This window comes from Qipengyuania sp. RANM35, assembly GCF_041021145.2.
GTDB classification, from domain to species: Bacteria; Pseudomonadota; Alphaproteobacteria; order Sphingomonadales; family Sphingomonadaceae; genus Qipengyuania; species Qipengyuania soli.
Genome location: NZ_CM196433.1, coordinates 1,643,273 through 1,697,904 on the forward strand (window position 1 = coordinate 1,643,273; position 54,632 = coordinate 1,697,904).

A 54,632-nucleotide genomic window follows, 5' to 3' on the forward strand; every position below is an offset into this window, starting at 1 on the left:
CCGGCCCACAATCGGGTGGCGAACGACGTCTGCGGCGGTGAAGCGGATGGTGCCGAAACCCTCTACGCCCTCCAGCTTCTCGACCGCGTCGGCAAGGCCGCTCATGCGGTCGCCGCCGGGGATGTCGACCTGGCGCGGGTCGCCGCAGACGACCATGCGGCTGTTCTGGCCAAAGCGGGTGAGGAACATCTTCATCTGCTCGCGGGTGGTGTTCTGCGCTTCGTCGAGGATGACGAAGGCATCGGCCAGCGTGCGGCCGCGCATGAAGGCGATGGGCGCGATCTCGATCTCGCCAGAGGCCAGCCGCCGCTCGACCTGTTCGGGCGGCATGCAGTCGTAGAGCGCGTCGTAAAGCGGGCGCAGGTAGGGATCGACCTTGTCCTTCATGTCGCCGGGCAGGAAGCCGAGCTTCTCGCCAGCTTCCACCGCCGGACGCGAGAGGATCAGGCGCTGGACGCTGCCGGTGATGAGCTGCGCCACCGCCTGCGCCACGGCGAGATAGGTCTTGCCGGTACCCGCCGGGCCAAGCGCGAAGATGATGTCGTCGCGCACCAGGCTGCGCATGTAGGTCGCCTGCATGGCGCTGCGCGGCACGATGGTCTTGCGCCGCGTGCGGATCATGATCGGCGGACCCTTGATGTCCGCGTCGACAATGCCGTCGAAGGTCGGTTCATCCGACATGGCGATTACCGCCTCGATCGCGCCAGCATCGAGGTCCTGCCCGATGGCAAGGCGGTCGTACATCGCCTTGAGCACGTCACGCGCGCGGGCGACGCTGTCCTCGGGCCCTTCGATGTGCAGCTGGTTGCCGCGGGCGGAGATGAAGACGCCGAGCCGGTTTTCCACCTGCACCAGGTTCGCATCGAACTGTCCGAAGAGCGCGCCGAGCAGGCTCTGGTTGTCGAAGCTTATATCGACCTGTGCCCGGCGAATTTCACGTTGCGGGCTTGGCGATGGTGAGAAGGCGGGTAGCGCCTCCCGGGCAGGTTTGCGGGCCATGGGCTCCTTTCGTTTGCGACTCGGAGTCTAGGCTTCAACGCACCAGAGGCAAGTTGGGTGCCATCACGTGGCAGTGGAAAGTCACCGAGTTGCAACCTTCGATGCGTCGGAGCATGATTGGCCTGCAAGTCCAAAGGAGCAAACAGATGCGCTCATTCTTCCTGCCGTTCGCAGTTACTGCTCTTGCCGCCTGCGGCGGCTCTCCTTCACCCGCGCCTGACGAGAGTGCAACAGAATCGAGCGAGGCCGTATCACCTGCCCCGGCCAATGCCGAAGAGGACATCAAGCACTTCCTGCTGCAGGAATATCCGGATGCGTCACCGATGCAGTACGCGCTCGCCTGGAGCGACCTGAATAGTGACGGAGCGGACGAGGCGATCGTCTATCTGGTAACGCCCTATTTCTGCGGCACGGGCGGTTGCAACACGCTCATCCTGACCCCGGCAGGTCCGATGTGGGAGAAGGTCGGCGAAATCAGCGTTTCGCGCACGCCCATCACGGTGATGGACACGAGCAGCAATGGCTGGAAGGACATCACTGTCGCGATTGGTGGCGGCGGCGGCGCTCCCGGCAATGCCTTGCTGAAGTTCGACGGCAAGGCCTACCCGTCCAACCCGACGGTCGCGCCAGCGGAAGTGACGGACAAGATCGGGACCGAACTCATCGCCGAGGAACCGGTGATGACCAAGCTGGAAGGCGAGAAGCCTTCAGGCGAGTAGCGCGGCCTTTTTGCGAAGGGCTCCGGCAAGCGAGTTCGGACCCGCTTCGACCAGCTCAACCTCGACGAGATCGCCGATAGCGGCGGCCCCCTCGAACCACACGCTCTGTAGCCAGGGCGACTTGCCGAGCCACTGGCCGGGATACTTGCCCTTGCGCTCGACGAGAACCTGACAGGTCCTGCCCACGCTCGCAGCGTTGAAGGCGTGCTGGTCGCGGTTGAGCGCGGCCTGGAGGCGCTGGAGGCGCTCGTCCATCACCTCCTTGGCGATCTGGCCGTCCATCGTCGCGGCGGGGGTGCCGGGGCGCGGGCTATACTTGAAGCTGAAGGCCTGCGCATAGCCGACCGCGTCGACAACCTTCAACGTCTCTTCGAACTCGGCATCGGTCTCGCCGGGAAAGCCGACGATGAAGTCACCCGACAGCGCGATATCGGGACGCGCGTCGCGGAATCGTTCGAGCAACTTGAGGTAGCTCTCGACGGTGTGGCTCCGGTTCATCGCCTTGAGCACACGGTCGCTGCCCGCCTGCACGGGCAAGTGGAGGAAGGGCATGAGCTTGTCGATCTCGCCATGCGCGGCGATCAGCGCGTCATCCATGTCGGCCGGATGGCTGGTGGTGTAGCGGATGCGCGCAAGGCCATCGACCTCGGCAAGATCGCGGATCAGGCCCGCGAGGCCAACCCCCTGCCCCTTGTCATTCTCGCCCGACCACGCCGAGACGTTCTGGCCAAGGAGGGTGATCTCCTTCGCCCCCGCTTCGACCAGCTTGCGCGCTTCGGTGACCAGATCGCTGTAAGGGCGCGAGATTTCCGCGCCCCGGGTATAGGGCACCACGCAATAGGTGCAGAACTTGTCGCAGCCTTCCTGCACTGTCAGGAATGCAGTCGGGCCGATCTTCCTGCGCTCGGGCAGCGCGGCGAATTTGGCGATCGCGGGCATGTCGGTGTCGGTCGCGCGCTCGCCTTGCACCGCCTTGTCGAGCATCTCGGGAAGGCGGTGATAGGCCTGCGGTCCCACGACCATGCTGACCGCCGGAGCGCGCGCCATGATCTCCTCACCCTCGGCCTGCGCAACACAGCCCGCGACCGCAATCAGCGGCTTGGTTCCGTCCGCCTTCTGCAGGCGGCCGATGTCCGAATAGACCTTCTCCGCCGCCTTCTCGCGAATGTGGCAGGTATTGAGCACGACAAGGTCGGCTTCCTCCCCCTCGGGCGCAGGCGCGATGCCGCGCTCGGCAAGCATCTCTGCCATGCGCTCGCCGTCATAGACGTTCATCTGGCAGCCGAAGCTCTTGACCCTGTAAGTGCGTGGGGTCGCTCGGGGGGCGGTGGTCGGTTTCATGGTTGGCGGGCGCACATAGCGAAAACGGTAGGGTCCTACAATGCGAAGGGCGGCACGCGGCCGCCCTTCCAATCCAGGTGATCTCGGGTGTCCTTACCCAACCGTCGCCTTCACGATCTTGCCCGGCTGGCGCGGCGGCTCGCCCTTGGGGAGCGCGTCGACGTGTTCCATGCCGCTCTCGACCTGGCCCCAGACGGTGTACTGGCGGTCGAGGAAACCGGCATCGTCGAAGCAGATGAAGAACTGGCTGTTGGCGCTGTCGGGCACCTGGGTGCGGGCCATCGAGCAGGTGCCGCGGACATGCGGTTCGCTGTTGAACTCGGCCTTGAGGTCGGGCTTGTCGCTGCCGCCCATGCCGGTACCGGTCGGATCGCCGCCCTGCGCCATGAAGCCGGGGATCACGCGGTGGAAGACCACGCCGTCGTAGAAGCCTTCGTTGGCGAGCGTGGTTATGCGCTCGACGTGACCCGGAGCGAGATCGGGGCGCAGCTTGATCACCACGTCCTTGTGTTCGCCGTCGCCGGTGTCGAGGGTGAAGGTCAGCGTGTCGGCCATGGGTAGTATCTCCTGTGGGTTGTTGCGCGCCTACATAGGGATTGTGCACGGCGTGTCACCCTCTGCTTGCAATCCCTCCCCGTCTGCCTAGACCGCATCGCATGTCCGACGAGACCCGCCTCGAAGACGAAGACGTGATGCTGGCAGACGCGCCGGCTGAAGAGGCGCGCCCGGACGACCGCATCGACGACGAGCGGATGGACGAAGAGAACACGCTCAAGCCCGAGTTCGTCCGCGCGGTCGAGGATGCCCTGGAGGAAGGTGACGAGCAGGCGGTCTACGATCTCGTCGAACCGCTCCACCCGGCCGACATCGCCGACCTTTTCGAACTCGTCACCAAGGACGACCGCGCACCGCTGGCGGCAGCGATCACCGACCTGATGAGCGGCGACGTGATCGCCGAACTCAACGACTACGTCCGCGAGGACATGATGGAGGCGCTGCCCGCCGAGGCGGTGGCGCAGATTGCCGAACAGCTCGACACCGACGACGCCGTCCAGCTGATCGAAGACCTCGACGAGGAAGACCAGCAGGCGGTCCTCGCCGAACTCGACGCCGAAGACCGCATCGCCATCCAGTCGGCCCTCGCCTACCCCGAGGAGACCGCAGGCCGCCTGATGAGCCGCGAGTTCGTCGCCGTGCCAGAGGCGATGACGGTGGGCGACCTCATCGATTTCCTGCGCGACGGGCGCGACCTTCCGGCCGAGTTCCTCGAGGTCTTCGTCGTCGACGAGCGTCACCACCCGGTCGGCACCTGCCAGCTTTCGTGGATCCTGCGCACCCCGCGCTCGATCCCTCTGGGCGACGTGATGAAGCGTGACCAGACGCTGATCCCGGCGATGCTCGACCAGGAAGAAGTGGCGCTGATGTTCCAGAAGTATGCGCTCATCAGCGCAGCCGTGGTGGACGACAGTGGGCGTCTGGTAGGCCAGATGACGGTCGACGACGTCGTGCACATCATCTCCGAAGAAGCGGGCGAAGACGCCCTGCTCATGTCGGGTGCCGGCGAAGGCGACATCAACGAGCCGATCCGCGAAGCCTATTCGAGCCGCGTTCGCTGGCTGGTCGCCAACCTCGGCACTGCGCTGGTCGCATCGCTGATCATCGCTGCATTCGGTGCCGCGATCGAGAAGCTGGTGGCGCTTGCGGTACTCATGCCGATCGTCGCCAGTATTGGCGGCAATGCGGGCACGCAGACCATGGCGGTGACCGTGCGCGCCATCGCCACCAACCAGCTGACCCGATCGAACACCCGCCGCATCCTCTGGCGCGAGATGCGCGTCGCGCTGCTCAACGGCGTGACCGTGGCGCTGCTGGTCGGCGTGGCGACGGCGCTGATATTCACGCCCCAGCTCGGCGCGGTCATCGCGCTCGCCATGACCATCAATGTCGTGATCGCGGGTTCGGCCGGCGTGCTGGTGCCGGTGGCCTTCGACCGGCTCGACCAGGACCCCGCTGTGGCCAGCAGCGTGTTCGTGACGATGATTACCGATTCGATGGGCTTCTTCGCCTTCCTCGGCCTTGCCGTTGCCAGCGGGATCGTCGCCTGAGTTCCAACAGGATGGAACACATGGAACAGGGTCTTGGAGAAACTTTCTCCGGGCCTGCGAAGGAGGCTCGAAACCGCAGGAATGCAGGAATTGTGGGGCGTGTGTACCAGTCATCGACATAGCCTGCGCCTGTAGGAAGATTGTAGGAAAGCCCTTTCAACTCCCGCCCGATGGCCTATCTCCCGACCCATGCCGCTTCACCTGACCAAGATCGCCTTCGGCGCGCAAAGCTATGAGGATATCGCGAGCTGGTATGCGCAGCGGCGCAGCCCGAACCTCACTACCCGCTATCGCCCGACGCGGTGGCAGGAGTGCGTCGGCGGATCGCTGTTCTGGATCCATCAGCACAGCATCGTCGCACGCAGCGAGATCACCGGTTTCAGCGAACTGCCCGACGGGCGCTGGTCGATCGACCTCAAGCCCGAGTTGGTCCGTGTCCACCCCCGCCCCAAGCGGGCCCACCAGGGCTGGCGCTATCTCAAGGGTGATCCGCCGCGCGATCTCGCCGAGGGTGAGGACATCGGCGATGCGCTGCCGGGCCAGCTGGCGGGCAAGCTGGAGCGGCTGGGGCTGATCTAGTCCTTGGCCTCTTCTTTTGGCGCCTCTTCCGCCGGCGGGTCCGGCGGGATCGCCGCATAGGCCTTCAGCCCATCCTCGCGCATACGGATGATTTCGCTGGCGTCCAGCCAGTGTCCGCGCGCCACTACGCCGTCGATCCGGTAGTAATTCGAAACGTCATCCAACGGGTTGGCAGCCAGCAGTACCAGATCTGCCCGCGCACCTAGGCGAACCTCGCCCCACTGCCCCTCCTCGCCTAGGAACGTTGCCGGATTGATCGTTGCAGCCCGGATCGCCCCGAGATTGCCGAGCCCCGCATCGCGCAGCTCCTCCAGTTCCTCGTGGATCGAATAGCCATGCACCATGAACGGGTTCCCCGTGTCGGTTCCTGCAAGGATCAGGACGCCTTCTTCGTAGAGGATGGCAGCAATGCGCTGTTCTCCACCGAGGAAGGCAGCCAGCCGGGTAATGCCAGTGTCATCCCACCCTAACTCCTTCATCCAGCGGTCTTCGCGCCAGTTGGCCCGCATCTTTTCAGAGGAGAAGCGCGAGGAAGGGCGTTGCAGCCGCGCTTCCTTTTCCGACGCGGTCTGCAGAAATCCGAAATCGACTGCGAGTGTGGGTGTCGCGGCGACCCCGGCCGCGGCCATCGTACGCGCGAAGGAGCGGACCTTGTCCCAATCGTAAATGGCGTCGAGCGAAAGAGTGCCGGCGAGCAGCTGTGCGCCAAGGTCGAAGCGCTCGCTTTGCCAATTCATCATCTTGCGGTCGATCTCAGGACGAAGAATTTCGCTCTCGTACTTCGCCCCGATGTGTTCGAAGGACTTCATGCCTGCCTTCGCCGCATCTGCAATCGGTACGGCCAGGGGAACATGTCCGGCGATCGGCATACCTGCTTCACGAGCGGCTTCGACCAGGGCGGCGAACGCTTCGGGCGACAGCTCGTCATAGGTCTTGATGAAGTCGTATCCGGCGGCCTTTTGCTCAGCGACGATTTCACGCGCATTCGCGGGATCAGCCAGCACGGCGCTGCCTGGCCAGATGGGCGGGTCTCCATCAACGATGGGTCCGGCGGTTATTATACGCGGCCCCAACATCTCGCCCGCCTCGATTTTCCTGCGCGCGTCGAGCGTGGATTGCGAACCTGCCATCTCGCGAATGGTGGTGACACCGAAAGCAAGGTCGAGGGGGAGTTGCACGTCCTCGTACCAAGTGTGCGTGTGCATGTCGGCAAGGCCCGGCGCGAGGAATTTGCTTGTCGCGTCAATGCGCCGCACATCCGGTGGCAACGCAGTGTCTTGGTCTCCGATGGTCGCTACCAGCCCGTCCTCGACAAGGACGGTCCGGTCTTCGATAATCTGCCCGCTCGCCACGTCGACGACATCGACATTCAGGAAAGCTATCTTGCCACCATCTCCCGCTGAAGCAGGCGAAGCGAGGCCCAGCAGCGGCGCCAGAACCGGCAGAAGCAAGCAGCGCATGAAATCCCCCCATTTCCTTGCGCCCCAAATCTCCGGTAAATCAGAGCAGGCAAAGGAAATTGGAATTTTGCGTCAGGCGCGGATTATGATCCGCGCAACCGTGCGATCACGTCGCGGACGTCCATGTCGTCGTCGACGCCGAACGCTGCATAGCTGTTGCGCAGTTCGTCGATGCGCTCGTCGATGCGTTTCACGTTCGAGCGGTGGCTGACCACGAAACGGCGGCGGGCGAGGATCTGGGGAACCACGATCGATGCGAACTCGTCGACATCCATTCCGTTGCGCATCACCCGCTCGTCTCCGATGGCAGTAAAGACCCACCCGGGGATCAGCAGACCCGCATGGACATTCTCGGGAAGATCCTCACGCAGGCTCTCGGTCAGGCCAAGGACGGCGTGCTTGGCGGCAATGTAGGCAGCGGTCTGCGGCACGGCGCAGAAGAAACTGTTTTCGCTACCTGTGTTGTAGATGGCGGAATCTGCCTCCTGCCGTGACATGCGCCCGGCGAAAGCCTGGCAAACGTTCCAGATTCCCCAGAAGTTGATGTCGAAATGGGCGCGGGCATCATCGCTGCTCACTTCCCATTGCTTGCCGCGAGGTCCGCCGACACCGGCATTGTTGAGCAGCAGTTCAACCCGGCCCAGTCGCTCGAAAGCGACTTCGGCCAGCCGGTCCACTTCTTCCGCCTTGGCGACGTTGCAAGCGAATGTGGCGCAGGAAAGCTCCGACCCGGCGGCGGCCAGTCTCTCGCCCGGCAGATCGGCCAGCAGGAGGACAACACCCATCGCTGAGAGCTTGCGGGCGATGGCGAGGCCGATGCCCGACGCACCGCCCGTGACCACCGCGGTGGCGGGCAGCCACTCGCTCACGCGGGGACCTTCTCCGCGACGCGGCGCAACGCGTTGGCATAGGCCTCGGCCGGCTGGGCACCGGGGATCATGTACTTGTTCTCGATGATCATCGCCGGGACGCCGGTGATGTTCATGTCCCAGGCGGCACGTTCCTCGGCGCGGACCTTGTGCGCCAGTTCCTCGCTGTCGAGCGCTGCCTCGGCGGCGGATCGATCGAGACCTACACCCGTCGCGACATCGAGCAGGACGCCACGCTCGCCAATCTTTCGGCGCTCGTTGAAGTGCGCCCTGAACAGCGCGAGCTTGAGCTCGGTCTGCTTCTCCGGCCCGAACTCCTCGCCCGCCCAGGTCAGCAGCTTGTGGGCGAGGAAGGTGTTCCACATCCAGCGTTCCGGCGCAGGCTCCGACCCTTCGTATTCCAGCGAGACCCCGGCACCTTGCGCCGCCTCGCGCATCCGGCCCTGGACGGCGCGCGACTGTTCGGGGGTCGAGCCGTACTTGCGCGCAATGTGAGCGGTGCTTTCCTCGCCCCCGGGTGGCATGTCGGGGTTGAGCTCGAAGGCGTGCCAGCGGATGTCCGCCTCGATTTCCCCGTCGAGCAGCTCGAGACCCTTCTGCAGTCCGCCCCAGCCGACCAGGCACCAGGGGCACATGACATCGGACCAGATATCGATCCGCAGGCGTCTCGGTTCGCTCATTTCCTCACCCACCAATGCATCAGGTGATGCGCTATAGCATGTGTCGGCGGGGCGACGAAGGGGCCGTTTCCGGCAAGCGCCGCCTTGACCTCGTCATGCGTGAAGAAGACGACCTCGGCCATTTCGGTGGTATCGATTTCCAGCTCGTCGCTGTCGGCATGGCTGTGGCAGCCGATCATCAGCTGGCTGGGGAAAGGCCAGGGCTGGCTGGCGATATAGGTCACGTCGCGAACCTTTACGCCCGCCTCTTCTAGCACTTCGCGCGCCACGGCCTCCTCGATACTTTCGCCCGGCTCGACGAAACCAGCGAGGGCGGAAAAGCGCCCCTCGGGCCAGCCGAGGCCGCGCCCGAGCATCAGCTTGCCGTCGTACTCGACCAGCATGATCGTCACCGGGTCGGTGCGCGGGAAATGCTGCGCGCCGCAGGCCTCGCAATTGCGCTGCCAGCCGCCCTTGGCGAGCCTGGTATCGCCGCCGCACTGGGCGCAGAAGCGATGCCGTGCATGCCAGTCGATGAGGCTGCGAGCGCCGCCATAGAGCGCAAGATCATCGGGACGCAGGGTCGCCATCAGCGACCACAGTGCGGGGTTGGCCATGCGCGGGCTGGCGTCCCCTCTGGGCGGGACCGCGGCGAAACAGGCCTTGCCGTCGTCGAGGCCAAGGAAGCACAGCTCCGCGTCCTCGGGCACGTCCGCCAGCGTGACCCACGACAGGCCGCCGTCATCGTCGAGTGAGGGCATGAGACCATCGAGCGCGAGCACGCGCGCCTTCCAGTTCATGTAGCCCGCAAGCCGTTCAGGGTCGGCGCGGACGTGGTCGGCGCGGTCCAGCCGGGATCCCGTGAAGCTCAGCACCGGGCCGCTCACATGCCCTTCATTGCGGTGAGGTCTTCCAGCACCGCCTTGGGGAAGGCTTCGTGGATCGGGTATGCCTCGGAAGGCATATACTGCGTCATCAGGTTCGCACGCAGGCCGGCGGAGTAGTTGACGAAGGCCACCGTGCCCGCGGCACCACCCCAGCCGTAGGACCCGTCGGACGAACGGCCGCCTGCGCCGAAGCCCTGCCCTTCGACCCAGGTACCCTTGGTCGTGGCGGTTTCGGGAAGCAGGTTGGACGTGCCGACACGTACCGCGGCCTCGCTCATGACGCGCTTGCCGTCGATCACGCCGTAGCCGAGCAGCATCTGGAGGAAGCGGTCGTAGTCGCGTGGGCTCGAAACGAGCCCTGCCCCGCCCATCGGGAACGGGGGCGTGTCGAGGTAGATCGAGGCAGCCGCGGGGTCGAGCGGCAAAGGCATGCCATTCATGATGCCATAGTTGGTGGTGAAGCGGCTGACTTCGCTTTCGGGAACGGTAAACCAGGTGCTGTCCATTCCGGCCGGATCGAAGATGCGCTCCTTGAGGAAGGCATCGAATTTCTGGCCCGAAGCGACTTCTATAACCCGCCCCAGCAGGTCGAGCCCGACCGAATAGCTCCACTTGGTGCCCGGCTGCAGGACCAGCGGCGCCTTGGCCAGGCGCTCGGCGAAAACATCGAGGCCGGTCACGGCCTTGGCGCGACCGAGGCCCGGGATCGGCAGCCGGCTGACCTGTCCGGGGATCAGTCCGTGTTCCTCGTAATAGGTCTTGATTTCGCCTTTCTGGACGATGCCGTAGCCGAGACCCGCAGTGTGCGTCATCAGCATGCGGACCGTGATCGGTCGTTCGGCTGGAACGAGGTGGGTGATCGACCCGTCGTAGGTCTTCTGCACCATCATATTGGCATAGGCGGGAATGAGGTCGGCAATCGGCTGGTCGAGGCCGAGCTTGCCCTCGTCGATCAGGATCATCGCGCCCATGCCGGTGATCGGCTTGGTCATCGAATAGATGCGATAAAGGCTGTCAGGCCCGGCCTTGGCTTCGCCGCCGATGGCCAGCGTGCCCTGCGCGATCGTCTGAGCCTGCCGCTGCCCCCAGCCCAGCGTCGCGACCATGTTGGCGACCTTGCGTTCACCGGCATACTTCGAAACGAGGCCGGAAACCGCAGGCCAGGACGACACCGTGTCGCGGGCCATGGCGATCCGGCCGAACGGTACGCCGGCCAGCGCCGAACCGGCAGCAAGGTATGCGCCGCCGCGCAGCAGCGAGCGACGGGAAAACTCGGAGGTCTCGAATTCGCGGTATGCCATGGATTTCCTCTTGATCCGGGTGCGGCGGTTATGTGCGTGAGCGATCCTGAACGGTCAATTGCGAAATGAAACCGTCGCGCCTGGGTATTGCATTGCCTGTGTGTCCTATCCATATAAGACACATGCTCAACATCCTTTCCTTCATCTTCGGCCTCGTTTCGCTGGTGATCGTGATCCCGGCGACCATCCCGCTGCTTGGCTGGGCCAACTGGCTCGCCCTCCCGCTGATCGCGATCGGTGTGATCCTAGGCCAGCTCTCGTCGAGCAAGGGCGGACGCAATTTCTGCCTGATCGTCCTGCTCGTCGCGGCAATCCGCCTGAGCCTTGGCGGCGGAATTATCTAGCCAGCGCCAGCCGCGCGGCCTTGGCGAAGAGCGTCGGCAGGCCCGCTTCGTCGAGCCGGTCGAGCGGCCACCATTCGCCATCACCAAGCGGAATGTCGACCGCATGGATCGCGAGCTCGATCTCGAAATGGGTGAAGCCGTGGCGGACCATACCCAGTAGTTCGCCGGAGTGTTCCGCGACACCATCCCCCCTCGCGCTCCACCCATCGTCGGGTAGCGCGCGCATGCCGCCGAGCATCCCTTCGCCTTCGCGGCGGACGAGCCACACCGCTCCGTCGCGCTCGATCCAGTATGCGCGACCCTGGCGGACAGGACGGGCCTTCTTCGGAGCCTTGACCGGCAGCCGCGCCGGATCGCCATTCCCGCGCGCTTCGCATGCGCTTGAGAGTGGGCACAGCAAACACTTTGGATCGCGTGCGGTGCAGATGGTTGCACCAAGGTCCATCATCGCTTGCGCAAAGTCGCCCGCGCGCGTGCCCGGAGTGATTTCGTCGGCTCTTGAGCGGATGGTCTTGCGCGCAACGGGCAGCGGTTCTGCGATGGCAAACAGACGCGCCACCACCCGCTCGACATTGGCATCGACGACGACCGCCCGCCTTCCGAATGCGATCGCGGCCAAGGAGGCGGCGGTATAGTCGCCCAGCCCCGGCAGCTTGCGCAATTCAACCTCCGTGTCGGGAAAGCCGCCCAATGCGCTGACTGTTCGCGCGCATTTCACCAGGTTGCGGGCGCGCGAGTAATATCCCAGCCCCGCCCATGCCGCCATGACGTCCTCTTCCGGCGCAGAGGCCAGCGCATCGACACTTGGCCAGCGCTGGGTGAAGGATTCGAAATACGGTTTCACTGCCGCGACGGTGGTCTGCTGCAACATGACCTCCGACAACCAGACGCGATAGGGATCGGGCGCAGGCTGACCCGGTCGCGCGCGCCACGGCAGGTCGCGGGCGTGTGCGTCGTACCAGTCGAGCAAATTTTCGGAGACGGTGGCGGCCACGCGCGGCCTATGGCATGGCGCTGCACATCATGGGAAGCGACAAGAGCAAACCGCCTGCTGGGCGCGGAGGCAAGGCCTCGGGCAGCGGAGCGGCAGGGCGCGAATACAAGCGCGAACGCGGCGGCGCGGCCAAGCCGATTTCGGATCTCATGCCCCAGATTGGCCGCAGCGCATTCCGCCGCTTCGGCTTCGTCCAGAGCTCGGTAGTAAGCCGCTGGCCCGAGATCGTCGGCGAGACCCACGCCAGGGTTTGTGCGCCGGAGATGATCCGCTTCCCCCCCGGCGAGAAGTCGGATGGGATCATGCACCTGGTGGTACTGCCCGCCCATGCGCCGCTGGTGCAGCAGATCCTTCCCGAGATCACCGACCGGGTGAACCGCTTCTTCGGCTACCGCGCGGTTGCGCGGATAAAGCTGCGGCAAGGCGAGGTTAAGCCGCCTCCGGGCAGGGAACGCCCCAAGGCGCCGCCGTCGCTCAAGCCGATTCCGATGGAATTGGGCGACAGTCTGCGCGATATCGGCGATCCCGAATTGCGCACGGTGCTCGAATCGCTGGCGCGCAGCCTTGGTTCGCAGGACGAGGGACAGGACGACACGTGAAGACGAAAAACGGATTTCTCAAAGCCCTGGTGATTGCCGCCGCAGGATCGCTGGCACTTGGCGCCAGTGCGCAGGACAAGCCTGCTGCCCTGAAGGGCAACTGGACTGCCATGGTGACCGAAACCAATGGCGGCCACCTGCTCGGCAATCCGGATGCCAAGACCAAGCTGGTCGAGTTCATGAGCTACACCTGCTCGCACTGTGCACACTTTGCGCAGGAAGGCGATGGGGCGATCAAGCTGGTCTATGTGCCAACCGGACGGATGAGCTACGAAATCCGCCACTTGCTGCGCGACCCCGTAGACCTGACCGCAGCCATGCTGACCCATTGCGGGAGCGCGAAGAAATTCCCGCTCAACCACCAGGCCTTCATGACCAAGCATCCCGAGTGGATGGAAAAGGCCCGAGTGACGACGCAGGCGCAGCGTGCGCGATGGCAGTTCGGAACGCTCGGCGCGCGGCTGCAGGCAATCGCCAGCGATCTCGATTTCTACGAAATCATGGAATCGCGGGGCTATGGCCGGGCCGAGGTCGACAAGTGCCTGACCGACGAGGCGAAGGCCAGTCAGATGGCCGATCTCTCGCGCGCCGACATCGCTACCTGGGACCTCAAGGGCACGCCCAGCTTCGTCCTCGACGGCCAGCTGCTTGACGGCACGCATTCCTGGGCCGACCTGCGACCCAAGCTCGACAGCGCGCTCTGATCCGTTCGGAGGCGGGTTTTCGGGGGAAAGCCCTGTGGATACCCCGCCTCCTGCCTTCCCATCATCCTTGGGGCTGATTTAGCCTCTCTCGTCCAGACATGAGGATTCCGATGACCAAGACCCTCCGTTTCGCCATTGCCGCTCCGCTGGCTCTCGCACTCGCTGCCTGTGGAGGCACCGCCGAAGATACAGAAGCGCTGAAGGGCGAAGCGATTGCGGTCATTCCTGCCCCTGCCGGGACCCAGTGGATCGACCAGGCGGTCGAGACGCCCGACGGCGGCACGCTGGTCGGCAATCCCAATGCGCCGCTCAAGCTCATCGAATACGGTTCGGTGACCTGCCCGACCTGTGCGCGCTTCTCGGTCGAGGGTTCGGAAGAACTGCTCAACGACTACGTCAATTCCGGCCGCGTCAGCTTCGAACTGCGCCAGTTCGCCATTCATGGCCCGATCGACCTGCTGCTCGGACGCCTGACCAAGTGCGGTCCGGTGACCGCAGTCGTTCCGCTCGCCGACCAGGTCTGGGGCAACCACGACGCCATCATGGCTCCCGTCCAGGCCAATGGTCAGGCATTCGAGGCCGCGATGAGCCTGCCGCTCGAACAGCGGTTCGTTCGCGCAGCAGAGGTCCTTGGCTATCTCGACTTCTTCGCCGCCCGCGGCGTCAGTGAAGACCAGGCTCGCCAGTGCCTTGCCGATGGCAAATCGATGGAAGCAGCCGCTGCCCTGACTCAGCGTTATTCGCAGGAATTCAATGTCGGTGGCACGCCCACCTTCGAACTGAACGGCACGCGTGTCGACGCCAACACCTGGGCAGCGCTCGAACCCATCCTCCAGCGCGCCGGCGCCAGGTAAGGCCGGCGTAGGGGGGATACGGCGGCGATGAAGATCTCGAAGCTCAAGCTGAGCGGCTTCAAGAGCTTCGTCGAGCCTGCCACCCTGTTCATCGAGCCCGGGCTGACCGGCGTGGTCGGCCCGAACGGCTGCGGCAAGTCGAACCTGCTCGAAGCAATCCGCTGGGTCATGGGCGAGAACTCGCCCAAGTCCATGCGCTCGGGCGGGATGGAAGACGTCATCTTCGCCGGAACACAGAGCCGCCCGCCGCGCGATTTTGCGGAGGTGGTGCTGCAGGGCGCGACCGACGAGGATGACGAACTGGAGGTCGTCCGCCGGATCGAACGCGGTGCCGGCTCGGCCTATCGCCTCAATGGCCGCGACGTCCGTGCCAAGGACATCGCACTCATCTTCGCCGATGCGGCGACAGGGGCGCACAGCCCTGCCCTCGTGAGCCAGGGAAAGATCGCCCAGGTCATTGCGGCCAAGCCGACCGAGCGGCGCATGATGCTCGAAGAGGCCGCAGGGATTGCCGGCCTCCACGTCCGTCGCCGTGACGCTGAAGGCAAGCTGAGGCAGACCGAGGCCAATCTCGAACGGCTCGAGGACATCATGGCGGGGCTCGACAGCCAGATCGCCTCTCTGCGACGGCAGGCAAAGCAGGCCGAGCGCTACATCAAGCTTTCCGACGAGATCAAATCAGCCGAGGCGCGCCTGGTCTTCGCCCGCTGGCGCGATGCGGCCAAGGCGGCCGAGGAAGCCAAGCAGGCAGCGCAGCAGGCCAATGCCCGCGTGGACAAAGCGCAAAGGGAAGCGAACGAGGCGCAGAAGGCGCAACGCGAGGCCGCTGAGGCCCTCGCCGAAGCACGCGAGGAGCAGGCCGACCGTCGCGACGATGCCAGCGCCCACGGTCACCGCATGGCCGCGCTGACGACCCAACTCGAAGCTGCCGAACAGCGCCTTGCCGATCTCGACCGCCAGAAGGCCCGTCTCGAAACCGACCGCGGCGATGCGGACCGCCTGACCAAGGACGCCGCCGAAGCTCTGTCGCGCCTCGAACGCGAACTCGCCGCGAGCGAGCAGGCACTCGCCGGCGATGAACAGAAGCGCCCGGCGTTGGAGCGCGCCTATGCCGATGCCGAAAGCGCCAGCCGCGCTGCCGAACTCGCGCTCGCCAAGGCGACTGCCGACAATGCCGGGGTCGAGGCCGAATGGCGCGTTGCCGAGGCGGAGATCGCGCAGGCACAGACACGGGTCGATCGCGCGGAAGCCGAAGGTCGGCGGATGACCGAGCAGCGCGCTGCTCTGGCGGGCGAAAACCCCGAAGCAGATGTGACTGCGGCGAAGGCGGCGGTTGCGGCTGCGACGGCTGAACTGACCCGGCAGCGCTCTGCTCTCGAGACAATGCAGACGCGCAAGGCGGAGCTGCAGGCGGCACGGGACGAGGCGACCTCGGCACTGGCCGAAGCGAAGGCCGAACTCTCCGGCGTCCAGCGCGAATGGGATGCCCTGAAGCGCGACCGCGAAGCGCGCGAACGCGCCGCGGAGAAGCGCAACGGTCGCAAGCAGGCGATCGACGGCGTGCGCGCCGCCAAGGGCTATGAGCGGGCGGTGGCCGCCGCGCTCGGCCGTGACGGCAAGGCCCTTCTCGGAGCGCCGGAGGGCGATGCCGAGGGGCGGTACTGGACCGGAGCCACGGCACCTGCCCCGGTAGCGGACAGCCTAGCTTCGCATGTCGAGACCTGCCCCGAGGAATTGCGGGCGCGGCTGGCGCTGGTTCACGTTGCCGAGAATGATGACGGGCGCGCGCTTGCGCCCGGGCATTCGCTTGTCACCATGGCGGGGGCACTGCGGCGGTGGGACGGGCTCGTGGTTCGTGGTGAAGGTTCGGCAGAGGCTGCGCGGCTCGAGGCCGACAACCGCTTTGCCGAACTTGATGCCCGGATGCCGCAGCTGCGCGAAGCGACCGAACATGCGAATGAAGCGCTCGATTCCGCGACCGAACAGCTGTCCCAGCTCCAGCGCGACCTGATCGCTGTCGAACGCGAGCTGGCGGGCGCAGCCGATGCGGAGCGCCAAGCCCTGCGCGCGCTCGACCAGGCCGAGGCAGCCCGCGAACGGCTTGCCGCAAGGCTGGAGGAACTGGCCCGCAGCGAGGCCGAGCATGGCGAGACCATATCTGCCGCCCGCGCCGAGTTCGCAGCCTCGACCGCCAAGCGCGATGCGCTCCCCGATCCTGCTGCGGGCCGCGCCGCGCTCGATGCCGCGCGGGCGAAGAACGAGGCTGCGCGCAGCACCCTGCAGGCCCGGGCCGCCGAACTTGCCGCGCATGACCAGGCGCTCGCCGTCGCGCGCGAGCGTGCCTCGGCCCAGCGGAGCGACATGGCCAACTGGCAGGCGCGCAGCGGCGATGCCGCGCGGCGGCTGTCGGAAATGGAAATCCGCGCCGAGGAAATCGAGCAGGAACGCGCCGTCACTGCCGCCAAGCCCGAAGGCCTGATGCGCGAGATCGAACAGGGCGACCAGGTGCGCGAGCGCCTCGGCCGCGAACTCGCCGAGGCCGAAGCCGCTGTCGCTGCTGCGAGCGAAGCAGCGCAGGCCGCCGACCGCACCTTCAACGCCGCCAACGAGGCGCTGGCCGAAGCGCGCGAAACCCGCGCCGGCCTTGCCGCACGGGCCGAGAGCCAGGACGGCCGCCGGATCGAAATGGCGCGGATCTCGGGCGAGCGCTTCCAGTGCCCGCCCCCGCTCCTGGCCGAACGCTTCGGCTTCGAAGAAGCGAAGATCGCCAATGCCGAGGCCGAGAGCGAGGAAATGGACCGCCTCACCGCCAGCCGCGAGCGGATCGGCCCGGTCAACCTCGTTGCCGCCGAGGAGCTCGAGCGGATCGAAGGCGAGCACGGCGCCAATGCCGAGGAACAGGCCGAGCTGCGCGAAGCGGTCAGCCGGTTGCGCGGCTCTATCGGCAATCTGAACCGCGAAGGCCGCGAGCGACTGCGCGCCGCGTTCGAGCAGGTCAACGCCCATTTCCAGCGCCTATTCACCCGGCTTTTCGAAGGCGGCGAGGCGCATCTCGCACTGATCGACAGCGACGATCCGCTGGAGGCCGGCCTCGAGATTTTCGCCCAGCCGCCTGGCAAGCGCCTCCAGTCGCTCACCCTGCTTTCCGGCGGCGAGCAGGCGCTGACCGCCACCGCGCTGATCTTCGCCCTGTTCCTCACCAACCCCGCGCCGATCTGCGTCCTCGACGAAGTCGACGCCCCGCTCGACGATGCCAACATCGACCGCTTCTGCGACCTGCTCGACGCGATGGTGAAAGAAACCGATACGCGTTACCTGATCGTCACGCACAATGCCGTGACCATGAGCCGCATGCACCGCCTCTTCGGCGTGACCATGATCGAAAAAGGCGTAAGCCGCCTCGTCAGCGTTGATCTTGGCGGCGCGGAGGAATTGCTGGCGGCGGAGTAGTTTCGCCGCTCGTCCTGCAGCCAGGGAGGACCGGTCCGTGACCAGACTCAAGACCCATACCGAAAGCCACGCGACATCGCGCATCGGCTGGCTTCGCGCCGCCGTCATGGGGGCCAACGACGGCATCGTCTCGACGGCGAGCCTGATCGTGGGTGTCGCGGCGGCCAGTGCGGGGCGCAGCGAAATCCTCGTCGCGGGAATGGCCTCTCTCTTTGCCGGGGCCATGTCGATGGCGGCGGGCGAGTATGTTTCCGTGAGTTCGCAGGCAGACACGGAAAAGGCGGACCTCGCCCGCGAAAAGAACGAACTCGCGACGGACTCGGAGTTCGAACACGCGGAGCTGGCCGCAGTCTATGAGGCTCGCGGTGTCGATGCCGCGACGGCAAAAGAAGTCGCTCGCCAGATGATGGACCACGATGCGCTCGGCGCGCACGCCCGCGACGAACTGGGCATTTCGGAGGCGAGCACGGCGCGTCCGCTGCAGGCAGCCATCGCGTCGGCCCTCACCTTCACCGCCGGCGCGGCGGCACCACTTCTCGTGGTGCCGTTCGCACCGCTGCAGTCCATAGTCATGGCGGTCGCAATCGCTTCGCTGATCTGCCTTGCGATCCTCGGCACGCTGGGGGCGAAGGCAGGCGGCGCACCGCTGGTGCCTTCGGTCCTGCGCGTGGTGTTCTGGGGCGCGATGGCCATGGTCGTCACCGCGCTCGTCGGGAAATTGTTCGGCGCTGCTGTCGCGTGATCGTTTTTCCGATAGGGATGGACGCCGGACCGAAACGATTTGATGGGATCAGGATGCTGAAATTCTCCGGTTACTCGATGGCCTTGGCGGTGATGGCGGGACTCTCCACCCCAGCCTCGGCGGAGAATCTCCAACCTCCTATCCTGCCGATGACCGACACTGAGCAGGCGCACCCTGACCTGCCCGTCGTCCTCTCGCAACGCGACCGGGCGGCAGTTGTCGATGACATCCTCGCCGAACGGATGGAGACGGTCATCCCTGCGATCATGCGCGAACAGGGCATCGACATGTGGATCCTGATGGCACGCGAATATTTCGAGGAGCCGGTGGTCGCCACCATGCTCGATGCGGAAAGCATGAGTGCCCGGCGGCGCACGATCCTGGTGTTCTATGACCCGGGCGACAACAAGGCGGTCGAGCGGCTTACGGTCAGCCGCTATGGCTTGGGCAACCTCTTCGCTGCCGCCTGGGATCCGGCGAAACAGCCCGACCAGTGGAAGGCAGTGGCCGAGATCATCGCCGCCCGCGATCCGAAACGGATCGCGATCAACACTTCCGACCTGACCGCCTTCGGCGACGGCATGACCCTGAGCCAGTACAAGGCGATGACGGCTGCGCTCCCCACCGGGTTCGAGGAGCGGATTGTCCCCGGCGAAACATTGTCGCTGCGCTGGCTGGAGAGCCGCACGCCGCGCGAGCTGGAAATCTACCCGGGCATCGTCCGCCTCGCCCATGCGGTGATCGGCGAGGCATTTTCGCGGAAAGTCATCACGCCGGGCAAGACCACGGCAGAGGAGGTCCAGTGGTGGTACCGCGACCGCCTGGCCGGGCTCGGCATCGATACCTGGTTTCACCCCTCGATCGGCATCCAGCGACAGGGCGTCGAGGGCATGATCGAAGGTGACGAGGTTATCCAGCCGGGCGACCTTCTGTGGACCGACTTCGGCATCACCTACATGCGCCTCAATACCGACACCCAGCACCTCGCCTATGTCCTGAAACCCGGCGAGACCGAGGCGCCTGCCGGTCTACGCGCGGGCCTCAAGGCAACCAACCGCGTACAGGACCTGTTGCGACAATCCTTCGCGGTCGGTTTGTCCGGTAACGAGGTGCTGGCGCGGGCACGGGCGAAGGCGCTGGCGGAAGGGCTCGATCCGTCGATCTATTCGCACCCGATCGGCTTCCACGGTCACGGGGCGGGAACTGCAATCGGATTTTGGGACAACCAGAAGGACGATCCGCGCGGCACCTATGCCATCCGGCCGAACACGACCTGGTCGATCGAGCTCACGAGCTACAATGCCGTGCCCGAATGGGGCGGCCAGAAGGTCGATTTCCGGTCCGAAGAAGACGCCTTTTTCGACGGCAAGGAGGTACACTTCCTCGATGGCCGTCAGACCGAACTCACGCTCATCCCGTCGGAATAGGATCAGGCCGCGAGCGCGGCGCGCAGGTCCTCGCGAATGGCCTTGAGACGCTGAAGCACGTCGCCGTCGGTGGACGGGGCCGGCGATGTCGCCTGCGCGGCCGCCTGCGGGTCGGGTACGCCTCGCAGCGCCGCCTTGGCCCCTTTCAGCGTGTAGCCTTCGCGATTGACCAGCCGGTCGATCCGCTCGACCAGCGTGACGTCCTCGGGCCGGTAGTAGCGGCGCCCGCCGCTGCGGGTGAGCGGCTTGAGCATGGGAAACTGCTGTTCCCAGTAACGCAGGACGTGGGGCTTGATGCCGGTCGCCTTGGCGACTTCGCCGATGGTGCGCAATGCGCCGGTTTCCTTGCCGTCGTCGAATGTCGCCATGGCGCCCTACCCTCTTGCGGCCTCAGCCGTTGGCTATGCGTTCCTTGAGCAGTTGGCTGGCGCGGAAGGTCATCACGCGGCGCGGCGTGATCGGCACCTCGACCCCGGTCTTGGGATTGCGGCCGATTCGTTCCTTCTTGTCGCGCAGCACGAAGCTGCCGAAGCCCGAAATCTTGACGTTTTCACCGTTGGCCAGCGCGTCGCACATCTTGGCAAGAATGGTCTCGACCATCTCGAGCGATTCCGCCCGACTAAGACCCATCTTGCGGTTGATCGTTTCGGCCAGGTCTGCCCTGGTCAATGTGCCCACCGAGCGCATCATGTCCATAATTCCCTTCCCCTGAGATGCGACCCTGAGTGAAGAAGCGGCCCTGTCGTAAACTTCACCAAGCAATATAGGGGGTTGGAGCGATTCTGGCAAACGCGCCCGGCGTTTTTTCGACCGATGGTCACATGCGGGCGAGCGAAGCACCCCAGGTGAAGCCGCCACCCATGGCTTCGAACATGACGAGATCGCCCTGCTTGATGCGCCCGTCGCGCACTGCGACGTCGAGCGCGAGTGGGACCGAAGCCGCAGAAGTATTGGCGTGGCGGTCGACCGTGACGATCACCTTTTCGGCCGGCAGGTCCAGCTTGCGCGCAGTCGCATCCAGGATCCGGGCATTGGCCTGATGCGGCACGACCCAGTCGATGTCTGCCGCCGTAAAGCCAGCCTCGTCAAGCACTTCGCCAAGAACCTCGGCAAGGTTCACCACGGCATGGCGGAAGACTTCGCGGCCACGCATGCGCAGGTGGCCGACGGTCTGCGTGGTCGAAGGGCCGCCGTCGACGTAGAGCATGTCCTTGTGCGCACCGTCGGCATGGAGGCGGCTGGCGAGGATGCCGGGGCCGTCCCCAACACCAACTGCGCCAACGTCCTGCGCCTCGAGCACGACAGCGCCCGCTCCGTCTCCGAAGAGGACGCAGGTGGTGCGATCTTCCCAATCGAGAATGCGACTGAATGTCTCTGCGCCGATCACCAGAGCCTTCTTCGCCATGCCGGTACGCAGCATCGCGTCTGCCGTGGTCAGGGCATAGAGGAAGCCCGAACACACCGCCTGCACGTCAAATGCGATCCCGCCGCCGCAGCCGAGCGCGGCCTGCACCTGAGTCGCGGTTGCGGGGAAGGTGTGGTCAGGTGTCGCAGTGGCAAGGACGATGAGGCCGATCTCGCCAGCTTCGATTCCAGCCGCGGCCAGCGCCTCACGCGCTGCCGCAGTGGCGAGGCTCGACGTGGTCTCGGTCTCGTCGGCGATGTAGCGCTGGCGGATGCCGGTGCGCTCGACGATCCACTCGTCGGAAGTGTCCACGCGGGCAGCGAGTTCGGCATTGGTAACGCACTTAGCCGGAAGCGCCGAGCCGGTGCCCTTGATGACCGAGCGGATCACTTGGCTGCCAGCCCGTCGCTGACTTCGCCCAGGTCGTGGCGGATGCGGTTGAGGATATCATCTTCGAGCAGGCGCGCGGCGACTTCGACCGCGTTGGCCACGCCCTTGGCATTGGCGCTGCCGTGGCTCTTCACCACGACACCGTTGAGGCCGAGGAAGACCGCGCCATTGTGGTTGTTGGGGTCGAGGTGGTGGCGCAGCAGCTCGGTTGCGGGGCGCGAGACGAGAAATCCGATCTTCGAACGGGTCGAACTGGTGAAGGCACGGCGCAGCAGGTCGGTCACGAAGCGCGCGGTGCCCTCGATCGCCTTCAGCGCGATGTTGCCGGAGAAACCATCGCACACGACCACGTCGCAGTCGCCACGGTTGATCTTGTCCGCTTCGACATAGCCTTCGAAGTCCATGTCGAGGCTGGTCGCGGCGCGAAGGATTTCGGCGGCCTGCTGGATGTCCTCGGTGCCCTTGGTTTCCTCGGTGCCGATATTGAGCAGGCGGGTACGCGGACGTTCCTTGCCGGTCACGATGCGCGAGTAGGCGGCACCCATGATGGCGAACTGGACGAGGTTGCGCGCATCGCATTCGCGGTTCGCGCCCAGGTCGAGCATGATGACATCGTTGTCGCCGAGCGTGGGCAGCAGTGCAGCCAGGGCGGGACGGTCGAGTCCGGGCATGGTGCGCAATGCGAGCTTCGAGATTGCCATGAGAGCGCCGGTGTTGCCGGCGGAGACTGCCGCACCCGCCAGCCCCTGCTTCACCGCATCGACGGCGAGGCCCATGCTGGTGGTCTTGGCGCGGCGCAGCGCCCTGGAGGGCTTTTCGTCGCCGGCGATCACATCCTCGCAGTGGAGGATTTCCGACGCGCCGGACATGCCAGGGTGATTCTCGAGCGCGGCCTTGATGCGCGTCTCGTCACCCACCAGCAGGAATTTGAACTTGTCGTGGCGGCGACGGGCAAGCGCCGCGCCCTCGACCATCACGCGCACGCCTTCATCGCCGCCCATCGCATCAACAGCGATACGCGGCAGGCTCATGCGCTAACTCCGGTTCTGCTTGCGGTCTTAAAGACCGACGGCGATGATTTCGCGACCGTTGTAGTGGCCGCAATGCGGGCACAGGTTGTGCGGACGCTTGAGTTCACCGCAGTTCGAGCACTCGTGATGGGCTTCGACCTTCAGCGAATCATGCGCACGGCGGTTGCCGCGACGGTGGGGCGATACTTTCCTCTTGGGGACGGCCATGGCGGCACCTGTTCCTCAAACAATTACAGTCAATTTCGGTGGCCGCCCTAGGGGAAGGTCCGGCAACGCACAAGAGCGCGTGAACCCGAATATTCCCGACCGTGGCGGTGAAGGCGCGCGCTATACCGATTTTTGCGGGGGATGCAAGCGGCGGGAAGCCCCTGTCGCGATTGCCTGCTTCCCTTCCCCGTCGTAGCAACGCGGCGGGTCCGAAACGAGAAAAGAGGGAGGGATCGCATGGCCGTAGTCCTGCCAGTTACGCTTACCGCCGCAGCCGCTGCCGCAGTCATCAACATTTGGCTCGGTATCCGGGTCGGCCAGATGCGCGTGAAGCACAAGGTTTCAATCGGTGACGACGCCGGCGGTCCGCTGACCGCCCGCATGCGCGCCCAGCTCAATTTCGTCGAGAACACCGCCTTCGTCCTCGTCCTGGTCGCAGCCATAGAACTGGCCGGTCGCGGCAATCCGTGGCTTTCCTGGGTAGTTGCGATCTACATGCTGGGCAGGCTTGCCCACGCCTTCGGCATGGACGGCGGATCGCTCGGCAAGGGTCGTTCGATCGGGATCATGATCACCATGCTGACGCAGCTCGGCCTCTCGGTCGTGGCCGTCCTGATCGTCCTCGGCGTAATGTGAATTCTTCGGGCCGGGGCACAATGCTCCGGCCCTTCCCGCCTTACTGGAGAGCGTAATCGCTCACAAAGGCATTGGTCTGGCGCTCGCGCCCGAAGGTGCTCGTCGGGCCATGGCCGGGAATGAAGGTCACGTCATTGCCCAGCGGCCAGAGCTTCTGGGTGATCGCATCGATCAGGTCCTGGTGGTTGCCCATCGGAAAATCGGTCCGCCCGATGCTGCCCTGGAAGAGCACGTCGCCGACGACGGCAAACTTGCTAGGGCGGTGGAAGAAGACCACGTGCCCTGGCGTGTGTCCGGGACAATGGATGACCTCGAGCTCCAGCTCGCCCACCGTGACCTTGTCACCGTCCTGCAGCCAGCGATCAGGCTCGAATACCTGCCCGTTGACGCCGTACTTTGCCCCATCCTCATCAAGGCGGCTGATCCAGAAGCGATCCGCCTCGTGCGGCCCTTCGATCGGCACGTCGAGCTCCTTGGCAAGAATCCCCGCCTCGCCGCAGTGGTCGATGTGACCATGGGTGATGAGAATCTTTTCGAGTTCCACCCCGGTCTGCTTCAGTGCCGCCTTCAACCGGTCGAGATCGCCGCCCGGATCGATCAGCGCGCCTCTGTTGGTCTTGGTGCACCAGATCAGCGAGCAATTCTGCTGCAGCGGAGTAACCGGGATGATGCCGGCTTTCATGGGCGGGGTCGCGGGGGTTTCGGTCATGAATTCAGAAATGGCGAAAAGGCGCGCGCGACACAAGCGCCGCGCACGCCCTTCAGTATCTCCGGTCCTTCAGCCCCGGCAAGCAACGCCCGGATGATGACTGAAACCAGGATCGAAACCGCCGAATGCCTTGACCAGCATCCCGTAAGCCTGGACCTCCCCAAAACCGTCCAGGCCGGGCGTGTCGTTCCGCCCACTGTAGGCACATATAGATGAAGCCACTCCTCCAGATTCGATCGGCGTGATCTTGCCGTTCCCGGTTATCTCGCCCGCGAAACCGGGAGACGAGATCACCAGCAAGAGTGAAGCAGTCCAGATTTTTCGATTAATCGCCATGATGCACCCTCCCTTGTCGAAGATGCGACCCAGCGGCCCGCCGATACTTTTATCTGTCGGCGGCGGCGTTGTAGGATGGGAATCGTTCAAAAGTGTGGCAACCCGATAAGGTTGTTCAGACGCGCCCGCCCTTCCATACAACCCGACCGATAACCTCGACCTCATCGCGCGCAAGTTCGATGGGGGCGTAGGCGTCGTTGGCGCTGATCAGAGCGATGTGGCCCGGGCCGCGCGCCTGGACCTGCTTGACGTGGAGCGCGTCACCGATGCGCACGACGTGGACGCCCTCGCCCGCGCGCTTGTTGCGGTCGACGAAGATTTCGTCGCCACTCCGCAACAGCGGCTCCATGCTGTCGCCTTCGACGCGGATCGCGGTGAGGTCGGCACCTTCGAGCCCCATCTCACGCAACCAGCGGCGCGAAAATCGGAAGCTGTCGAAGGAAATTTCCTCCGCAGAAAACGCCCCCGGCCCTGCCGATGCATCGAGCGGGAGGCGCTGCACTTCGACCCAGTCATCGATCCCGGCAGCGGCATACTCGGCCAGGGCGGCGCGGCGCTGCGTAGGCGCGTCGAGGCGGGTATCGTCGAACCGGCGCGTTTCGATGAGACGGGTCGAAACTCCAAGAAATTCAGCAATCTTGCGCAGGTCCGGCTCGTCGAGATGGCGCGGGCTACCACGCGTCACATATTGCTGGAGATAGGCCGGATTGCGACCGATCATGCGCGACAGGCCTGCGAGGCTGGCGCCGCTCCTGCGCGCCAGGTCCTGCAATCGCCCCCGGGCATGTTGTTCGCTGCGTGAGATGTCTTCCATGTTTTTTCCTATACCATAGGATTTTTCCTAGACAAGTAGGATTTCATTTGGAACATAACTGGAACAAATGGCGCGATTCGCCAGTCAGTTCAGTCAATTGGGGAGCAACAGATGCTGATCCGTTCCGTCGAGAAATTCCTTCGCCAGCACGAAATGGCGGCCACGAAATTCGGTCGCCTTGCCGCGCACGACCCGCGATTCGTCCTCGACCTGCGCATGGGCCGCGAGCCGCGCGACCGCACCGAACAGCGCATCATCGGCTTCATGGCCGGTTTCGATGCCGCCGCCGAGGCTGCCAGCAAGGAGGTCGCCCATGTCGGTTGAGGCCCCCATCCGCCGCAAGGCCCCCGTCCGCCCGCGCCGCTCGACCACTGACCGCCTACGCACCGCACTGGCCGTCCTCGGCGATCATCAGGGCCAGGTGCTGACCCACTCAGAGCGCCCCTGGGCCAGTATTACCTTTGCCGGCGCGCGCCACAGCTTCGCGATCCTGTTCGCCGGTGATGCCGCCGTGGCGTCAGGCGAACGCTTCGTCGCTGCCCTGCCCGATCACGAGTTCGCAATCCCCGGCCAGCTTGTGGCCGATGCGAACATTGTCGAGGTGGAGCATCGCCTGCTGCCCTCGCCTCGCCTCGTCGTGCAATGCGAACTCCTGTTGCTGGAGGACGGCTGAGCGAATATTCCCTGTTAAACCGCCGATAACTGGCGGGCAAACGGGGAGAAACGTAATGCGCCGACTGCTCCTGGCTGCCATTCTCGGGGCCGTCGCTGTCCCCGCGTTCGCACAGGACCTCGAAAACCAGGAGATCATGGTCACTGCCACGCGGATCGAGCAGGATGACTACTCGGACGACATGCCTGCGGTCGGTTTGCGCCGGCCGGCAGACTTCCTTGTCCAGACAGTGGCAATTCGCGGCGATACGCGCGCCCCGAAGCAGCGGAGCAAGGAAATCCGCACCATGCTCGCTGATGCGATAAGGCGGGCCGACAAGGCCGGGGTCGAGCTGGCCTATGGCGACTACGTGCTGACCCGACTGACTGCGCAGAATGCCGAGGAGATCACGCTCCAGTCCGACAACCGTCCGGACAGCGAACGCGTAGTCTTTCTGGTGAAGGCGAAACTAGCTGGCACGCAGAGCGGCGAGTCGGCGCAGGCGCAGATTGCCCGGTACATCGAATCCGTTCCCGAAGTCGGTCGCGCGCAGATGGACGAATGGGGCGACAGCTCACTCTCTATCGTCGGGCCGGACGGCTACCGCCCCGCCATAGCGAGTGCGATCGCCGAAGATGCCAACGCCATGGCATCACGCATGGGCCAAGGCTACGCCGTCGAGGTCGAGGGACTGAACATGCCCGTCCAATGGGCAAAGGCCGGACCGGGCGAGGTCCTGCTCTACATTCCCTATAAGTTGACGATCGTCCCCCGCCCCTGAGCCATCAGTAACCGAGGTCGAGGTCGAGCTGCGGCCAGACCGGCTCGCCCTTCTGCCAGCGTTCGAGATTCTCGACGAAGCGGTCGGCGCTGCGCTGGAACATCTTGGTCTGCGCGCGGCCCGACAGGTGCATGGTGACCTGCGCATTGTCGAGATCCCACAAGGGGTGGTCGGCGGGCAGCGGTTCCGGATCGGTGACGTCGAGCAGGGCAGCTTCGATCGACTTCTTTTCCAGCGCCGAAACCAGAGCATCCTGGTCGACCACGTCGCCGCGGGCGATGTTCACTAGAACGGCATTCGGGCGCATCGCGGCAAGTTCGATCTCGCCGATCATGTGGCGGGTTTCCGGCGTCGAGGGGACCGCCAGCACGACCCAGTCGAACTCGCCCAGCTTCTCGCGCCACTCGCCGGGGCGCAGCGCCCCATCACTGCCCGAACGGCGCACCGGGATCACCTTCATGTCGAAGGCCTCGAGCCGCGTCTTGATGAGCGATCCGATGGCTCCCATGCCGAGCAGCAGGACACGCTCGCCCGACAGTTCGCGCTTGCCCGGACTGTCGAGCAGCCACTCGTGACGCTCCTGCGCGCGGACCACTTCGCGATAGCCCTTGGCATGGGCCAGCATCAGCATGACGACATATTCGGCAATGGTGATCGCGTTGATGCCGACGCCATTGGTCACCACCACGCCGCGTTCCTTGAGCAGGTCGAGCGGCATGAAATCGAGACCCGCGTAGATCGAGTTCATCCACTTGAGATTGGTCGCCGCCTTGGCGATCTCGACCATCGGTTCCTTCTCGTTGAGGTCGAACCAGCCGATCTCCGCCTCGGGCGCGAATTCCAGCGCTTGCTCCTTGCTCATGAACCAAAGCGGCTCGATCCACTCGGGCAGGCGCGGTTCGACCAGCGGGCGGATGAGGGCGGAGAGGACGGCTTTGGTCATGAGAGGCTCCGGTAGGTGTCGAGCATGGGCGGGCGGTGCAGGCAGGCGTCGAAATCGAACGCTCGCGTCTTCAGCGGCGCGATCGCAACCGCATCGGGATGGCGCGGGTTCATCATCACGATATCGCCTTCGGGCAGGACGCGCGAGGGGATGGACGCGAGGAGCGATCTTCCGGTCTCCAGCCAGTCGTCGACCCAGGCGCGAATGGCGTCCTCGCCATCGCCATCTGGCACGCCGAGCGGTTCGGCTTCCACATCGGTCCAGCCAAGGAGATAGTCGGTCGCACGCTCGGCCCTGTCTTCCGGCAGATAGCGCAGCGCCACCAGCACCGCGAGACCAGCTTCGGAAGCGAAGTTCACCACGGGCCTGCCGGGCGAGGAGTAGCGCGCCCCATGTCGCTGCGGCCCAGCCCCGTCTAGCGCCACGAAGGGCGCACGGGTGAGCCGCCAGAGCCTCACCCGGCCGAGGCCTCGAACCGGACCTTGCGCGGACCGGCAATGTCGAGGATTGCCTCGGCGACTTCCGAGGCATTGCGCAGGACATGGCTCGGCGGGACCTGCATCACGTCGACGCGATGCTGTTCCTGCCATTGCTCGCGGGAATCCGCCGGACGCTTGCGGAACGGGTCGTCCTCGACCTCGATCGCCAGGTGCGCCGCCACGCAGTAGAAATGCAGCGTGAAGTCCGGCCCCTCGAAGTCGCGGACGAATGCCAGACCCCGCGGCGCGTCCTTGAGATGCTGCCAGAGGAGGGTCCGGGGATCGGCCATGGCTAGAGCTTCCATTCCCAGCCGAGCGGGTCGCCATCCATCACCTCGACGCCCTTGGCCGCGAGGCTTTCACGGATGGCATCACTGGTGGCAAAATCCTTGGCCGCGCGCGCTTCCTTGCGACGGATCAGTTCGGCCTCGATCTCGGCTTCGTCGATCTGCGCAGCGACGGGCCTGATCCGCAAATCCTCGCGGGTCAGTGTGAACAGGTCGAGGCCGAGTACACGGTCCATGTCCTCGATCACTGCGCGCTTGACCCCGCCATCGACCTTCTTGACCGCCAGTGCTTCCTCGAGGGCGACAAGCGCGATGGCGGTGTTCAGATCCTCCGAGACCGCAGCGTCGAATTTCTCGCGCATGGGCGCGAACTTGGGATGCGAAGGATCGCCGGGGGTCTCGTCGCTCAGACGCTTGACCGCCATGACCATCCGCTTCAGCCGCGTCAGAGCAGCGCCCAGCCCTTCCCAGCTGAACTCCAGCTCGCTGCGGTAATGTGCCTGCAGGCACATCAGGCGATAGGCGAGCGGGTGGTAGCCCTTGTCGACCAGCAGCTGCAGGCGCAGGAATTCGCCCGCGCTCTTGCTCATCTTGCCGCTGCGCTCGACGAGGAAGTTGTTGTGCATCCAGATCCGCGCGCCGCTGTTCTCGGCATTGTCGAGACCATTGGTGCAGCAATAGGCCTGGTTCTGCGCGATCTCGTTCGGGTGGTGGATTTCGCGGTGGTCGATGCCGCCGGTGTGGATGTCGAAAGGGAAGCCGAGCAGTGCCTCGCCCATGACCGAGCATTCGAGATGCCAGCCGGGTGCGCCGCGGCCCCATGGGCTGTCCCACTCCATCTGGCGCGTCTCACCCTCGGGCGTCTTGCGCCAGATAGCGAAGTCTGCGGCATTGCGCTTGCCCTCGACGGTTTCGATCCGGCCCTCGCCCTCGTCCGTGACGGCGCGTGCGAGGCGGCCGTAGTCGGCCACCGTCGAGACATCGAAATAGAGCCCGCTGTCGAGCTCGTAGCAGTGCTTGTCGGCGATACGCTCGCCCCACGCGATCATCGCCTCGACATATTCGGTCGCACGCGGGTGCTGCTTGCCGGTGATGTTGAGGCGGGCCAGGTCGTTCTCGAAGTCTTCCTGGTAGAATTTGGCGATGTCCCAGGCGGACCTGCCCGCCTTGGCCGCCATCTTCTCCATCTTGTCCTCGCCCTCGTCAGCATCGGAGGTGAGGTGGCCGACATCGGTGATGTTGATGACGTGGGTGAGGTCGTACCCCTTCCAGCGCAGCACGCGGCCGAGCGTGTCGGAGAACACGTAGGCGCGCATGTTGCCAATGTGCTGGTAATTGTAGACCGTCGGCCCGCAGGAATAGACGCGCGCCTCGCCCGGGTGGACGGGGGTGAAGGTTTCCAGCTCGCGCGTGAGCGAGTTGAACAGCTTGAGCGGCACGTCGGTCATGCGCGGCGCATAGGTTGCCGCCGCGCTACTGCCAACCCTCCCATCGCACGGATTCTTCGATCGGCGCGCGGGCGACGGAGAAGTTGTTCACGGGCGCATCCGGATCGCGGTGACCGATGGCTACGCCGCAGAAGAAGATATGATCATCGGGAATGTCGACCATCTCGCGGATCTGCGGGCTGTAGACCGCCCAAGCCTCCTGGAAGCAGGTGTCGAGCCCTTCCTCGCGGCACAGCAGGCCGATGGTCTGCAGCCACATGCCGATGTCCGACCATTGTGGCGGGCCCATGTAATTCGGCGTGTGGACCAACATCAGGACGGGTGCCCCGAAGGCGCGGAAGTTGTTGGCGAACCACATCAGCCGCTTGCCCTTCTCCTCGCGGGAGATTTCGAGCGCGCCGTACATGTCCTCGCCCACACCCCTGCGACGCAGTTCGTAGGCACCGTCGAGTTCCGGCGGATAGACGTGATATTCCGGAGCGAAAGCCTCCCGCCCCTTTGGCAGGTCCTGCGCTACGCGAGCGAAGAGCTTCTGCATCGGCTCGCCGGTGAGGACGATCCCGTGCCATGGCTGGGTATTGCCGCCCGAGGGCGAGCGCTGCGCCTTTTCGAGGATGCGCGCCAGCGTCTCACGCTCCACCGGCTTGTCGAGAAAGGCCCGCACCGAGCGGCGGGACTGGACGGCTTCGCTGACGGTCATGTTCATCGCCCGAACGCTAACGCGCCGGGAAAGAAGTGCAAGCACTCCCGCCCCGGCGCGCTGGAAATTGCAGCGATGCGCGGCCGATTACTCGGTGGCGGCTTCCGCTTCGACGGCGACTTCGCCCTCGGGGCGCACGGCGCCCGGTGCCGGACCCATGTCCTCGGCGTCGACCATCTTGAACTTGCCCTTGCGGAACTCGTCCTCGGTGGCGGGCGCGAGGTCGGGACGACCGACGATGATGCCCATCTTGATCTTGCACTTGGCGTACTGGGTTTCGCCTTCCTCGACCTCGAGCGCGAGCACGTCCTTGGCTTCGCTCTTCACGGTGAATTCGTGACGGCCCGGCGTGGTTTGCATGACGAAGTACTTGCCTGCGCCAAGCGAGCTAACCTTCTCGCCGTTTTCGTTAACCGAGCAGCCGAGCGCGAAGCCCGCGCCGCCGGGGCGGAAGAACACGATCTGGCCCATGCCGGCAGGTGCGGTCGGGAGGACGATGGGTTCCACCGGCTCCTTGTCCTTGGCGACGACCGGCGCGGAAATGCCGGCCAGCAGCAGCGAGGCCGCCAGCGTCTTTGCGATCTTCATTCTGGTTTTCCTTCTTCGGTAACGTCCGTTCCCCCCTCGGGACCGGAAAGCTCTTGGGCCGGCTGCATATCCGCCGGATCGGCAGTTGCCGGGACGGCAGGCTTGGGGACCTGGAAGTCCGCAGCCAGCTTGGCGGAGGCCAGTGCCCCTGCCGGGATGTCGATATTGCCGCCGCCAATGAAGTAGCCGATCAGCCCGATGGGCAGCGGCGAGGCGGCCGAGGCGACATTGATGGCGTTGACGGTGCCTGTGCGATCCCTGCCCTCGCCCCGCTCGATCAGTTCCATGCTGCGCAGCCGCATCTGCGTGCCGCCGATGTCGAGCCAGCGTGCGGCGAGAACCAGTTCGCCCGCCGCACCCATGCCGCCTGCCTTCTTGGCATGGACGACTTCGCCTTGCCCTTCCGCACCGGCGGGGACCAGTTCCACGCCCTCGATCACGATCGGTTCCGCGAGCCGGATGCGGTAGCTATCGAGCGACTTGCTGGTCTTGCTGCCGAGCGGGTCGAGGATCTCGATAACAATCGAGGTCAGCTTGGGAATGGTGACCATCTCCGCTGCAACGGCAGCGGGCGCTGGTTCCTGCTGGGTTTCGACCACCGCTTCTGTTGCGACGACCTCTGCGTCCACGTCCTGCGCCATCGCAGGAGCGACCAAACCGCCCAAGGCGGCAGCGGCGACGGCCCAAAGGCCGACATCACCCGTTTTCATTTGATAGCGAACCCCGTTTCCCTGTCGCGGGGTAATTATCACTGCAGTTTTTGCATGCAAGCGGGAAAGCGGACTAATCGACGTCGAAAAGATCGGCCAATTGCTCGATAATCGTGCCGCCCAATTGTTCGACATCCATGATCGTTACAGAGCGCTTGTAGTAACGGGTCACGTCGTGGCCGATGCCGATGGCGGCCAACTGCACAGGCGACTGGCGTTCGATCCAGTCGATGACCTTGCGAAGGTGGCTTTCGAGATAGCCCGCCTGGTTGACCGACAGCGTACTGTCGTCGACCGGCGCGCCGTCGGAAATCACCATCAGGATGCGGCGATCTTCCGGCCGAGCGAGCAGGCGGGCGTGTGCCCAGAGCAGCGCCTCGCCGTCGATGTTTTCCTTGAGCAGGCCTTCGCGCATCATCAGGCCGAGATTGCGGCGCGCGCGGCGCCACGGCTCGTCGGCCTTCTTGTAGAGGATGTGGCGCAAATCGTTGAGGCGGCCGGGATTGGCCGGGCGTCCGTCGGCGAGCCACGCCTCGCGACTCTGCCCGCCCTTCCACGCACGGGTGGTGAAGCCGAGGATTTCGGTCTTCACGCCGCAACGCTCCAACGTGCGCGCAAGGATGTCGGCACTGATCGCGGCGATGCTGATCGGGCGGCCGCGCATCGAGCCGGAATTGTCGATCAGGAGGGTGACGACCGTGTCCTTGAATTCGGTATCGCGTTCGATCTTGTAGCTCAGCGCATGGCCGGGGCTGATGACCACGCGGGTGAGGCGCGCGGCATCGAGCAGGCCTTCTTCCTGGTCGAAATCCCAGCTGCGGTTTTGCTGGGCCATGAGGCGGCGCTGGAGGCGGTTCGCGAGCCGCGTAACGATGCCCTGCAGGCCTGCCAGCTGGCTGTCGAGATAGGCGCGCAGGCGATCGAGTTCCTCGGCATCGCACAGCTCGCCCGCCTCGACCACTTCGTCGAACTTCTCGGTATAGGCCCTGTAGTCGAAGCTTTCGGGCAAATCGGTCCAGGGGCGGTTGGGACGGACGGGCTGCATGCCCTCTTCGCCCTCGTCGTCCGGGTCGCCATCGGACATTTCCTGCTCACCCTCGACCTCGCGGTCGGAGTCGCCGTCGGCCTCGCCATCGCTGACCTCGGCGCGGGCGTCGCTCGCCTGCGGTTCGGCGGCGCCTTCCTGTTCGTCCTCGCCGCTTTCCTGGTCGTCAGGCGTCTCGCCGTCCTCGTCCGGGCTGTCGTCGGCATCGGTGGCATCGGGATTGTCGGGCAGCGTCAGCTCGAGATGCCGCAACATGTCGAGCGCCAGATCCTGAAAGGCGCGCTGGTTGTCGAGCGCGCCCGCAAGATCCTCCATATCGGTGCCGATCTTGGCGAGGATGTCCTTGCGGACCATCTCGACGCCGGCCTTTGCCCGATCGGGGATCGCCTCGCCGGTCAGTGCCTCGCGCAGCATCAGGGACAGGGCGGTCGGCAGCGGCACCTGCGTGGGATCATCGGCGCGCGCGATGGGATCGGACGCCGTGCGCATCTCGACTGCCGAATGCAGGTTGTCGCGGATACCTGCGTAGTTGGTCGCCCCGATTGCCTCGTAGCGAACCTGCTCGATTGCGTCGTAACAGGCCCGTGCGATCGGTTCGGGAGGTGCGCCCGATGCATGGAGCCGCTCGTTGTGATGGCGCAGCTTCAGCGCGAAGCTGTCGGCAAAACCGCGCGCCTCGGTCGCCTGCTCGCGCGGCAAGTTGCGGCCCGGCAACGGCACGCGGAAGTTCTTGCCCGCCTGGCTCGGTGCATCCGCGCTCCACGCCACCTCGACCTCCGGCTCGTGCGCAAGCGCACGCGACGCGCCGGTCAGCGCCTGCTTGAACAGGTCGAGAGGCGTTTGTTCGGCCATCAGCTAGTCGGGATGGTCATGCCGTGGGAATGGTTTGGCCGGTCTTGGCCCAGTCGGCGAGGAAGCCTTCGATGCCCTTGTCGGTCAGGATGTGCTTGAACAGCCCCTTGATGACCGCCGGCGGCATGGTCGCGACGTCGGCGCCGATCAGCGCGCTCTGGAGCACGTGGACGGGATTGCGGATCGAAGCGACCAGCACCTCGGTCTCGAAGCCGTAATTGCTGTAGATCGTGACGATATCCTCGATCAGCGCCATGCCGTCGAAACCGTTGTCGTCATGCCGGCCGACGAAGGGCGAGATGAAGGTCGCACCGGCCTTGGCCGCGAGTAGCGCCTGGTTGGCGCTGAAGCACAGGGTGACGTTGACCATGGTCCCGTCATTGGTGAGCTTCTTGCAGGTCTTGAGCCCGTCGATCGTCAGCGGAACCTTGATGCAAACGTTGTCGGCGATCTTCCGCAGCGTCTCGGCTTCCTTCATCATCGTCTCGTGGTCGAGCGCGACGACTTCGGCGCTGACCGGACCGTCGACGATGCCGCAGATTTCCTTCGTCACTTCCATGAAGTCCCGGCCCGACTTGGCGATCAGCGAGGGATTGGTGGTGACGCCGTCGAGGAGGCCGGTCTCAGCCAGCTCCTTGATGTCGGCGATGTCTGCGGTGTCGACGAAGAATTTCATGATGGCTCCCGAATCCGGATAGGCGAAGTCTGCGCCCGCCCCTATGCGATCGGCATGGGAAGAACCAGACTTAGGATCAGTGCCTGCTTTGCCGCCATGCTCGCCGCATGGCAACCTTGTGCGGCACATGCGGCGGACGATGAAACGCAGCTGTGGCTGATGTTCGACGCATCGACGCCGCTCGATGCGCGGACCGACCTGACTTTCCTCGTCATGCCCCGCTTTCGCGACGCCACAAGGGGAGAAGACCAGGTCGTGCTGCGCGCGGCGCTCGACCGTGAATTGTCGAGCGCGCTGAGCGTGGGCGGCGGGTTGACCTATGTCGTCGGGCCGGACTCGTTCCGCCCGTTCCAGCAGGTCGAACTTTCGCAGGGTGACCTCTCGCTGCGCTTTCGCCTCGAAGAAATCACCGGCGGCGGTGTGGACCGGCTGGGCCTGCGCGAGCGCGTGCAGGTGAAGTACAAGGTCAACCTTGCCGAGCACACCAGCCTCAGCGTCGCGGAGGAATGGATCGATTCGGTCCGATCCGAGCGGCGCGATACCTTGCCGGCCCGCGACCAGTGGCGCACGGTCGCAACCGTGCGGCAGGACATCGGCGAGCATCTCCACGCCGGGTTCGGCTACACGCTGATCGTAGCCCCGGCGCGCGACGAATTGCCGACGCGCGTCATCCACGCACCCATGTTGACGGGCGGCTGGAGCTTCTAGTAGCCCGCGCCGCCGACGCCGAAGACGCCGATGATCAGCGGGTCATTGGTCTCGCGCGGATTGGCGCGGATCGCCGCTTCCTCGACCCCCATCTGGTGCCAGATGGTGTTGTCGATGTTGTTGGCAAAGCGAGTGGTGGCACCGGCAAGGTCGACGCCGGTGAGGCCACGTAGAAGCTCGCCCACCAGCGGATCGCTGGCAACGCGCATCGCATCACCGAGCTCCGGCACCATCGCCTCGACCAATGATTTGCCCATCGAACCTCGCAGGAAAGAAGTGGCAGCGGTAGGCCCGCCGCGAACAAGGTCGATGGCGTTCTGGATACCGATCGTGCGCACTGCCTCGGTCACCAGCGGCGCGGCACGTTCTGCACCTTCGTAAGCGATATCGGCAAAGGCACCTTCCAGTCGGTTCTTGAACAGGCTCGAGGTGAGGATCCGGCTCAATACGTCGCCACGCGTGCCGAGGAGATTGCCGAGGCCCAGCTGCGCAACCTGGCTGTCCCAGAAGCCATCGGACTGGAGCATGCGGCCAAAGGCGCGTTCGCTCGACAGGAAGAGAATGCGCTGCACCGCGTCGACCATGCTGAAACCGGGCAGGCCGGCGCATGACGGGAGCGCGAGTGCCGCGCCGCCCAGCGTCAGTCCGCCAAGAAAGGCCCTGCGACCGGTGGGTTGTTCGAGAAATTGGGTCATATCGTCAGTCCTCTTGGTTCCCACCCTTGTGTGGCCATCGTGCCGCCGCCCATATGGCGGGACCATGAACCGCGTTCGTTGCCTCGTCCTCAATGCCGCACTCGGCCCGCTGGATTACCGCGTGCCCGACGGCATGGAGGTCGAGCCCGGTTCGGTGGTCGAATGCCCGCTGGGCCCGCGCACCGTGATCGGGATCGTATGGGAGGCTGAACGGCTGCCCGGGACCGAGGTTCCGGCAGAAAAGCTGCGTCCCTTGCGCGATGTGCTTCCGGTTCCGCCCCTGTCCGCGCCCTTGCGGCGGCTGATCGAATGGACGGCCGACTACTACGTCGCCTCCATGGCCGGTGTCGCGCGCATGGCGCTGAGTTCGGGGGGTGCGCTCAAGGGTCCGGCGACAATGACCGAGTATCGCCTCACCGGCGGCATGCCCGAGCGGCTGACCCCGCAACGCCTCGCCGCCATGGAGGCGCTGGAGGGCGAGCAGGCCAACATCCGCGAACTGGCAGGCCTTGCGGGCGTCTCCGAAGGCGTGCTGCGCGGTCTCGTCAACCAGGGCGTTCTCGAACCGGTCGAGGTCGATTGCGACCGCCCCTACGACGAGGCGCGGCCCGACTTCGCCCATGTCGAGCTCAGCCCCCAACAGGCCGAAGCCTCGGCCACCTTTGCAGAGGCGGTACGCAAGGGCGAATTCGCGCCCTTCCTGCTCGACGGCGTGACCGGATCGGGCAAGACCGAGACCTATTTCGAACCTGTCGCAGAGGCATTGCGGATGGGGCGGCAGGTGCTCGTGCTGCTTCCCGAAATCGCGCTGACCGAGAATTTCCTCCACCGCTTCGAGGAGCGTTTCGGCGCAGCGCCGGTGCTGTGGCACTCCTCATTAAAATCGACCGAGCGCCGGCGCGCCTATCGTGCGGTTGCCAGCGGGAGTGCGCAGGTCGTGGTCGGCGCGCGCTCGGCGCTGTTCCTTCCGTTCCGCAAGCTCGGCCTCATCGTCGTCGACGAGGCGCACGAAGTTAGTTTCAAGCAGGAGGATGGCGTGCGCTACAACGCGCGCGACGTCGCGGTGATGCGTGCGCATTTCGAGAAGGTGCCGGTGGTCCTCGCCAGCGCCACGCCCGCGCTCGAGAGCCTGCAGATGGCCGAAAGCGGGATCTACACCAAGATTGACCTGCCGAGCCGTTTTGGCGGTGCCGAGCTGCCCGCGATCGACACCATCGACCTGACGCAGGAGAAGCCGCCGCACGGCATGTGGCTCGCCCAGCGACTGGTCGACGGGATCGAGGAACGGCTGGCCAGGGGCGAGCAGTCGCTGCTGTTCCTCAATCGCCGCGGCTATGCACCGCTGACGCTGTGCCGCAATTGCGGCTTCCGCTTCCAGTGCCCCAATTGCAGCGCCTGGCTGGTCGAGCACCGCTTCTCGCGCCGTCTTGCCTGCCATCATTGCGGGCACGAGACGCCCAGCCCCAATGCCTGTCCCGAATGCGGCGAGCCCGATTGCCTCGTCGCGTGCGGGCCGGGGGTCGAACGCATCGCCGACGAGGTAGCCGAGCGCCTGCCCGATGCGCGGGTCTTCGTGGCGACCTCCGACACGCTCAACTCACCCGGCAAGGCGGCGGAGTTCATCGCGCTGGTGGGGGCGGGCGAGATCGACGTCATTGTCGGCACGCAACTGGTAACCAAGGGGTTCCATTTCCCCGAGCTGACCCTCGTCGGGGTGGTCGATGCCGACCTCGGCCTCGAAGGCGGGGACCTGCGGGCAGGCGAGCGGACCTACCAGCAGGTTGCACAGGTTGCCGGACGCGCGGGTCGCGGCTCAAAGCCGGGTGAAGTGCTGATCCAGACGCGCCACCCTGAAGCCAGCGTTATCGCCGCACTCGCCGCTGGTGACCGCGACGCCTTCTACTCCGCCGAGACCGAGGGACGTCGTCATGCCGGCGCGCCGCCCTTCGGCCGCTGGGCGGCGATCATCATCTCTTCCGAAGACGATGCGGAAGCCCGCGAGGCTGCCAATCGGCTGGGCGCCTTCCGGCCGCAGGTGGATGATTGCCAGATCCTCGGCCCCGCCCCTGCCCCGATGGCGCTGCTACGCGGACGCTATCGCTATCGTTTCCTCATCAATTCGCGGCGATCGGTGCAGTTGCAGGACGTCATTCGCGGCTGGCTGAGGCAGGTCGACCACCCGCCCGGCGTGCGCGTCGCGGTGGACGTCGATCCCTATAGTTTCGTCTAGTCCTGCTCGCTGTCGAACACGGCGCGTGCCGCCTCGACCTTGCCGATATTGGCAATCGCCCAATTGCCCAGCCGCGCCACGGGGTCGCACAGCGAGCGACCCAGTGCCGTCAGCGCATAATCGACACGCGGCGGAACGCTGGGCGTAACGGTGCGATTGACCAGCCCGTCCCGCTCCAGTCCGCGCAGCGTGCGGGTCAACATGCGCTGCGAGATCCCGGGAATGTCGCGGCGCAATTCATTGAAACGGCGCGATCCATCCGCAAGGCCCATGACCACGCGCACCGACCATTTGTCGCCGACGCGGGCGAGGATGTCGTTCACCGCCGTGCACTGCGGCGTGTCGTGAACTTCAAGGGTAACACCGGTGTCCCTATCGGACAGGAAAGTGCCTTCTTGCGCGGGTCGGGGTGCAGTTTCCATATGGCCTCCAGGTTATCAATAGTAACTATGGAGTCCCGCATATGCAAATCCTTCGCATCGACAGTTCGACGACCGGCGACCAGTCCATCAGCCGCAAGCTGACCGACGAGCTGCTCGCCCATTTCACCGCCAAGCATCCCGATGCGAAGGTCGTGACCCGCGACCTCGTGGCCGACCCGCTGGCACATATCGACCCGATCACCACCAGGGCGATCCGCACGCCGCCCGAAACGCACGAGGAGGCCGTCGCTGCCGCTTATCCCGACCAGCGCGCCGTGCTCGACGAATTCCTCGCCTCCGACGTCGTGATCATCGGGGCGCCGATGTACAATTTCTCGATCCCCTCGCAGCTCAAGGCATGGCTCGACCGGCTGGGCGTACCCGGCGTGACCTTCAGCTATTCGGCTGAAGGACCCAAAGGCCTCGCAGGCGAACGCAAGGTGGTGGTCGCCTCGGCGCGCGGCGGCGAGTATTCGACCGATCAGATGGCCGAGAACCAGGAGAGCCTGCTGACGACCTTCTTCGGCTTCATCGGGGTGGAAGATCTTCACTTCGTCCGGGTCGAGAAGGCAGGGTACGGTCCCGATGCGATTGCGGCGGGCCTTGCCGCAGCGAAGGAAGAAATCGCCACGCTCTGAGGCACCAAGCCGGGGCCGGCGCATTGATGGCGCAATGTCCGGCCCCGTTCTCGTTCCAATTCTTGGTGACCAGCTGACGCGCACGCTTGCCAGCCTGCGCGGGCGGAACAAGGACGATACCGTCATCCTGATGATGGAGGTGTGGGACGAGGCAACTTACGTCAAACACCACAAGCAGAAGATCGTCCTCGTCTTCTCGGCCATGCGTCACTTCGCAGAAGAGTTGCGCGAAGCCGGTTGGACCGTCGACTATGTCAGGCTCGACGACCCGGACAATGCGGGCAGCTTCACGGGCGAGGTGGCCCGGGCCATCGAACGGCACGACCCGCGCCTCGTCAGCGTGGTCGAGGCGGGGGAATGGCGCGTTCGGCAGGACATGGATCAGTGGGCGGACAAGTTCGCCTGCGAGGTGGAAATCCTGCGCGACGACCGCTTCGTCTGTTCGCAGGCCGAGTTCGACGACTGGGCAAAGGATCGCAAGGAACTCCGCATGGAGTTCTTCTACCGCGAGATGCGGCGCAAGACCGGCCTGCTGATGGACGATAATGAGCCAGCCGGTGGCCAGTGGAATTACGACAGCGAGAACCGCAAGCCGCCGAAAGAAGGCCTGGCAGCACCCGAGCGCCCGAAATTCGAGCCCGACGGCATCACGCGCGAGGTCATCGACCTCGTCCAATCGCGCTTCGGCGACCATTTCGGCTCGCTCGATCGCTTCGAATGGCCGGTCACCCGTGACGATGCCGCACGCGCCGCCGACGCTTTTTTTGCGGAGCGGATCGAATGCTTTGGCCCTTACCAGGATGCGATGATCGCCGGGCAGGACGATCTGTTCCATTCGATGCTCTCGACCAGCATCAATCTCGGCCTGCTCGACCCGTTGGAGCTGTGCCGCCGAGCCGAGCAGGCTTACCGTGACGGGAAGGCTCCGCTCAATTCGGTCGAGGGGTTCATCCGCCAGATCATCGGATGGCGCGAATATGTGCGCGGCTTCTACTTCAACCAGATGCCCGGCCTCGCCGAAGCCAATGCGCTCAAGGCCACCCGCCCGCTCCCCGAGTTCTACTGGACCGGCAAGACCGACATGGCCTGCCTTGCCGACTGCATTCGCTCGACCGGCGACAATGCCCATGCGCACCACATCCAGCGGCTGATGGTGCTCGGCAATTTCGCGCTGCTCGCAGGGATGGAACCACAGGCGGTCGAGGACTGGTTCCTGGTCGTCTACGCCGATGCCTATGACTGGGTAGAACTGCCCAATGTCGCCGCCATGATCCTCTACGCCGACGGCGGGAAGCTGGCGTCCAAGCCCTATGCGGCCAGCGGCAACTACATCAACAAGATGTCCAACTACTGTTCGGGCTGTCGATACAAAGTCAGCCAGAAGACGGGCGAAGGCGCGTGTCCTTTCAACCCGCTCTACTGGCACTTCATGGCGCGCCACCGCGAGCGGTTCGAGAAGAATCCGCGCATCGGGCGTATCTACGCAACTTGGGACCGGATGGGCGAGACCAAGCAGCGCGAATATCTCGAGAGTGCCGAGGCCTTCCTCGACACGCTCGGACCGGCGGCGGAAGGCTGGGCGCGTTAGCCCTCCGCGTAGACCGCCTGTGCCTGTTCCTTGAGCCAGTTCATCGTCGCCGCCCAGGGGCCGTGGCCATAGCTGATGCGCGCGACGCCCAGTGCCGCGAGTTCGGCCGTCGTGCCGCGCCCGGGCGCCCAGAGGACATTGACCGGCAGCGGCGATCCTTCGCAGATAGCCCGGATCGTCGCATGGTCGCCGAGGAAGGGCACGAAGAGGCTGCCCGCCCCGGCTTCGGCATAGGCGCGGCCGCGTTCGAGGACCTCGTCGATCAATGCCTGCGAATAGTCCGCCGGGTCCTTGCCGCGATAGACGTCGGTGCGGGCGTTGACATGGATGCCGGTCGATGCGGCTGCCGCAATGCGCGCGGCTGCGTCCGCCACCGGTAACAGAGCCGTTTCGCCCGGCAGGCGGTCTTCCATGTTGATCCCGACGGCCCCGAGTTCGAAGGCCTTGGCAACCGATGCTCGCACCTCGTCGGGCGTGTCGCCATAGCCCGCTTCCATGTCGATGGTAACCGGTAGGTCGGTGACCGAAAGGATGCGCTGCAGATTTTCGAGCACGATTTCCAGCGGCAGGGTTTCGCCGTCATGGAAGCCCTGCGCCTCGGCGACGCCATAACTGCCAGTCGCAATTGCCTGCGCCCCCGCTTCGGCCACGGCCTTCGTCGAACCGGCGTCCCAGATATTGTAGAGCACGAGCGGATTGCCCGGCACGTGCATGGCGCGGAACTGGTCTACCTTGTTACTCATCTCAGTTCTTCTCCCGCGCGAGAAGTTCGCGCTTGATATCGAGGCCGTAGGCGTAGCCGCCGAGGTCACCTCCGGTGCGGATCACGCGGTGGCAGGGGATCAGCACGGCGACATTGTTGCGGGCATTGGCGCTCCCGGCGGCACGCACCGCCTTGGGATTGCCTGCCGCCGCCGCAATATCGGCATAGGTCCGCGTCTCGCCCGCGGGAATGTCGCGCAGCGCTTTCCAGCAGGCTTCCTGGAAGGCGGTGCCTTTCACGTCGAGCGGGATATGGGCGAAGTCACCCGGTGCCTCGACGCTGGCGACGACGTCGGCAAGCAGCCGCTCGAAATCCTTTCCGCCCTCGACCAGTTCGGCCTTGGGGAAGCGGCGGGCCAGTTCGCTATCGTCTTCGTTGAAGGAGAGGCGGCAGACCCCCTTGTCGGTGGCGCCGACCAGCATCGGGCCGAGCGAGGTCTTCACCACTGCCCAGTGGATCGTCACCCCGGCCCCGCCATCGCGCCATGCGCTTGCCGTCATGCCCAACCGTCCTTTCGTATCCTCGTAGAAACGCGAGGCCGAACCGTAGCCCGCGTCGTAGATCGCATTCGTGACGCTTTCGCCAGCACTCAAAGCGTCGCGCGCCCGCTCCTCGCGCAAGGCGCGGGCATAGGCTGCGGGCGAGAGTCCCGTCGCGCGCTTGAACACGCGCTGGAAATGCGTCGGGGAATAGCCGGCGATGTCCGCAAGCGCCGTCAGCGATGGCGCGTCTTCGGCCTGCTTGATCTCGTCGATCGCCGCCAGCACCGCAGCCTCGTCGCGAGAGACGTCGTCGGGCATGCAGCGCTTGCAAGCCCTGAGGCCGGTCGCCCGCGCTTCCGCGCCACTGGCGTAGAAACGCACGTTCTCGCGCAGGGGATGGCGCGCCGCGCAGGACGGGCGGCAATAGATGCCCGTGGTCAGCACGCCGGTGACGAAGCGTCCGTCGAAAGCCCGGTCGCGGCGCAGCACGGCAGCCCATGCGGTATCGTCATTGGGGACGGATGCCATCATGCCCTCCTGGCGCGCGCGGCGAAACAACCGCGCACCGCATTGTGCGCGTCGATCTCGACTATTCTGGGGTCTGCAAACAGCTCGCGCAATCCCGCGTTCGCTTCTCCCGGAGCAGTGAGCCGGGCATCGACCATCATCCCGTCTGCGTCGAAGCCGCGCAACGACATCCAGCGGGTCAGCATCACCGGCGGCAGTTCGTCGCAGTAGCGGGCCGGTGCTGCACAGCCTTCGGACACGAAGATCGCGTGGCTCGCGCGGAAGGGCGTATCGCCCATGCGCGATTCGTGGTTGAGCAGGAGCAAGGTGTCACCGACCGGCACTTCGTCGAGAGTTACACGGCACGGGAACCCCGGAGCCTCGTCGGCCCGCATCCGCACCACACCCATTTCGGCGAGCGCGTCATCCGGCATGCCGAACAAGGGGGCGAACGGCGCGGGATCGAGGCCTTCGATAACGTAATTCATTGTCCAATACTCCTTTGACCTCGTTCTGGCCGTACTGTGCGGAGCGCGCATCCCGTGTCTTGCGGTCAAAGCCGATGACGGCCAAAAGTGGTCGCGGATGGGACGCATCTTCACCTTGTTCGCCGCGCTGCTAGCGCTCCTTGCTCCTGCGATGGCGCTGGCCGATCCGGCGGATATCGACGCTGCCGCGCGGGGCGTGGTGCGCGTTGTCATCATCGGGCAGGACGGGGATGAGCTTTACCCTGTCAGTCATGGCACGGGCTTTGCCGTGACAGCCGACAAGATCGTGACCAACGCACACGTCGTGCGCGATGCGATGCGCGACAACGAGCTGCGGATCGGCATTATTCCCAGCGGTGGGGGCGAGGCGGTTTACGGCCAGCTGATCACCACCTCGACGAAGAACGATCTCGCGCTCGTCCGTATCACCGGATCGCTCCGCTTGCCGCAACTCGCGCTGGCCGGTGGAGCGCCGCCCGACAGCGGCGACGTGACCAGCGTCGGCTATCCGATGAACGTCGACCGCGCGCAGGGACTTTCGCTGGCAGACCTCTTCCGCAGCCAGCCGCCGGTGAAGAGCCGTGGCTTCGTTTCGGGAGCGCGGCCCAGCAAGCAGTTCGATTCGATCCTCCACACCGCCCCCATCGCGCGCGGCAATTCGGGCGGCCCGCTGCTCGACAATTGCGGGCGCGTGCTGGGCGTCAACAGCTTCGGCTCCGACAACGATGGCGGCGATGCAGAGTTCTTCTTTGCCGTGTCGAACCGCGAACTGATCCCCTTCCTCAAGGCCAATGGCGTCACGCCACGGGTGAACGACCTGCCCTGTCGCTCGATGGCCGACCTCGACGAAGCGGAACGCCAGCGGATGGAGCGCGAGCAAATGGTCGCGCGGCAGGACCTCGAGCAGCAGACCGAAGAACTGCGCACCAAGCGCGAGCGGGCCATGCTGGAAGCGGAACAGGGGGTCATCACCGACCGCGAGGATCGCGTCTTCCTGTCTTTCGTCCTGCTCCTTGTCGCCTTCGGGCTCGGCCAGTGGGCGCTTTCGCTGTGGAACGCCGAACCGCGCGATGAGAAGCGCCTGCGCATCGTTGGCGGGGCTGCGGCGGTTGTGACGCTGGCTGCGCTGGCCGCCTATCTGACGCGCCCGGGCCTCGACGAAATCGACCGGCGCGTGGCCGCCGCCATGCAGGAGGATGCACCCGACCACGGCAATGAAGCGCCAGAGACCGGCGACATGGCGCTGAAGTGCGTCCTCATCCCGGAACGCAGCCGCATCACCAACTCGGACACCGAGGACGTCGACTTCGACTGGACCAGCGGCGGCTGCGTCAACGAGCGCACCCAGTACGGATTCTCCGGCGGCACCTGGTCCCGCATCTTCGTGCCCAACTCGGAAGACGCGGTCTCGGTCAACAGCTTCGATCCCGACCGCAAGATCTATCGCGTCGAACGTTACCTCCTGTCGCGCAGCGCGATGGAAGAAGCACGTATCGCGCGCGGCAAGTACAGCGCACCCCAATGCGGCGTCGAAGGGGCGGCGGGCACCCTCGGCGACCTGCAGGGCGAAGTTACCAGCCAGCTACCCCAGCAGCCGAACGAGCGGCTGGTCTATGAGTGCAGTCCGCGGGATTAAGCCGCCAGCGCCTCCCCGCTCAGCGTGATGCGGTGCATTTCGCGGGCGTATCCCTGGTAATCGTTGAGCGCATAGTGCCAGGTCGTGCGGTTGTCCCAGATCGCCACCGTGCCGGGCTTCCATTCCAGCCGGCAAGTGTTGTCCGCGGCGGTCGCCGCCGCATAGAGGCGCTGGAGCAGCGGCATGCTTTCCTCGCGCGTCTTGCCGACGATGTTCCAGGTGAAGGCGCTGTTGACGTAGAGCAGCTTGCGGCCCGTCTGCGGGTGGCGGATGACGACGGGATGGGTGGCGCCGGTCTTCAGTGACTGGCCGCGCAACTCGCTGCCCATGTCGGTCTTGGCGTAAAGGCCGCCCTCTTCATAGATGTGATCGGCGGTGTGGTAGGCCTGCAGCCCCTCGATCTCGGCCTTGAGATCGTCGGGCAGCGCGTCATACGCCTCGCCCATGTGCGCCCACATGGTGTCGCCGCCAGAAGGCGGAAGATGGCGTGCGACCAGCACCGAGCCCATCGCGGGCACCTGGTCATAGGAATGGTCGGTGTGCCAGCCGCCGCCGATATTGGTGGTCTGGTCCTCACGCTTCCTGACGATGGCGATTTCGGGATGCTCTTCGGTCAGCGGGAAATAATTGTTGATGTCGATACCGCCCCAGCGCTGGGCGAAGAGGATATGTGCCTCGGGAGTGAAATCGTGCTGGTCGCGGAAAACGGCCACGCCGTGCTCGTAGATAGCACGCTTGATCGCATCCATCGCCGCGCCTTCGGCCTCGGCCAGGCGGACACCAGAAAATTCGACCCCGCATTTGGGGGCCAGCGGCACCATTTCCATCGCATCTCTCCCTTGCGACCGCACGTGCTTGGGCGACAGTCTATGCCTGTCCGACCCAAAGTCCAATCTTTCCGGGGCTGACTCGGGTTGCAAGTGCGAAGACCCTTTGCTAGGCGCGCGCCGACCCTGCCGGGGCGACTCTGTTTCGCCTGCCTATCGGTGCGGTTGCACAGACTTTTCTTCCGGACCCAAGAGGACCTCAAGCGCGTGGATATTTCCGCCGGTATTCAGGCTAGCCTGGCAGGCCGCTATGCATCGGCCCTGTTCGATCTCGCATCCGAGAACGGGACCGTTACCGCGGTCGAATCGGATCTCGAGAAGATCGAGGCTGCTCTCGCCGAATCGAACGAGCTTTCGCTGCTCACCACCAACCCCAAGGTTTCGCGCGCTGCTGCGGAACAGGCGCTGGCAGGTGTGGCCAAGGTTCTCGGCCTTTCGGCCCTTTCGCAAAACTTCCTCGGCGTGCTGGCGCAGAACCGCCGCCTGTCGCAGCTGCCGGCCGTGATCCGCGCCTTCCGCGCCATCGCCGCCGCCCAGCGCGGCGAAGTCGCCGCCGAAGTCACCAGCGCCCATGCCCTCACCGACGCGCAGCTCGACCAGCTCAAGGCCAAGCTGACCGCGCGCGAGGGCCGCACTGTAAAGCTTACCACCAAGGTCGACCCCGATCTCCTCGGCGGCCTTGTCGTCACCATCGGTTCGAAGCGCATCGACGCCTCGATCCGCACCCGTCTCAATTCTCTCGCCCAGGCCATGAAGGCTTAAAGGACTAGAAACATGGATATCCGCGCCGCAGAAATCTCCAAGGTCATCAAGGACCAGATCGCCAACTTCGGCACCGAAGCCGAGGTGAGCGAAGTCGGTTCCGTGCTGTCGGTGGGTGACGGTATTGCCCGCATCCACGGCCTCGACAGCGTGCAGGCTGGCGAGATGATCGAATTCTCCAACGGCATGCAGGGCATGGCCCTCAACCTCGAAGCCGACAACGTCGGCGCGGTGATCTTCGGTTCGGACGCCACCATCAAGGAAGGCGACAGCGTCAAGCGCACCGGCACCATCGTGGACGTTCCCGTCGGCAAGGGCCTGCTCGGCCGCGTCGTCGACGCACTCGGCAACCCGATCGACGGCAAGGGCCCGATCGTCGCCGAGAAGCGCGCACGCGTCGAATCGAAGGCGCCGGGCATCATCCCGCGCCAGTCGGTTTCGGAACCCGTCCAGTCGGGCCTCAAGGCCATCGACGCCCTCGTCCCCGTTGGCCGTGGCCAGCGCGAGCTGATCATCGGTGACCGCCAGACCGGCAAGACCGCCGTCGCGATCGACACCTTCATCAACCAGAAGGAAGCGAACCAGGGCAGCGACGAGAGCAAGAAGCTCTACTGCATCTACGTCGCCGTCGGCCAGAAGCGCTCGACCGTCGCACAGATCGTCCGCGCGCTCGAAGAAAACGGCGCGATGGAATACTCGATCGTCGTCGCCGCTACCGCTTCGGAGCCCGCTCCGCTGCAGTACCTCGCACCCTACACCGGTGCCGCGATGGGTGAATTCTTCCGCGACAACGGCATGCACGCCGTGATCGTGTACGACGACCTTTCGAAGCAGGCCGTCGCCTACCGCCAGATGTCGCTGCTGCTCCGCCGCCCGCCGGGCCGTGAAGCCTACCCCGGCGACGTGTTCTACCTCCACAGCCGCCTGCTCGAGCGCGCGGCGAAGATGTCGGACGAAAACGGCGGCGGTTCGCTGACCGCACTGCCGATCATCGAAACCCAGGCGGGCGACGTGTCGGCCTACATTCCGACCAACGTGATCTCGATCACCGACGGCCAGATCTTCCTTGAAACCGACCTCTTCTACCAGGGCATCCGTCCGGCGATTAACGTCGGCCTGTCGGTGTCGCGTGTGGGCGGTGCCGCCCAGACCAAGGCGATGAAGAAGGTCGCCGGCTCGATGAAGCTCGACCTCGCCCAGTATCGCGAAATGGCCGCCTTCGCGCAGTTCGGCTCGGACCTCGACGCCGCAACGCAAAAGCTGCTCAACCGCGGTGCTCGCCTGACCGAGCTGCTCAAGCAGCGCCAGTTCAACCCGATGCCGGTGGAAGAGCAGGTCGTTTCGATCTTCGCAGGTACCAACGGCTACCTCGACGCGATCCCGACCGACCGCGTCACCGCCTATGAAGAGCAGATGCTGTCCTTCATGCGCACCGAACACGCCGCCGTGCTCAAGGAAATCCGCGACACCGGCAAGTTCGAGGACGATGTGAAGAACAAGGTCGTCGACGCGCTTCAGGCTTTCGCCAAGCAGTTCGCCTGAGACCCAAGAGACTAGCTAGGGAGCCGTCATGGCCTCGCTGAAAGAACTCAAGGGCCGGATCAACTCGGTCAAGTCGACCCAGAAGATCACCAAGGCCAAGCAGATGGTCGCTGCGGCCAAGCTGCGCCGTGCGCAGGCTGCCGCCGAAGCCGCACGCCCCTATGCCGAACGGCTGTCGGGCGTGATGGCCTCGCTCGCCTCCAAGGTGAGCGGCGACAGCGCGCCGAAGCTGCTCAAGGGCACCGGTTCGGACAAGCGCCACCTGCTGGTGGTCGTGAACACCGACAAGGGCCTGTGCGGCGGCCTCAACTCGAACATCGTCAAGGCTGCCAAGCAGAAGGCCGCCAAGCTGATCGCCGAGGGCAAGGAAGTGCACTTCTACCTCATCGGCAAGAAGGGCCGTGCCCCGATCAAGCGCGACTATGCCGAGCGGATCGACCACTGGTTCGACACTTCCGCCGTGCGCCAGCCCGGTTTCGAGGAAGCCGAAGCCATCGCAGACGACCTGATCGCACGTTTCGAAAAGGGCGAATTCGATGTCGCCCACCTCGTCTACCCGATCTTCCAGTCGGCCCTGGCGCAGGAACCGACGGTCGACCAGCTGATCCCCGTCCCCTCGCCTGCGGCCGATACCGCAGCCGTTGGCGACGCCGTGGTCGAATACGAGCCGGGCGAAGAGGAAATCCTCGAAGAACTGCTGCCGCGCTACGTCAAGACCCAGGTCTTCGGTGCGCTGATCGAACGCGAGGCATCCGAACAGGGTGCATCGATGACCGCCATGGACAATGCCACGCGCAACGCCGGCGACCTCATCAACAAGCTGACGATCCAGTACAACCGCAGCCGCCAGGCCGCGATTACCACCGAACTGATCGAAATCATTGCCGGTGCGGAAGCACTGTAAGGACCCTCACGTGAAGAAAATCGCCCTCCTTCTCCCCGTTCTCGCCCTCGCCGCCTGCGGCCAGCAGGCCGAAGAAGCTCCGGCAGCTGCCGAGACGGTTGCGGCCGCTCCCGAGCCGGTCAACACCCTGCCCGCGCCGGACCAGGAAACCTTCAGCAAGCTCTTCGGCGAAGCATGTGAAGGTGCCGAGCCGGTGAACACCGCCGTGTGCAAGCGCGCCGGCATGGGTTCGAAGGACGTCGTATGCGAATACGGCCTCGGCGAAGACACCTACCTGCGCCACAAGGCGACCATCACCGCGAACGAGGACAGCACCGCATGGATGCTGGCCGACGCCGCGACCGTTTGCGCCGAGCATGGCGCCCACCACAAAGCCTCCTGATCCAGTAGGACACACACATCATGGCCACCGCACCCAAGCTTAACCAGAGCCCCAACGGCACCATCAGCCAGGTCATCGGCGCCGTCGTCGACGTACAGTTCGACGGCGAACTGCCGGCGATCCTGACCGCGCTCGAAACGAAGAACGGCGACAACACGCTGGTCCTCGAAGTCGCGCAGCACCTCGGTGAAAACACCGTCCGCACCATCGCAATGGACGGCACCGACGGTCTCGTTCGCGGCCAGGAAGTCGTGAACACCGGCGCGCAGATTTCGGTCCCCGTCGGCCCGAAGACGCTTGGCCGCATCATGAATGTCGTCGGCCAGCCGATCGACGAGCGCGGCCCGATCGGTGCCGAAACCAGCAGCCCGATCCACGCCGAGGCCCCGCTGTTCATCGACCAGTCGACCGAAGCGGCCATTCTCGTCACGGGCATCAAGGTCATCGACCTCCTCGCCCCCTATGCCAAGGGCGGCAAGATCGGCCTGTTCGGCGGCGCCGGCGTCGGCAAGACCGTGCTCATCCAGGAACTCATCAACAACATCGCCAAGGGCCACGGCGGCGTGTCCGTGTTCGCGGGCGTCGGTGAGCGTACCCGCGAGGGCAACGACCTCTATCACGAATTCCTCGACGCCGGCGTTATCGCCAAGAACGAGGCCGGCGAGGCGATTTCGGAAGGTTCGAAGGTGGCCCTCGTCTTCGGCCAGATGAACGAGCCCCCGGGCGCCCGCGCCCGCGTCGCCCTGTCGGGCCTGACCATGGCGGAATACTTCCGCGACGTCGAAGGCCAGGACGTGCTGTTCTTCGTCGACAACATCTTCCGCTTCACCCAGGCGGGTTCGGAAGTGTCGGCACTGCTTGGCCGTATTCCTTCGGCCGTGGGCTACCAGCCGACCCTGTCGACCGACATGGGCAACCTGCAGGAACGCATCACCTCGACCACCAAGGGTTCGATTACCTCGGTCCAGGCCATTTACGTTCCCGCCGACGACCTTACCGACCCGGCTCCGGCAACTTCGTTCGCCCACTTGGACGCAACGACCACGCTGTCGCGCGCCATTTCGGAGCTCGGCATCTACCCGGCGGTGGACCCGCTCGACTCGACCAGCCGCGTTCTCGAACCGCGCGTCGTCGGTGCCGAGCACTACGAGACCGCTCGCCGCGTCCAGGAAACGCTGCAGAAGTACAAGAGCCTGCAGGACATCATCGCCATTCTCGGCATGGACGAACTGTCGGAAGAAGATAAGCTGACCGTGGCCCGCGCCCGCAAGATCCAGCGCTTCCTCTCGCAGCCGTTCCACGTCGCCGAGGTGTTCACCAACATCCCGGGCGTGTTCGTCCAGCTCGAAGACACGGTGAAGTCGTTCAAGGCTGTCGTCGACGGCGAATACGACCACCTGCCGGAAGCCGCCTTCTACATGGTCGGCGGTATCGACCAGGCGGTCGCCAAGGCGAAGAAGCTGGCCGAGGAAGCGTAAGCACATGGCTCGGGGCGGGGTTCGGGCAGGTACCTGGGTCGCGATAGCGGCCCTCGGCTTCGCTCCGGTCCCCGCCCTCGGGCAGTCGATGAACGACTACTCCGGCGATGAAGTCGCTCCGATGCTGGAAAATGCACCAACGCTGGCCAGCCGCGGATACTACGCCTTGACCACGATCTGCCCCGCCGTCCTGACCGACGTGGACATGGGCGCGATCAACCAGGAACTCGGCGCCATGGGATTTACTGACAATCCCCAGATCGAGCATGTTCCGGACCTCGGCAATCTGCGGAGCGTCGAGGCAAAGCTGAATGACGGTATTGCCAAGCTTGGCATTACCGACGACCGGAAGTTTTGTGCGGTCATGATGGGCGGAGACGGGGCGGAGAATGCATTCAAGGGCATTCGGGACTTCATCCCCTTCGTACTGGAAGGCACGAGGACGGACTCACAACTCGCCGAGCACGCGAAGCAACAGGGTTCTGATCTGACCCGCTATGTGACGCCGCTCGAAAACGATTCTTACTATGTCTTGGATTTCATCGACGATCGTGCGGTCAAACCGACCTCCAACCTTGTCGTCCACGCGCGAATCCTGACTGCATCTGACGGAAACTGACAATGGCTCTGCATTTCGAACTCGTGACCCCTGCGAAGCTGGTCCGCTCCGAGGAAGTCCACATGGTGGTCGTCCCCGGCACGGAAGGCGAATTCGGCGTGCTCGAGGGCCACGCGCCCTTCATGTCGACGATCCGCGACGGTGCCGTGCAGGTCTACAAGACCGAAGGCGGCGCGCCCGAGACCATCGAAGTCCGCGGCGGCTTCGCCGAGGTTTCGGAAAAGGGCCTGACGGTCCTGGCGGAGCACGTCGAAGGCTGATCCTTCCGCAGCTCGTGAAATTCGAAAGGGCGGTCCTGCGGGGCCGCCCTTTTTCGTTTCATCGCCCGTCCTTTCCGCAACAGGTGAAAACCCGCCACCTCGCCTTGGCGACTGGCACCTAGCAAGGGCATCACCCTGCAATGACAGCGGTTCAGGCAGGCTCAGTGCAGACCGAAAGGCGCGGCAGGTATGGCGAGATCGCCGTGCTCGCCGTGCTTGCACTCGTGACCTTCGCCGTCCGCGCAGCATGGTTCGGCGATCCCAATGCCGACATCGACGAGCAGCTCTACTCGCTGATCGGGCTCGAGATGACCCACGGCGCGCTCCCTTACGTAGACCTGTGGGACCGCAAGCCGATCGGCCTGTTCGCTTTGTTTGCCCTCGCCCACCTGATTGGCGGGCCGGGACCCGTTGCCTACCAGGTGCTGGCGGCGTTGTTCACCGTCGGTGGGGCTTGGATGACCTACCGGTTGGCGAGGAAGCTGGTCGACCCGATCACGGCAATGGGCTCGGGGGTCCTCTATGTCTTCCTGCTCTCGATCTACGGGAGCCACTCGGCCCAGGCAGAAGCTTTTTTCCTGCCGATGATGCTGGCCATGGCGCTGCTGGTCATCGATCCCCTGCACCCGCGCGCTGTGCAACGATCCCTTGTCGCGATGCTGATCGGCGGGATCGCACTGCAGGTGAAGTACACCGTCCTGCCCCAGTGCATCTTCTTCGGCTTGTGGGCCCTGTGGGGGCAGTTCCGTATGGGGAAACAGGGGTCAGCACTTGTTGGTCAAGCTGTCAGCTTCGCGGCACTCGGAATCCTCCCGACATTTTTGATCGGGCTGGCATATGGGGTTGCCGGGCATTGGGACGCGTTCGCGTTCGCCAACTTCGTATCGTTTTTCGAGCGCCTTCCGGCCGAGTCAGGACGCATCGCGTCAGGGCACTTGGCCTTCCTGTTGCCAGTCTTCGGCTTGCTAGCACTCGGATTCTATGCGGCCTTTCGCCTTTCGCCACCGCGAGACCAGCGCAACTACCGGTTCTTCGTACTCTGGCTGGTTGCGACCGTTTGCACGATTTACCTGCCCGCGACTGTCTACCTTTATTACTACGCGTCACTTGCTCCTGTCGTTGCGCTTACCAGCCTGCCCATTCTCGACCGCAAGGGCGCAATCGGCCCAATTCCCCTGATGCTGGCTTTGATCGCATTCGGCTACCTCCAATTCCTGCCGGGGAAGTACGAGAAGGCCGACGAGCATCGCGAGAAGATGACCAGCCTTGCAGCGGCGATCAAACCGAGGTTGAGCGAGAACAATTGCCTCTACATCTTCGACGGTCCCACCGCGCTTTATCGCATGAGCGCTTCTTGCCTGCCCACGCGCTTCATCTACCCCGATCATCTCAACAACGCATTCGAGCGCAATTCGCTGGGCGTTTCGCAGATGGGCGAGGTCGCGCGGATCCTTTCGAACCGCCCCCCTGTCATCGTCACCGCCGACACGGCATTCACCCCACAAAATGAAGAAGCCAAGGCTCTGGTCTGGACAACTGTCAAACACGACTATGTCGAGATTGCCATGGAGGAGCTGCACAAGCGCAAGATCCGCGTCTGGGCCCGGCGCGACACAGCGCCGCACTGACCCTTCGTCCACGCGAGTCGCCTCCTCATCGAGCGGTTGGCCACAGGGGGCCTCGGCATGCTAGGCCAATCGCCATTGCATTGAATGCATTGGGAGACTGCACTTGAAACTCGTATCCATGCTCGCCATGGCCGCCGCCATGACGCTGGCGACTTCTACCCCCGCGAACGCTCAGGACGACGGCATTCCCGGTCCCGAGCAGGACCCCTTCATCTGGCTGGAAGAAGCGCGCAGCGACAAGGCGATGGAATGGGTCAAGGCCGAGAACGAGCGCACGCTCGGCATGCTGACCAAGGACCCGCGCTTCGCCCAGCTGAAGGCCGAAGCCCTGGCAATTTTCGATAGCCAGGACCGCATTCCCTTCGTCAGCTTCCGCCCCGACGGGCTCTACAATTTCTGGCAGGACAAGCAGAACCCGAAGGGGCTGCTGCGTCGCACCACGATCGAAAGCTACAGCACCGAACATCCCGAATGGGAAACCGTGCTCGACATCGATGCGCTGGCCGCTGCGGAGGGCAAGGAGTGGGTCTACAAGGGCTCGAGCTGCCTGCCGCCCGACATGAACCTGTGCATGATCGCGCTGTCGGATGGCGGCGAGGACGCGACGATCCTGCGCGAATTCGACACGGCGACCAAGACCTGGGTCGAGGACGGGTTCACGCTCGCGAACAAGAGCCAGGGTGGCGTTTCATGGCTCGACAAGGACACTTTGCTGGTCGGCCGCGACTTCGGCGAAGGGACGCTGACCGAGAGCGAATATCCCTTCACCACCCGCCTGTGGAAGCGCGGCACCGACATCGTCAACGCCGAGGAAATCTACCGCGGCGAGCCGACCGACGTTTCGGCCGGGGTCTACCTCCTGCGTGACAGCGAGGACGTGATCCACGGCCGCATCGCCTATCGCGGCGTGAGCTTCCATGACCGCGAATACTACGTCGAGAAGGACGGCAAGTGGCTGAAGCTCGACATCCCGTCCAAGGCCAGCCCCTACGGCATCGTCGATGGCCATGTGCTTTACTCGACCGATGTCGACTGGACCGTCGATGGCCAGACCTTCCCTGCCGACAGCATCGTCGCGATGGACCTCAACGCTTGGAAATCCGATCCGAACGGCGCGGCCAAGACGCTCGTCTGGGCACCGGGTGATCGCCAGACCAAGAGCGGCGGGGCCAATACCGCGAGCTCGCTCTACATCGGCCTGCTCGACAATGTCGTGGGCAAGGTCCTCAAGATCGATTTCGAGGACGGCAAGTGGGTCCAGCAGCAGGTTGCCCTGCCCGACAATGCCACCGTGGGCATAGCGGCGAGCTCCGACAAGACCGAGCAGATCATGTACACAGTCTCGGGCTTC

60 protein-coding genes (2 of these 60 running past the window's edge) are annotated in these 54,632 nt (G+C 64.9%); 28 read left to right on the forward strand and 32 right to left on the reverse strand.

Annotation, left to right across the window (positions count from 1 at the left end):
* A protein-coding gene (locus RAM60_RS08230) for a PhoH family protein (RefSeq protein WP_246449613.1) crosses the window boundary here: on the reverse strand, positions 1-999 show its 5' portion. Its footprint begins 33 nt before the window's first position; only the first 999 of its 1,032 coding nucleotides appear in the window; its start codon is at positions 997-999; the stop codon falls past the left edge of the window.
* A gap of 146 nt (positions 1,000-1,145) precedes the next feature.
* Between RAM60_RS08230 and RAM60_RS08235 the strand changes: the two genes are divergently transcribed.
* Positions 1,146-1,718, forward strand: a complete 573-nt coding sequence (locus tag RAM60_RS08235) for a COG3650 family protein (RefSeq protein WP_369027176.1) — start codon at positions 1,146-1,148, stop codon at positions 1,716-1,718.
* Here RAM60_RS08235 and miaB read toward each other — a convergent pair.
* On the reverse strand, positions 1,707-3,059 hold the full coding sequence (gene miaB / locus RAM60_RS08240; protein ID WP_369027175.1) for a tRNA (N6-isopentenyl adenosine(37)-C2)-methylthiotransferase MiaB: 1,353 nt from the start codon (positions 3,057-3,059) through the stop codon (positions 1,707-1,709). The two genes, RAM60_RS08235 and miaB, sit on opposite strands and share 12 nt — an antisense overlap.
* Before the next feature lie 93 nt (positions 3,060-3,152).
* Positions 3,153-3,614: a peptidylprolyl isomerase gene (locus RAM60_RS08245; protein WP_369027174.1), complete on the reverse strand. Its 462-nt coding sequence runs from the start codon at positions 3,612-3,614 to the stop codon at positions 3,153-3,155.
* A 101-nt stretch (positions 3,615-3,715) separates the two neighbouring features.
* Here RAM60_RS08245 and mgtE point away from each other — a divergent pair, with 101 nt between their 5' ends.
* On the forward strand, positions 3,716-5,164 hold the full coding sequence (gene mgtE, locus RAM60_RS08250; protein WP_200980916.1) for a magnesium transporter: 1,449 nt from the start codon (positions 3,716-3,718) through the stop codon (positions 5,162-5,164).
* Between the two features lie 189 nt (positions 5,165-5,353).
* The gene (locus tag RAM60_RS08255) at positions 5,354-5,743 is read left to right on the forward strand and encodes a DUF1489 family protein (protein WP_200980917.1); all 390 of its coding nucleotides are present in this window, start codon (positions 5,354-5,356) and stop codon (positions 5,741-5,743) included.
* On the opposite strand, the gene RAM60_RS08260 is transcribed toward RAM60_RS08255, so the two are convergent.
* The 5 genes from RAM60_RS08260 to RAM60_RS08280 all read right to left on the reverse strand — a co-directional run bounded on the left by RAM60_RS08260 (position 5,740) and on the right by RAM60_RS08280 (position 10,919).
* Entirely contained in the window at positions 5,740-7,203 is a 1,464-nt protein-coding gene (locus RAM60_RS08260; protein ID WP_369027173.1) for an amidohydrolase family protein, read from the reverse strand. The two genes, RAM60_RS08255 and RAM60_RS08260, sit on opposite strands and share 4 nt — an antisense overlap.
* 83 nt (positions 7,204-7,286) lie before the next feature.
* Positions 7,287-8,072 (reverse strand): SDR family NAD(P)-dependent oxidoreductase, encoded by a 786-nt coding sequence (locus RAM60_RS08265; protein WP_369027172.1) that lies wholly within the window; start codon positions 8,070-8,072, stop codon positions 7,287-7,289.
* Entirely contained in the window at positions 8,069-8,752 is a 684-nt protein-coding gene (locus tag RAM60_RS08270) for a DsbA family oxidoreductase (RefSeq protein WP_369027171.1), read from the reverse strand. Before RAM60_RS08270 ends, RAM60_RS08265 begins: the two co-directional genes overlap by 4 nt.
* Positions 8,749-9,618 carry an NAD(+) diphosphatase gene (nudC, locus tag RAM60_RS08275; protein ID WP_369027170.1) on the reverse strand — a complete coding sequence of 290 codons (870 nt, stop codon included), beginning with the start codon at positions 9,616-9,618 and terminating at the stop codon, positions 8,749-8,751. The genes RAM60_RS08270 and nudC overlap by 4 nt, the downstream gene beginning before the upstream one ends.
* Positions 9,615-10,919, reverse strand: a complete 1,305-nt coding sequence (locus tag RAM60_RS08280) for a serine hydrolase domain-containing protein (RefSeq protein WP_369027169.1) — start codon at positions 10,917-10,919, stop codon at positions 9,615-9,617. Before RAM60_RS08280 ends, nudC begins: the two co-directional genes overlap by 4 nt.
* 122 nt (positions 10,920-11,041) lie before the next feature.
* Between RAM60_RS08280 and RAM60_RS08285 the strand changes: the two genes are divergently transcribed.
* The gene (locus RAM60_RS08285; RefSeq protein WP_200980923.1) at positions 11,042-11,263 is read left to right on the forward strand and encodes a hypothetical protein; all 222 of its coding nucleotides are present in this window, start codon (positions 11,042-11,044) and stop codon (positions 11,261-11,263) included.
* On the opposite strand, the gene RAM60_RS08290 is transcribed toward RAM60_RS08285, so the two are convergent.
* Complete coding sequence (locus tag RAM60_RS08290; RefSeq protein WP_369027168.1) at positions 11,256-12,257, reverse strand: A/G-specific adenine glycosylase; 1,002 nt, start codon at positions 12,255-12,257, stop codon at positions 11,256-11,258. The genes RAM60_RS08285 and RAM60_RS08290 overlap by 8 nt on opposite strands.
* 14 nt (positions 12,258-12,271) lie before the next feature.
* Here RAM60_RS08290 and RAM60_RS08295 point away from each other — a divergent pair, with 14 nt between their 5' ends.
* The 6 genes from RAM60_RS08295 to RAM60_RS08320 all read left to right on the forward strand — a co-directional run bounded on the left by RAM60_RS08295 (position 12,272) and on the right by RAM60_RS08320 (position 20,033).
* Positions 12,272-12,856, forward strand: a complete 585-nt coding sequence (locus RAM60_RS08295) for a DUF721 domain-containing protein (RefSeq protein WP_369027166.1) — start codon at positions 12,272-12,274, stop codon at positions 12,854-12,856.
* Positions 12,853-13,560 (forward strand): thioredoxin domain-containing protein, encoded by a 708-nt coding sequence (locus tag RAM60_RS08300; protein WP_369027164.1) that lies wholly within the window; start codon positions 12,853-12,855, stop codon positions 13,558-13,560. The genes RAM60_RS08295 and RAM60_RS08300 overlap by 4 nt, the downstream gene beginning before the upstream one ends.
* 110 nt (positions 13,561-13,670) lie before the next feature.
* Positions 13,671-14,414 carry a thioredoxin domain-containing protein gene (locus tag RAM60_RS08305; RefSeq protein WP_369027163.1) on the forward strand — a complete coding sequence of 248 codons (744 nt, stop codon included), beginning with the start codon at positions 13,671-13,673 and terminating at the stop codon, positions 14,412-14,414.
* 27 nt (positions 14,415-14,441) lie between these two features.
* On the forward strand, positions 14,442-17,864 hold the full coding sequence (gene smc / locus RAM60_RS08310) for a chromosome segregation protein SMC (protein ID WP_369027162.1): 3,423 nt from the start codon (positions 14,442-14,444) through the stop codon (positions 17,862-17,864).
* Between the two features lie 37 nt (positions 17,865-17,901).
* A complete protein-coding gene (locus RAM60_RS08315) occupies positions 17,902-18,606 on the forward strand; it encodes a VIT1/CCC1 transporter family protein (protein WP_369027161.1) in 705 nt (234 codons plus the stop codon).
* Positions 18,607-18,659: 53 nt separating this feature from the next.
* The gene (locus RAM60_RS08320; RefSeq protein WP_369027160.1) at positions 18,660-20,033 is read left to right on the forward strand and encodes a M24 family metallopeptidase; all 1,374 of its coding nucleotides are present in this window, start codon (positions 18,660-18,662) and stop codon (positions 20,031-20,033) included.
* Positions 20,034-20,035: 2 nt separating this feature from the next.
* Here RAM60_RS08320 and RAM60_RS08325 read toward each other — a convergent pair whose 3' ends face one another.
* The 5 genes from RAM60_RS08325 to rpmF form a co-directional block, all read right to left on the reverse strand.
* Positions 20,036-20,401, reverse strand: a complete 366-nt coding sequence (locus tag RAM60_RS08325; RefSeq protein ID WP_369027159.1) for a MerR family transcriptional regulator — start codon at positions 20,399-20,401, stop codon at positions 20,036-20,038.
* A 22-nt stretch (positions 20,402-20,423) separates the two neighbouring features.
* Positions 20,424-20,723: an integration host factor subunit alpha gene (locus RAM60_RS08330; RefSeq protein ID WP_200980930.1), complete on the reverse strand. Its 300-nt coding sequence runs from the start codon at positions 20,721-20,723 to the stop codon at positions 20,424-20,426.
* A gap of 127 nt (positions 20,724-20,850) precedes the next feature.
* The gene (locus tag RAM60_RS08335) at positions 20,851-21,828 is read right to left on the reverse strand and encodes a beta-ketoacyl-ACP synthase III (protein WP_369027158.1); all 978 of its coding nucleotides are present in this window, start codon (positions 21,826-21,828) and stop codon (positions 20,851-20,853) included.
* Complete coding sequence (gene plsX, locus RAM60_RS08340) at positions 21,825-22,859, reverse strand: phosphate acyltransferase PlsX (protein WP_200980931.1); 1,035 nt, start codon at positions 22,857-22,859, stop codon at positions 21,825-21,827. The genes RAM60_RS08335 and plsX overlap by 4 nt, the downstream gene beginning before the upstream one ends.
* Positions 22,860-22,886: 27 nt before the next feature.
* Positions 22,887-23,066: a 50S ribosomal protein L32 gene (rpmF, locus tag RAM60_RS08345; RefSeq protein ID WP_200980932.1), complete on the reverse strand. Its 180-nt coding sequence runs from the start codon at positions 23,064-23,066 to the stop codon at positions 22,887-22,889.
* A 237-nt stretch (positions 23,067-23,303) separates the two neighbouring features.
* Between rpmF and RAM60_RS08350 the strand changes: the two genes are divergently transcribed.
* On the forward strand, positions 23,304-23,702 hold the full coding sequence (locus tag RAM60_RS08350; protein ID WP_369027157.1) for an MAPEG family protein: 399 nt from the start codon (positions 23,304-23,306) through the stop codon (positions 23,700-23,702).
* A 40-nt stretch (positions 23,703-23,742) separates the two neighbouring features.
* On the opposite strand, the gene RAM60_RS08355 is transcribed toward RAM60_RS08350, so the two are convergent.
* The 3 genes from RAM60_RS08355 to RAM60_RS08365 all read right to left on the reverse strand — a co-directional run bounded on the left by RAM60_RS08355 (position 23,743) and on the right by RAM60_RS08365 (position 25,561).
* The gene (locus tag RAM60_RS08355; RefSeq protein WP_369027156.1) at positions 23,743-24,411 is read right to left on the reverse strand and encodes an MBL fold metallo-hydrolase; all 669 of its coding nucleotides are present in this window, start codon (positions 24,409-24,411) and stop codon (positions 23,743-23,745) included.
* A 69-nt stretch (positions 24,412-24,480) separates the two neighbouring features.
* Entirely contained in the window at positions 24,481-24,747 is a 267-nt protein-coding gene (locus tag RAM60_RS08360; protein WP_200980934.1) for a hypothetical protein, read from the reverse strand.
* Between the two features lie 115 nt (positions 24,748-24,862).
* Entirely contained in the window at positions 24,863-25,561 is a 699-nt protein-coding gene (locus tag RAM60_RS08365) for a LexA family transcriptional regulator (protein ID WP_200980935.1), read from the reverse strand.
* A 111-nt stretch (positions 25,562-25,672) separates the two neighbouring features.
* On the opposite strand from RAM60_RS08365, the gene RAM60_RS08370 reads away from it, so the two are divergent.
* The 3 genes from RAM60_RS08370 to RAM60_RS08380 are packed head-to-tail and all read left to right on the forward strand — an operon-like array spanning position 25,673 to position 26,994.
* Positions 25,673-25,885 carry a hypothetical protein gene (locus RAM60_RS08370; protein WP_200980936.1) on the forward strand — a complete coding sequence of 71 codons (213 nt, stop codon included), beginning with the start codon at positions 25,673-25,675 and terminating at the stop codon, positions 25,883-25,885.
* Positions 25,875-26,234, forward strand: coding sequence for a hypothetical protein (locus tag RAM60_RS08375; RefSeq protein ID WP_246449618.1), 360 nt, complete (start codon positions 25,875-25,877; stop codon positions 26,232-26,234). The genes RAM60_RS08370 and RAM60_RS08375 overlap by 11 nt, the downstream gene beginning before the upstream one ends.
* A 55-nt stretch (positions 26,235-26,289) precedes the next feature.
* Entirely contained in the window at positions 26,290-26,994 is a 705-nt protein-coding gene (locus tag RAM60_RS08380; RefSeq protein WP_369027154.1) for a TonB-dependent receptor, read from the forward strand.
* A 4-nt stretch (positions 26,995-26,998) separates the two neighbouring features.
* Here RAM60_RS08380 and RAM60_RS08385 read toward each other — a convergent pair whose 3' ends face one another.
* The 9 genes from RAM60_RS08385 to fsa all read right to left on the reverse strand — a co-directional run bounded on the left by RAM60_RS08385 (position 26,999) and on the right by fsa (position 34,722).
* A complete protein-coding gene (locus tag RAM60_RS08385) occupies positions 26,999-27,937 on the reverse strand; it encodes a D-2-hydroxyacid dehydrogenase (protein WP_369027153.1) in 939 nt (312 codons plus the stop codon).
* A complete protein-coding gene (locus tag RAM60_RS08390; protein WP_369027152.1) occupies positions 27,934-28,395 on the reverse strand; it encodes an RES family NAD+ phosphorylase in 462 nt (153 codons plus the stop codon). Before RAM60_RS08390 ends, RAM60_RS08385 begins: the two co-directional genes overlap by 4 nt.
* Positions 28,392-28,706 carry a DUF559 domain-containing protein gene (locus RAM60_RS08395; protein ID WP_369027151.1) on the reverse strand — a complete coding sequence of 105 codons (315 nt, stop codon included), beginning with the start codon at positions 28,704-28,706 and terminating at the stop codon, positions 28,392-28,394. Before RAM60_RS08395 ends, RAM60_RS08390 begins: the two co-directional genes overlap by 4 nt.
* A gap of 2 nt (positions 28,707-28,708) precedes the next feature.
* Positions 28,709-30,151: a cysteine--tRNA ligase gene (cysS, locus tag RAM60_RS08400; RefSeq protein WP_369027150.1), complete on the reverse strand. Its 1,443-nt coding sequence runs from the start codon at positions 30,149-30,151 to the stop codon at positions 28,709-28,711.
* Positions 30,152-30,176: 25 nt separating this feature from the next.
* Positions 30,177-30,851, reverse strand: a complete 675-nt coding sequence (locus tag RAM60_RS08405) for a nitroreductase (protein ID WP_510639584.1) — start codon at positions 30,849-30,851, stop codon at positions 30,177-30,179.
* 87 nt (positions 30,852-30,938) lie between these two features.
* Positions 30,939-31,439 carry a DUF2846 domain-containing protein gene (locus tag RAM60_RS08410; protein ID WP_369027148.1) on the reverse strand — a complete coding sequence of 167 codons (501 nt, stop codon included), beginning with the start codon at positions 31,437-31,439 and terminating at the stop codon, positions 30,939-30,941.
* Positions 31,436-32,149: a hypothetical protein gene (locus tag RAM60_RS08415; RefSeq protein ID WP_369027147.1), complete on the reverse strand. Its 714-nt coding sequence runs from the start codon at positions 32,147-32,149 to the stop codon at positions 31,436-31,438. Before RAM60_RS08415 ends, RAM60_RS08410 begins: the two co-directional genes overlap by 4 nt.
* A gap of 73 nt (positions 32,150-32,222) precedes the next feature.
* A complete protein-coding gene (cobT, locus tag RAM60_RS08420; protein WP_369027146.1) occupies positions 32,223-34,046 on the reverse strand; it encodes a cobaltochelatase subunit CobT in 1,824 nt (607 codons plus the stop codon).
* A gap of 16 nt (positions 34,047-34,062) precedes the next feature.
* Positions 34,063-34,722 carry a fructose-6-phosphate aldolase gene (gene fsa, locus RAM60_RS08425; protein ID WP_200980945.1) on the reverse strand — a complete coding sequence of 220 codons (660 nt, stop codon included), beginning with the start codon at positions 34,720-34,722 and terminating at the stop codon, positions 34,063-34,065.
* Between the two features lie 54 nt (positions 34,723-34,776).
* Between fsa and RAM60_RS08430 the strand changes: the two genes are divergently transcribed.
* Positions 34,777-35,430, forward strand: a complete 654-nt coding sequence (locus RAM60_RS08430; RefSeq protein ID WP_369027145.1) for a DUF2490 domain-containing protein — start codon at positions 34,777-34,779, stop codon at positions 35,428-35,430.
* Here the strand turns inward: RAM60_RS08430 and RAM60_RS08435 are convergent.
* Positions 35,427-36,125, reverse strand: coding sequence for a DUF4197 domain-containing protein (locus tag RAM60_RS08435; protein ID WP_369027144.1), 699 nt, complete (start codon positions 36,123-36,125; stop codon positions 35,427-35,429). The genes RAM60_RS08430 and RAM60_RS08435 overlap by 4 nt on opposite strands.
* Positions 36,126-36,189: 64 nt before the next feature.
* Here RAM60_RS08435 and RAM60_RS08440 point away from each other — a divergent pair, with 64 nt between their 5' ends.
* Positions 36,190-38,355 carry a primosomal protein N' gene (locus tag RAM60_RS08440; protein ID WP_369027143.1) on the forward strand — a complete coding sequence of 722 codons (2,166 nt, stop codon included), beginning with the start codon at positions 36,190-36,192 and terminating at the stop codon, positions 38,353-38,355.
* Here RAM60_RS08440 and RAM60_RS08445 read toward each other — a convergent pair.
* Entirely contained in the window at positions 38,352-38,777 is a 426-nt protein-coding gene (locus tag RAM60_RS08445) for a winged helix-turn-helix transcriptional regulator (protein ID WP_200980949.1), read from the reverse strand. The genes RAM60_RS08440 and RAM60_RS08445 overlap by 4 nt on opposite strands.
* Positions 38,778-38,818: 41 nt before the next feature.
* On the opposite strand from RAM60_RS08445, the gene RAM60_RS08450 reads away from it, so the two are divergent.
* Together RAM60_RS08450 and RAM60_RS08455 are read left to right on the forward strand one after the other, a co-directional pair.
* The gene (locus RAM60_RS08450; protein ID WP_369027142.1) at positions 38,819-39,415 is read left to right on the forward strand and encodes an FMN-dependent NADH-azoreductase; all 597 of its coding nucleotides are present in this window, start codon (positions 38,819-38,821) and stop codon (positions 39,413-39,415) included.
* Between the two features lie 34 nt (positions 39,416-39,449).
* Positions 39,450-41,003, forward strand: coding sequence for a cryptochrome/photolyase family protein (locus RAM60_RS08455; protein ID WP_369027141.1), 1,554 nt, complete (start codon positions 39,450-39,452; stop codon positions 41,001-41,003).
* Here RAM60_RS08455 and RAM60_RS08460 read toward each other — a convergent pair.
* Genes RAM60_RS08460 through RAM60_RS08470 form a run of 3 tightly spaced genes read right to left on the reverse strand, consistent with a single transcriptional unit; the run spans position 41,000 to position 43,243 of the window.
* Entirely contained in the window at positions 41,000-41,746 is a 747-nt protein-coding gene (locus tag RAM60_RS08460; protein WP_369027140.1) for an isocitrate lyase/PEP mutase family protein, read from the reverse strand. The genes RAM60_RS08455 and RAM60_RS08460 overlap by 4 nt on opposite strands.
* 1 nt (position 41,747) lies before the next feature.
* Complete coding sequence (gene ada / locus RAM60_RS08465; RefSeq protein WP_369027139.1) at positions 41,748-42,779, reverse strand: bifunctional DNA-binding transcriptional regulator/O6-methylguanine-DNA methyltransferase Ada; 1,032 nt, start codon at positions 42,777-42,779, stop codon at positions 41,748-41,750.
* Entirely contained in the window at positions 42,776-43,243 is a 468-nt protein-coding gene (locus tag RAM60_RS08470; RefSeq protein WP_369027138.1) for a DUF1203 domain-containing protein, read from the reverse strand. The genes ada and RAM60_RS08470 overlap by 4 nt, the downstream gene beginning before the upstream one ends.
* Positions 43,244-43,340: 97 nt before the next feature.
* Between RAM60_RS08470 and RAM60_RS08475 the strand changes: the two genes are divergently transcribed.
* The gene (locus RAM60_RS08475; protein ID WP_369027137.1) at positions 43,341-44,879 is read left to right on the forward strand and encodes a S1 family peptidase; all 1,539 of its coding nucleotides are present in this window, start codon (positions 43,341-43,343) and stop codon (positions 44,877-44,879) included.
* Here RAM60_RS08475 and RAM60_RS08480 read toward each other — a convergent pair.
* Positions 44,876-45,706, reverse strand: a complete 831-nt coding sequence (locus tag RAM60_RS08480) for a TauD/TfdA dioxygenase family protein (protein ID WP_369027136.1) — start codon at positions 45,704-45,706, stop codon at positions 44,876-44,878. The two genes, RAM60_RS08475 and RAM60_RS08480, sit on opposite strands and share 4 nt — an antisense overlap.
* 207 nt (positions 45,707-45,913) lie before the next feature.
* On the opposite strand from RAM60_RS08480, the gene RAM60_RS08485 reads away from it, so the two are divergent.
* The 9 genes from RAM60_RS08485 to RAM60_RS08525 all read left to right on the forward strand — a co-directional run.
* Positions 45,914-46,468 (forward strand): F0F1 ATP synthase subunit delta, encoded by a 555-nt coding sequence (locus RAM60_RS08485; protein WP_369027135.1) that lies wholly within the window; start codon positions 45,914-45,916, stop codon positions 46,466-46,468.
* A gap of 12 nt (positions 46,469-46,480) precedes the next feature.
* Entirely contained in the window at positions 46,481-48,010 is a 1,530-nt protein-coding gene (atpA, locus tag RAM60_RS08490) for a F0F1 ATP synthase subunit alpha (protein ID WP_200980958.1), read from the forward strand.
* Positions 48,011-48,038: 28 nt separating this feature from the next.
* Positions 48,039-48,914 carry a F0F1 ATP synthase subunit gamma gene (locus tag RAM60_RS08495; RefSeq protein ID WP_369027134.1) on the forward strand — a complete coding sequence of 292 codons (876 nt, stop codon included), beginning with the start codon at positions 48,039-48,041 and terminating at the stop codon, positions 48,912-48,914.
* Between the two features lie 10 nt (positions 48,915-48,924).
* Positions 48,925-49,296 (forward strand): hypothetical protein, encoded by a 372-nt coding sequence (locus tag RAM60_RS08500; RefSeq protein ID WP_246449622.1) that lies wholly within the window; start codon positions 48,925-48,927, stop codon positions 49,294-49,296.
* Positions 49,297-49,316: 20 nt separating this feature from the next.
* Entirely contained in the window at positions 49,317-50,774 is a 1,458-nt protein-coding gene (atpD, locus tag RAM60_RS08505) for a F0F1 ATP synthase subunit beta (RefSeq protein ID WP_369027133.1), read from the forward strand.
* A gap of 88 nt (positions 50,775-50,862) precedes the next feature.
* Positions 50,863-51,393, forward strand: coding sequence for a hypothetical protein (locus RAM60_RS08510; RefSeq protein ID WP_369027132.1), 531 nt, complete (start codon positions 50,863-50,865; stop codon positions 51,391-51,393).
* 2 nt (positions 51,394-51,395) lie between these two features.
* Positions 51,396-51,653 (forward strand): ATP synthase F1 subunit epsilon, encoded by a 258-nt coding sequence (locus RAM60_RS08515; protein ID WP_369027131.1) that lies wholly within the window; start codon positions 51,396-51,398, stop codon positions 51,651-51,653.
* A gap of 140 nt (positions 51,654-51,793) precedes the next feature.
* Complete coding sequence (locus RAM60_RS08520) at positions 51,794-53,281, forward strand: ArnT family glycosyltransferase (RefSeq protein ID WP_369027130.1); 1,488 nt, start codon at positions 51,794-51,796, stop codon at positions 53,279-53,281.
* Between the two features lie 103 nt (positions 53,282-53,384).
* Positions 53,385-54,632 carry the 5' portion of a prolyl oligopeptidase family serine peptidase gene (locus RAM60_RS08525; RefSeq protein WP_369027129.1) on the forward strand. Its footprint extends 873 nt past the window's final position, so only the first 1,248 of its 2,121 coding nucleotides appear in the window; the start codon lies at positions 53,385-53,387; the stop codon falls past the right edge of the window.

Excerpts from the sequence above, each read along its gene's own strand:
- RAM60_RS08235 (WP_369027176.1), top strand. The coding sequence starts at position 1,146 with ATGCGCTCATTCTTCCTGCCGTTCGCAGTTACTGCTCTTGCCGCCTGC.
- miaB (WP_369027175.1), bottom strand. The coding sequence starts at position 3,059 with ATGAAACCGACCACCGCCCCCCGAGCGACCCCACGCACTTACAGGGTC.
- RAM60_RS08245 (WP_369027174.1), bottom strand. The coding sequence starts at position 3,614 with ATGGCCGACACGCTGACCTTCACCCTCGACACCGGCGACGGCGAACAC.
- mgtE (WP_200980916.1), top strand. The coding sequence starts at position 3,716 with ATGTCCGACGAGACCCGCCTCGAAGACGAAGACGTGATGCTGGCAGAC.
- RAM60_RS08255 (WP_200980917.1), top strand. The coding sequence starts at position 5,354 with ATGCCGCTTCACCTGACCAAGATCGCCTTCGGCGCGCAAAGCTATGAG.
- RAM60_RS08260 (WP_369027173.1), bottom strand. The coding sequence starts at position 7,203 with ATGCGCTGCTTGCTTCTGCCGGTTCTGGCGCCGCTGCTGGGCCTCGCT.
- RAM60_RS08270 (WP_369027171.1), bottom strand. The coding sequence starts at position 8,752 with ATGAGCGAACCGAGACGCCTGCGGATCGATATCTGGTCCGATGTCATG.
- RAM60_RS08280 (WP_369027169.1), bottom strand. The coding sequence starts at position 10,919 with ATGGCATACCGCGAATTCGAGACCTCCGAGTTTTCCCGTCGCTCGCTG.
- RAM60_RS08285 (WP_200980923.1), top strand. The coding sequence starts at position 11,042 with ATGCTCAACATCCTTTCCTTCATCTTCGGCCTCGTTTCGCTGGTGATC.
- RAM60_RS08295 (WP_369027166.1), top strand. The coding sequence starts at position 12,272 with ATGGCGCTGCACATCATGGGAAGCGACAAGAGCAAACCGCCTGCTGGG.
- RAM60_RS08305 (WP_369027163.1), top strand. The coding sequence starts at position 13,671 with ATGACCAAGACCCTCCGTTTCGCCATTGCCGCTCCGCTGGCTCTCGCA.
- smc (WP_369027162.1), top strand. The coding sequence starts at position 14,442 with ATGAAGATCTCGAAGCTCAAGCTGAGCGGCTTCAAGAGCTTCGTCGAG.
- RAM60_RS08320 (WP_369027160.1), top strand. The coding sequence starts at position 18,660 with ATGCTGAAATTCTCCGGTTACTCGATGGCCTTGGCGGTGATGGCGGGA.
- RAM60_RS08325 (WP_369027159.1), bottom strand. The coding sequence starts at position 20,401 with ATGGCGACATTCGACGACGGCAAGGAAACCGGCGCATTGCGCACCATC.
- RAM60_RS08330 (WP_200980930.1), bottom strand. The coding sequence starts at position 20,723 with ATGATGCGCTCGGTGGGCACATTGACCAGGGCAGACCTGGCCGAAACG.
- plsX (WP_200980931.1), bottom strand. The coding sequence starts at position 22,859 with ATGAGCCTGCCGCGTATCGCTGTTGATGCGATGGGCGGCGATGAAGGC.
- rpmF (WP_200980932.1), bottom strand. The coding sequence starts at position 23,066 with ATGGCCGTCCCCAAGAGGAAAGTATCGCCCCACCGTCGCGGCAACCGC.
- RAM60_RS08350 (WP_369027157.1), top strand. The coding sequence starts at position 23,304 with ATGGCCGTAGTCCTGCCAGTTACGCTTACCGCCGCAGCCGCTGCCGCA.
- RAM60_RS08355 (WP_369027156.1), bottom strand. The coding sequence starts at position 24,411 with ATGACCGAAACCCCCGCGACCCCGCCCATGAAAGCCGGCATCATCCCG.
- RAM60_RS08360 (WP_200980934.1), bottom strand. The coding sequence starts at position 24,747 with ATGGCGATTAATCGAAAAATCTGGACTGCTTCACTCTTGCTGGTGATC.
- RAM60_RS08365 (WP_200980935.1), bottom strand. The coding sequence starts at position 25,561 with ATGGAAGACATCTCACGCAGCGAACAACATGCCCGGGGGCGATTGCAG.
- RAM60_RS08370 (WP_200980936.1), top strand. The coding sequence starts at position 25,673 with ATGCTGATCCGTTCCGTCGAGAAATTCCTTCGCCAGCACGAAATGGCG.
- RAM60_RS08375 (WP_246449618.1), top strand. The coding sequence starts at position 25,875 with ATGTCGGTTGAGGCCCCCATCCGCCGCAAGGCCCCCGTCCGCCCGCGC.
- RAM60_RS08380 (WP_369027154.1), top strand. The coding sequence starts at position 26,290 with ATGCGCCGACTGCTCCTGGCTGCCATTCTCGGGGCCGTCGCTGTCCCC.
- RAM60_RS08385 (WP_369027153.1), bottom strand. The coding sequence starts at position 27,937 with ATGACCAAAGCCGTCCTCTCCGCCCTCATCCGCCCGCTGGTCGAACCG.
- RAM60_RS08395 (WP_369027151.1), bottom strand. The coding sequence starts at position 28,706 with ATGGCCGATCCCCGGACCCTCCTCTGGCAGCATCTCAAGGACGCGCCG.
- cysS (WP_369027150.1), bottom strand. The coding sequence starts at position 30,151 with ATGACCGACGTGCCGCTCAAGCTGTTCAACTCGCTCACGCGCGAGCTG.
- RAM60_RS08405 (WP_510639584.1), bottom strand. The coding sequence starts at position 30,851 with ATGACCGTCAGCGAAGCCGTCCAGTCCCGCCGCTCGGTGCGGGCCTTT.
- RAM60_RS08410 (WP_369027148.1), bottom strand. The coding sequence starts at position 31,439 with ATGAAGATCGCAAAGACGCTGGCGGCCTCGCTGCTGCTGGCCGGCATT.
- RAM60_RS08415 (WP_369027147.1), bottom strand. The coding sequence starts at position 32,149 with ATGAAAACGGGTGATGTCGGCCTTTGGGCCGTCGCCGCTGCCGCCTTG.
- cobT (WP_369027146.1), bottom strand. The coding sequence starts at position 34,046 with ATGGCCGAACAAACGCCTCTCGACCTGTTCAAGCAGGCGCTGACCGGC.
- fsa (WP_200980945.1), bottom strand. The coding sequence starts at position 34,722 with ATGAAATTCTTCGTCGACACCGCAGACATCGCCGACATCAAGGAGCTG.
- RAM60_RS08430 (WP_369027145.1), top strand. The coding sequence starts at position 34,777 with ATGGGAAGAACCAGACTTAGGATCAGTGCCTGCTTTGCCGCCATGCTC.
- RAM60_RS08435 (WP_369027144.1), bottom strand. The coding sequence starts at position 36,125 with ATGACCCAATTTCTCGAACAACCCACCGGTCGCAGGGCCTTTCTTGGC.
- RAM60_RS08440 (WP_369027143.1), top strand. The coding sequence starts at position 36,190 with ATGAACCGCGTTCGTTGCCTCGTCCTCAATGCCGCACTCGGCCCGCTG.
- RAM60_RS08445 (WP_200980949.1), bottom strand. The coding sequence starts at position 38,777 with ATGGAAACTGCACCCCGACCCGCGCAAGAAGGCACTTTCCTGTCCGAT.
- RAM60_RS08450 (WP_369027142.1), top strand. The coding sequence starts at position 38,819 with ATGCAAATCCTTCGCATCGACAGTTCGACGACCGGCGACCAGTCCATC.
- RAM60_RS08455 (WP_369027141.1), top strand. The coding sequence starts at position 39,450 with ATGTCCGGCCCCGTTCTCGTTCCAATTCTTGGTGACCAGCTGACGCGC.
- RAM60_RS08460 (WP_369027140.1), bottom strand. The coding sequence starts at position 41,746 with ATGAGTAACAAGGTAGACCAGTTCCGCGCCATGCACGTGCCGGGCAAT.
- ada (WP_369027139.1), bottom strand. The coding sequence starts at position 42,779 with ATGATGGCATCCGTCCCCAATGACGATACCGCATGGGCTGCCGTGCTG.
- RAM60_RS08470 (WP_369027138.1), bottom strand. The coding sequence starts at position 43,243 with ATGAATTACGTTATCGAAGGCCTCGATCCCGCGCCGTTCGCCCCCTTG.
- RAM60_RS08475 (WP_369027137.1), top strand. The coding sequence starts at position 43,341 with ATGGGACGCATCTTCACCTTGTTCGCCGCGCTGCTAGCGCTCCTTGCT.
- RAM60_RS08480 (WP_369027136.1), bottom strand. The coding sequence starts at position 45,706 with ATGGAAATGGTGCCGCTGGCCCCCAAATGCGGGGTCGAATTTTCTGGT.
- atpA (WP_200980958.1), top strand. The coding sequence starts at position 46,481 with ATGGATATCCGCGCCGCAGAAATCTCCAAGGTCATCAAGGACCAGATC.
- RAM60_RS08495 (WP_369027134.1), top strand. The coding sequence starts at position 48,039 with ATGGCCTCGCTGAAAGAACTCAAGGGCCGGATCAACTCGGTCAAGTCG.
- atpD (WP_369027133.1), top strand. The coding sequence starts at position 49,317 with ATGGCCACCGCACCCAAGCTTAACCAGAGCCCCAACGGCACCATCAGC.
- RAM60_RS08510 (WP_369027132.1), top strand. The coding sequence starts at position 50,863 with ATGAACGACTACTCCGGCGATGAAGTCGCTCCGATGCTGGAAAATGCA.
- RAM60_RS08515 (WP_369027131.1), top strand. The coding sequence starts at position 51,396 with ATGGCTCTGCATTTCGAACTCGTGACCCCTGCGAAGCTGGTCCGCTCC.
- RAM60_RS08520 (WP_369027130.1), top strand. The coding sequence starts at position 51,794 with ATGACAGCGGTTCAGGCAGGCTCAGTGCAGACCGAAAGGCGCGGCAGG.